This is a genomic window from Buttiauxella agrestis (assembly GCF_900446255.1).
Taxonomy (GTDB): Bacteria; Pseudomonadota; Gammaproteobacteria; order Enterobacterales; family Enterobacteriaceae; genus Buttiauxella; species Buttiauxella agrestis.
The window spans coordinates 2,295,984-2,353,654 of the sequence record NZ_UIGI01000001.1; the positions used below are offsets into that span (position 1 = coordinate 2,295,984).

Consider the following 57,671-nt stretch of genomic DNA (forward strand, 5'->3'; position numbering starts at 1 on the left):
AATCCTGGTGTTATTTGTTATTAAACAGCCGAAAACGGAAACGCCATTGGTGGCAAGTACTCGCTGAGCATTAAATGAAGAAACTGTGAGTTGTTATACACCTTTTATTTCGTGTCATACCAAATGCACAAAAGTTTAATGCAAATCAATATGCAGACTACCATAGCAGGTAGTCTGTGGTGGTCCCCAAGTTACTACACAGCTACTAAACAGCGAGTTTCAAAATGGAAAACAAGCTCTTATCTGCAAAAGCTATTGTCCCTCAATACGACCGTAGCAAACTGGTATCACGCATCGTTCATCTTGGTTTTGGCGCCTTCCATCGCGCTCATCAGGCGGTTTACGCTGACATCCTGGCAAGCGATCACGGTAGCGACTGGGGTTACTGTGAAGTTAACCTGATTGGCGGCGAGCAGCAAATTGCTGATTTAAAACAGCAAGACAACCTTTATAGCGTGGCAGAAATGTCTGCCGACGCATGGCATTGCCGCGTGGTGGGTGTGGTGAAAAACGCCATTCACGCTCAGGTCGATGGCCTGGAAGCCGTGTTCACCGCCATGACGCAACCTGAAGTGGCGATTGTCTCCCTGACCGTGACGGAAAAAGGCTACTGCCATACTCCGGCAACCGGCACCATCTTGCTGGATCACCCATTCATTGCACACGACATCGCAAATCCGCAACAGCCGAAATCCGCACCGGGCGTGATTGTTGAAGCCCTGGCGCGTCGTAAAGCCGCTGGTCTGCCTGCATTTAGCGTGATGTCCTGCGACAACATGCCGGAAAACGGCCACGTCACCCGTAATGTTATCACCGCGTACGCGCAGGCGATTAACCCGGAATTGGCGGAGTGGATCAAGGCGAATGTGACATTCCCATCCACCATGGTTGACCGCATTGTGCCAGCCGTCACGGCTGAAACGCTGGAACAAGTGGCTCAGGCGACCGGCGTTGCTGACCCTGCTGCTGTGGCATGTGAACCGTTCCGCCAGTGGGTTATCGAAGATAACTTCGTCGCGGGCCGCCCTGAGTGGGAAAAAGCCGGTGCGGAATTGGTGAAAGACGTTCTGCCATACGAAGAAATGAAATTGCGTATGCTCAACGGCAGCCATTCATTCCTTGCATACCTCGGCTATCTGGCGGGCTATCAGCATATTTCTGAGTGCATGCAGGATGAGAATTACCGTCGTACAGCACATGCATTGATGTTGCAGGAACAAGCGCCAACCCTGAAAGTGCAGGGCGTTGACCTGGCAAAATATGCCGATTCACTGATTGCGCGTTACACCAACCCGGCACTGCGTCACCGTACCTGGCAAATCGCGATGGACGGAAGCCAGAAATTGCCACAGCGTTGGTTAGACTCCATTCGTTGGCACCTGGCAAACGGCAGCGAGTTTAATCTGCTGGCGCTGGGCGTTGCAGGTTGGATGCGTTATGTCGGTGGTGTGGACGAGCAGGGCGCGGCAATCGAAGTGAGTGACCCATTATTGCCTGCAATTCAGCAAGCGGTTGCTGCCAGCAAAGAAGGGGAAACCCGCGTTAAGGCTCTGTTAGGGCTGAAAACTATCTTTGGCGAAGACCTGCCTGCTAACGCGAAATTCGTCAATCAGGTGATTGAATCTTACCTGGCGCTGCGTGAAAACGGCGCAAAAGCGACAGTCGCTAAGTTCTAAATATGTGGTTTCGTAGCTACCGCTTGACGTTCAAGACGGTAGCTATGAACTGCTAAACAGTGAGTTCTTGAGATTCGTTTGAGAAACGGGGAATATTGTAATTATTTCATATCGTTAGCAGGGTTTTTCACGCCGAAATAGCTATGCATGAGACTCTCCCATAGCAAATGGATTATTATTTGTTGACTACCTACCTTCTGGTAGGTAGTCTGTGTTTGTCGAGACAACTCCATTGAACGAAAACACAACTCAGGAAAAACATCATGAAGACATCAAACATCATCCGTACCTCACTATCCGCTCTAATTTTAGCGACTGCAGGCTTTGCGAATGCGGCCGAGGAAGTTAACACCACACAGGCAAAAGAGCTGATGAAAATCGGCGCTGTTTCATCCGGATCAGCCTATACCATGAATGATGTGGACGATCAGATTCGTATGAAGGCAGACGCGGCAGGAGCCAGCAGCTATCGTATTACCAGCGTGGGCGGAAATAATCTGCTGCATGGAACGGCCACCCTCTATCGCTAATTTCCTGTTATTCTATGCAATAACGCCGGATACGAAGGCGGGCGATATCGCATCTGATAATCTGCACAGGCATGGCTGTGCCGGGAGAATAAGTATGTCCACCTACAATAACCTGCTGGATTTAGCGGATACTTTGATTCAGGAAAATGGTTATGCCGGATTTAGTTATGCAGATTTGGCAGAGCGTATGGGTATCCGTAAAGCCAGTATTCATCACCATTTTCCCTCCAAAACCGATCTCGGGCTGGCTTACTGTGATAAAAAAACGACTGGTTTTCACAAGCTGAAAAATCATATCGACACATTACCGGCGGGTCGGACACAGCTGCTTGCCTATCTGGATGCATTTTCGGAATGCGTCGAGAAAAAGCAAATGTGTGGCGTTTACGCAATGCTTTCGGACAGCAACCTTTTTACCCCAGAGTTACAGGAAGCGGTAAGTCTGTTGGCAAAAGTTGAATTGAGAATACTAAGCGATATTCTTGAGGATGGCAGAGAAGCGGGCCAATTACATTTCCAAATACTCGCTGAAGATATGGCGGTAATTGTCTGTAATGCTTTTAAAGGCGCACTCATGTTAAACCGCACAGCTCCGTATGAAATACATGCTCGCACGAAGGTTGCTTTGCTGCAGATGTTAATTACTGAGTAAAGACACGCCGAAGTCAAGTGTACCGAACTTTAATTTAACCGAGATGCCTACCTTTCAATAGGTAGGTGGCTAAAGATGACTCATAATAAGCAGTTGTTAAAAAGGAACAGATTATGAATACGACTACTCAGCATCCCCTGCTAAATAAAATTATTTATATATTATCAAAAATAGATATAGCGATTTTACGTTTGTCCGTCATTGTCATTTTTGCTTTATTTGGGACCTATAAATGGTTCGATTTTGAGGTGCAAGCGCTGGAGCCTTTAATATCAACAACATGGCTCCACGTTTTATACACACTCTTTGGTGTAAATGGTGGCAGCTACTTTCTTGGCGTAATGGAAACGCTCACTTTTCTCGCGCTCATTATCGGTTTCTCTCGACCATTATTTGGTGCTGCCGGTGCATTTATGGTGATAATGACGGGCATCACAACTTTAAGCCTCTTACCGCAGTTGGGTAAAATTGACAGTTTTATCATTAAAGATATTTTGCTGATCGGAGCCGGTGCGGTGTTATTAAAAAACGATCTTGTTCGATTAAATGAAGTCCTTAAAAAACGTTAAAAGCTTCTTTCTCAACATATAGTGGATTACAAAATCAGGACACTGGGATAGCCTGCGTCCACTTTTCTTCATGTAAGCAAGGCGATACCAATATTGTTTGTATGAGGGCGGTACACGTTGTAATAACCATTTATCCACTGGTTTATATCACCTACCACATGGCTAAAATCACCATAACCGCCTTTGGGAAGTCATTCCCTGGTCAGAATGATAAATAATGCCCTTGCGCGAGCGGTCTTTATGCACCCTCAGGGTGAAATAAAGGATCGTGGGCTGGGAGCATATCAATCTGAGTGGAGATGACATCTGGCGTAATAATCTTAAGCTGGGATCCGGAAAATACCGCTCATTGCGTACAGTCGACATCACTTTGTACAAAAATCAGTCTTAGCGTGGGATAATGTCCGCTTTCCAAGCGGACTCCTTCTTTACTCTTCAGTAAACCAGTCGCGCTTCTCGTTACGAATCAACAGAATTGACTGACTTATCTCATGCAGATGGCGATGCATCGCTTGATCCACCCCGTTTTCATCATGCTGCTTCAGGGCTTCAAAAATATCGTAATGCTGGGAGAGCAACATTTCTGGAGGAGAGACGTGATCAAGGCTCATATAGCGCACCCTGTCCATCGTCGCTTTAATATTCTCGACCGTTTCCCACGCCAGGCGGCAATCCGCTACTAACGCTAACTGCTCATGGAATTCGTCGTCTAACTGGAAAAAATCATCCAGTTGGTTACGATCAATGGCCGTGCGTTGCTGATTAAGCAACTGTTCGAGCATATAGAGATGTTCATCCGTCGCCATACTCGCGGCACGTTTTGCCACCGCACGTTCAATCGCTTCACGCACAAAACAGCCGTTTTTCACCTGACTGACCGAAATCTTATTCACATACGTGCCGCGCTGCGGGCGGATTTGCACCAGTCCCGTTTCAGCCAGTTTAATAAAGGCTTCACGCACCGGCTGGCGCGATACTTCAAAGCGAATCGACACTTCTTTTTCAGAAAGCGGAGTACCAGGCGGAATCAGGCAACGAACAATATCACGGCGCAAAATGCGGTAGATTTGTTGGTTTACAGGCTGAGTGGGGTTGAGCAAAGTTGACGGTAACATGGTTTTTTTCTTATCGTTGAAGAACCGTGCAAATTTAACATTTATTTGCACGGTCGCCCATAACTGAAAGCCCTAAGCATTGGGAAAAGCGATTAACCTTCGCGGTGAACGCTAAGCCCCGCAAACGACTGGCTAACAGGCATCATTTCAAGGGTGTTGATGTTGACGTGTTTCGGTAAAGTCGCGACCCACCAAACGGCTTCAGTCACATCTTCAGGCGTCAGCGCATTGGCATTCTCGTAGGTTTTCTCGACTTTGCCGTCGTCACCTTTGAAACGCACGTTTGAGAACTCAGTCCCGCCAACCAGACCCGGCTCAATATCCGTTACGCGAATAGCCGTCTTATGCAAATCTGCACGCAGATTCAGGCTGAACTGGCGCACAAACGCCTTGGTTGCGCCATAAACGTTGCCGCCCGCGTACGGCCAGCTTCCCGCAGTCGAACCGATATTGATAATGTGACCACGATTACGCTCCACCATACCTGGCAGCACGGCGCGAGTCATATACACCAGACCTTTATTGTTGGTGTCGATCATCGTTTCCCAGTCATCCGCGTCAGCTTTATGAGCAGGTTCCATACCCAACGCCAGGCCCGCATTGTTCACCAACACGTCAATGTCGCGCCAGTCGGCAGGCAGTTGTTCCATGGCTTGCTCGATAGCCGCGCGGTTACGTACATCAAGTTGCAGCGTAATGATGCTATCACCCAGTTCATCTTTCAGCTCTTGCAGGCGCTCCAGGCGGCGGCCCGTAGCAATGACTTTGTGGCCCTGCTGGACGAAACGACGGGTAATGCTCTCACCAAATCCGGCGGTGGCGCCGGTTACCAGAATAATCATCTCACTGTTCCTCAACGCTTTTTATGTCGTAATACCTTAGCATGCGAACGCTATTTTCGATAATTGAACTTTAGTATGGCAGACCTTGCGCGATGCTGGTGCAGTAAGGTTTTCACGCTGCACCAGCATCGCGCAGTTTTTTTCGCCATTCTCGAGATCTCAGTCCGAAAAGGGGAAAGGCAACCGATTTCGATAAATAGCAACCGTTTGCATATGTTAAAGTTGCGCAAATGTTGCGCAACAACCAAAAATGTAATCTAAGCTACTGTTATCAAACTAATTAAAGCCAAACGGCAACATGGCATCAACATTGCAATAGTTAACTCATTCTTCACAAACCCATTACAGGTACGGCGATGACAGTTAATTACACGCAAGCATTGCGCGGTCAGTTTTTCGACATCACCCAAACCGGAACCCGCCCGGATGAATTACTGGCAAACGCTCGTCATCACGAAGATGGGCTGTTATTTCTTAACGACGGCATTATCGTCGCGCTGCTGCCATGGGAAGAAGGGCGTCACCATCTGCGCGCGGAAAGTGACTATGTCGATTATCGCGGCAAACTGATCCTGCCAGGTTTCGTTGATACGCATCTGCATTATCCGCAGACTGAGATGATTGGCGCATATGGCGAACAGCTCCTTGAATGGCTCCAGACCTACACCTTCCCGGTGGAGAGTCAGTACCAGGACAGCTCGCACGCCGCGAAAATGTCGGCATTTTTCCTCAGCCAGCTACTGAGCAACGGCACCACCACGGCATTAGTGTTTGGCACCGTGCATCCGCAATCGGTAGACGCTTTGTTCAGTGCGGCGGAGCATCTCTCAATGCGCATGATTGCCGGGAAAGTGATGATGGATCGCAACGCGCCGGACTATCTGACTGAAACACCGGAGCAAAGCTATCTTCAGACCCGCGAACTCATCGTGCGCTGGCATAAAAAGGGGCGTCTGAACTATGCGTTGACCCCACGTTTTGCGCCTACCTCTTCACCTGAATTGCTCGCCGTCGTGCAAGCGCTGCGTGAGGAATTCCCCGATACCTGGCTCCACACCCATCTGAGTGAAAACAGCGCGGAAGTGGAATGGGTGAAAAGCCTGTGGCCCGAGTCCGAAAGCTATCTTGGGGTGTATCACCACTACAAACTCACCGGGAAACGTAGCGTCTTTGCCCACGCGATTCATCTGCAGGATTGCGAGTGGGATTGCCTGCACCGCACCGAATCTGCCATTGCCTTTTGCCCGACCTCAAACCTGTTTCTGGGGAGCGGCCTGTTTAACTTAAAGCAGTGCCACGAGCGCGGGATCCGCATGGGGATTGGCACCGATGTGGGCGCGGGCACCACCTTTAATATGCTGCAAACCCTGGCGGAGGCGTACAAAGTCGCGCAGTTGCAAGGCTACCGATTGTGCGCAAGCGAAGCGTTTTATCATGCCACGTTAGGCGGCGCTCACGCGTTAGATCTTGACGATAAGATTGGCAATTTCTTACCCGGCAAAGAAGCGGATTTCGTGGTGCTCGACTTAGCGGTATCGCCGCTACAGAAAATGCGCCATGCCAATAGCCGCGACATATTCGAAAAACTGTTCGTGCTGATGACGTTGGGCGACGATCGCAACATCTGGCACACCTGGATCAACGGCAAATGCGTGTGGACGCGTGACACGCTGGAGGTCGCGGCATGATTCAATTTTTGCTCAATCAAACCTTAAAAACGCTCGACGATGTTGATCCGAATACCACGGTGTTGAACTGGCTGCGGGGGAGTGAACATCGCTGCGGCAGCAAAGAAGGGTGCGCGTCGGGCGATTGTGGCGCGTGCACCGTGGTGCTCGGGCAAATCGATGGCGAGAAAATGCGCTATGACACGGCCAACGGCTGCATCACGCTCATCAGCCAGTTGGATGGCAAGCAGTTGCTGACGGTCGAAGATTTAGCGCAAGGCGACAAACTGCATCCGGTCCAACAGGCGATGGCGGACTGCCACGCATCACAATGCGGTTTTTGTACCCCGGGTTTTGTGATGTCCGGCTTCGCGCTGCACAAAGCCAGGAGCCACTCGCAGCGCCATGAGATTGAAAAACATCTTGCCGGGAATCTGTGCCGTTGCACCGGTTATCGTCCGATTATCGAGGCGATGCAAAAAAGTGCCGGATCTATGCAGGATCAGTTCAGCCGTGATGAACCGCAAACGGTGGCCCGCCTGAAATCGCTGCAACAAGCGCAGATGGGCGAGTTACGCCAATCCAACCGCTGCCTGATACCGAAAAGCGTGGCGCAACTGGCCGAGCTTTATCAGCAAAACCCGCAGGCTCGTCTGCTGGCGGGCGGCACCGATCTGGCGCTGACAATTACCCAGCAATACCAGACGTTGCCGCTGATCATCAGCCTTAATCAGGTCGAAGAACTTAAAGCCATTACCGTCAGTGAAAATCAAATTCGGCTGGGGGCGATGGTGACGTTACAGAGGTGTGAGCAGGTCTTGCAGCCTCTGGTTCCGGCGTTTGCACGTGTATTAGAACGTTTTGCCTCACCGCAAATTCGCAACCACGCAACGCTTGCCGGGAACCTGGCGAATGCCTCGCCCATCGGCGATGGCGCGCCCATGTTACTGGCGTTGGGAGCCAGCCTAGAACTGCGATGTGGCGAGGCGACCCGCGTTCTGCCGCTCGATGCGTTCTTCCTGAGCTACCGCAAAACGGCTTTGCAGCCCGGTGAATTTATCTGCGCGGTGGTGATTGAACGCGAAGCGATATCGCCCACGTTTAACGCATGGAAGATTTCTAAACGCATGGATGACGATATTTCGACGGTATTTGGCGCGTTTAATCTGCATGTCAAAGACGGAATTGTGGAATCCGCAAAACTGGCATTTGGGGGCATGGCGGCGGTTCCGGCGCGGGCGAAAAGTGCGGAACTGGTGTTTATCGGACACCCCTTAAATGAGCAGACTGTCGGGCTGGCTCGTGAAGCGCTGGCCAATGATTTCCAACCGTTAACCGATTTCCGGGGTTCAGGCATTTACCGTCTAAAAGTTGCGCAGAATCTGTTAACGCGCCTGGTTCTTCAACATAACGAACCGAGCGATGCGCTGGAGGTCAACACTTATGTCTACTAACCCGGTGCGTCTGTCAGAGCAGGCATTAATAGAACAGTTTTCCCGTGAAATGAACGGCGGTGCGGGCAAAAGTCTGAAGCATGAAAGTGCGGATAAACACGTCAGCGGCAAAGCGGAATATATCGACGACAAACTCACCTTGCCGGGCATGTTGCATCTTTGCCCGGTTCTTAGCCAACACGCTCATGCGAAAATTTTAAACATCGACACGTCCGCGTGTTATTCCGTGCCGGGAGTGGAGCGAGTTTTCAGCTGGCAGGATGTCCCCGGAGAGCTGGATATCGGCCCGCTGGCACCGGGTGATCCGCTGTTTGCCCGCGACCGGGTGGAATACCACGGCCAGATTGTATTAACCGTTGCGGCGCAAACCCCGGAAGCCGCACGCGCAGCGGCGCTCAAGGCGGTGATTGAATATGAGGTGCTTGAGCCCGTGCTGGATGTCGAAGAGGCATTGCGCCGCGAGCTGTATGTGCAAGAGCCGCATGTTCATCAACGTGGTGACGCAGACTCTGCGCTGGCAGCGGCTGTGCATCGACTTCAGGGGCAGTTTCATATCGGCGGCCAGGAGCATTTTTACCTCGAAGGACAAATTGCCGTCGTGCAGCCCGGTGAAGATGGCAGCGTGACGGTGTGGTCGTCCACTCAACATCCGACCGAAGTGCAAAAGCTGGTGGCCTCGGTATTGGGCGTCACTATGAATAAAGTCACGGTGGATATGCGCCGCATGGGCGGAGGATTCGGCGGCAAAGAAACGCAGGCTGCGGGCATCGCCTGCCATGCTGCCCTGGTGGCGGCGTTGACCGGAAAACCGGCAAAAATGCGCTTATCCAGGCGCGACGATATGCGCATTACGGGTAAACGGCATCCGTTTTTTGTCCGCTACGATGTTGGTTTTACGGATGAAGGAATACTCAATGGCGTAGTCATCGATCTGGCGGCTAACTGTGGTTATTCGCTGGATCTCTCAGGATCGATCTGCGATCGGGCGATGTTTCACGCCGATAACGCCTATTACCTCGGTGATGCGCGTGTCACAGGCTATCGCTGTCGCACAAATCTGGCGTCGAATACGGCCTATCGTGGTTTTGGCGGGCCGCAGGGTATGGTCGCCATCGAACAGATTATGGACCACATTGCCCGCGACCTGGGTTTGGACCCGCTGGAGGTGCGCAAACGCAATTACTACGGCGACACCGAACGCAACGTGACGCACTACCATCAAACGGTTGAACACAACATTATGCCGGAAATCACCCGTCAGCTTGAGGTGAGCGCGGATTACCAGAGCCGTCGTGCGCAAATCGGTGAGTTTAATCGCCGCAGCCCGGTACTCAAACGCGGGCTGGCGCTGACTCCGGTGAAGTTCGGCATCTCGTTTACCTCCAGTTTCCTGAATCAGGCGGGCGCGTTACTGCTGATTTACACCGATGGCACCGTGCAGCTTAACCATGGCGGCACGGAGATGGGACAAGGCCTGAACACCAAAGTGGCGCAAGTTGTCGCGCAGGTGCTGCAAATTCCTGTCGAGCAAATTCAGGTCACGGCAACCAATACGGGCAAAGTCCCTAATACTTCGCCGACCGCGGCGTCATCCGGTGCCGATCTTAACGGTAAAGCGGCGGAAATTGCGGCACTCACCATTAAAGAACGGCTGGTGGAGATGCTTTGCCGTTTACACCATTGCGAAGCGGAACAGGTAGTATTTCGCAACGGCGTAGTGAAAGCGGCAGGGCGACATTTCACATTCAACGAAATTGCTCACCTGGCGTGGCTTAACCAGGTGCCGCTTTCGGCGACGGGTTTCTACAAAGTGCCGGGTATTCATTACGATCGCGCCGCCGGACGCGGACAACCGTTCTATTACTTCTCATACGGAGCGGCGTGCTCGGAAGTGATTATCGACACGCTGACCGGGGAATATCGCCTGCTGCGCACCGATATTCTGCATGACGTAGGGAGTTCACTAAACCCGGCGCTGGATATCGGGCAAATCGAAGGCGGCTTTGTGCAAGGCGCGGGCTGGCTGACCTGCGAAGAGCTGGTGTGGGATGAAAAAGGTCGCCTGCTGACCGACAGCCCGATGAGCTACAAAATCCCGGCGATTAGCGATGTGCCATGCGATCTGCGGGTGAATCTACTGGAAAATCACGCCAATCCGCAGCACACCGTTTACCGTTCCAAAGCCGTTGGCGAACCACCATTTATGCTGGGAATTTCGGTGTGGTGTGCCTTGCAGGATGCCGTCGCCAGCGTGACGAATTATCAGGAACACCCGATGTTAGACGCACCCGCCACACCGGAGCGTGTGTTTTGGGGTTGTCAGGAGGCACCATGAACGATGAATGGATCCGCATTCTGATGCAGTTGCATGAACGCCGTGAACCGTGTGTGTTGCTGACGTTGCTGGCGGACAAAGGTTCGGTGCCCAGAAACTGTGGCACCAAAATGATCGTTGGCCGCGAACACACTTATCTGACGATTGGCGGTGGGCACCTCGAATACCAGTGCATCGCCATGGCTCGTGACATGCTGGAGAAGCAAAACACCGCTCCGCATACCGAGCATTTTAATCTCGGTGCCAGGCTTGGGCAATGTTGCGGTGGAATGACCACGGTGTTATTTGAACCGCTGATTCAGCCGCAGCCGCAGATTGTCGTCTTTGGCGCAGGCCATGTCGGGCAGGCGCTGGTGGCATTATTATCAACCTTACCTTGTCACATCACCTGGGTTGATGAACGTGCTGATATGTTCACTGCCGTGCCGCCAGGAGTGAAAACCTGGCAGGCGGAAGACCCGCTGGATGGGGTGAAATCCGCACCTGCGAACAGTTATTTTATTGTGATGACGCACCACCACCCGCGCGACCTGGAATTAACCGCAGCGATACTGAAACGTGGTGATTACCGCTATCTGGGGTTAATTGGCTCACACACTAAACGCCAGCGTTTTGAGTATCGCCTGGCGGGAAAAGGCATCACGCCGCAGCAACTGAGTACCTTGCGCTGCCCGGTGGGCTTGCCCGACGTGAAAGGGAAACTCCCGGCAGAAATCGCCGTGGCTATTGCCGCAGAGATTATTGCTGTGTATCAAGCGACTGGTTAGACTGGAAAATTAGGCGAATTTTGTCGGATGACGCTGCGCTTATCCGACCTACGGGTATGGTGTTGTAGGGGGGATAAGCGCAGCGTCATCCACCAAATACAGTCTCAAATTATCCTTTGCCCTCAGCAGGAGTGCAGCATGCAAACGGAAAACCCGTTTTACCGCATCAGTTTATTGCCCTACCAGGCACCACATTTTGATGACATTCACGACAGCCACTATCGCCCGGCATTTGACGAAGCCAAACGTATCAAGCGCGAAGAAATCGCCGCAATTGCCAATGACACCGCCGAACCCACTTTCGAAAATACCTATCTGGCGCTGGAAAAAACCGGGCAAATGTTGGGAAGAGTGACGAATGTTTTCTTCGCCATGACTTCAGCAAATACCAACGATTATCTGCAACAACTCGATGAAGAGTTTGCCGCTGAACTTGCCGAACTGGCGGATGAAATGCGCCTCAACCCCGTGCTGTTTGCGCGTTTGGATAGCGTTTACCAACGTCGTCACACGCTAAATCTTGATGACGAATCGCAGCGTCTGGTTGAAGTCGTCTGGCAGAGCTTTAACCTGGCAGGTGCGACGTTAAGCGAAGAAAAGAAAGCACGCCTGAAGGTACTCAACAAAGAAGCAGCTCAGCTCAGTAGCCAGTTTAATAATCGTCTGCATGCCGCTGATAAAGCCGCCGGGCTGGTGATTGACGATGTCAATCTACTGGACGGGTTAACGCCTGCGGAAATTGCCGCCGCGGCGCAACACGCGAAAGCGAAGGGGCTTGATGGCAAGTATGTCATCGCGCTGCTTAACTTCACGCAGCAGCCAGCGCTGCAATCACTCAGTCACCGTGAGACGCGAGAAAAACTGTTTAAAGCCGGTTGGGATCGCACACAACAAAACGATGGCAACGACACGCGCGCTATTGTCGCTCGCCTGGCAACGCTGCGTGCAGAACAGGCGCAATTGCTCGGGTTCGATAACTACGCGGCATGGAAAATTGCTGACCAGATGGCCCAAACACCGCAGGCTGCACTGCAATTTATGCGCGATATTGTGCCGGCCGCAACGGCGCGGGCGCAGCGAGAACTGGCCGATATCCAGCACGTTATCGACGCACAAAATGGTGGATTTAAAGCCGAAGCCTGGGACTGGGCGTTTTATGCCGAACAGGTACGACGCGCGAAATACGATCTCGATGAAGCGCAAATCAAACCCTATTTTGCATTGAATAATGTGCTGACCAACGGTGTTTTCTGGGCAGCCAGCCAGCTTTTCGGCCTCAGTTTCGTTGAGCGTTTCGATATTCCGGTTTATCACGATGATGTGCGGGTGTGGGAAATCTTTGATAAAGACGGTCGTGGTATGGCGCTGTTTTACGGTGATTTCTTTGCCCGTGACAGCAAAGGCGGCGGGGCGTGGATGGGCAATTTTGTGGAGCAATCCACATTGCTTGCTAACGCGCCGGTGATTTACAACGTCTGCAATTACAACAAACCGGCATCTGGCGAAGCAGCGCTCATTTCCTGGGATGATGTCGTCACGCTGTTCCACGAGTTCGGCCATACCCTTCACGGCCTGTTTGCAACCCAATATTACGCAACTTTATCCGGCACGAATACGCCGCGCGATTTCGTCGAATTCCCATCACAAATCAACGAACACTGGGCGCGCGAACCGCAGGTGTTTGCTAATTACGCTCGCCATTACCAAACCGGCGAACCGATGCCAGAAGTGCTCAAAGAGAAGTTATTCCGCGCAGCGCAGTTTAATAAAGGCTACGACATGACAGAACTGCTCGCCGCAGCGTTGCTGGATATGAACTGGCACAGTCTGCCTGCGGGAAGTGCGATTGATGACGTGGCTAAGTTTGAAGCGAACGCGCTGGAGCAAGAGCGCATCAAAGTTGCAGCAGTGCCGCCGCGCTATCGCAGCATCTATTTCGCGCATATTTTTGGTGGCGGTTATGCCGCAGGTTATTACGCTTATATCTGGACGCAAATGCTAGCCGACGATGGTTATCAATGGTTTGTGGAGCAGGGCGGGCTAACAGCAAATAATGGCCAGCGTTTCCGTGAGGCGATTTTGTCTCGCGGCAATAGCCAGGATCTTAAAGCGTTGTATAACGAATGGCGCGGGCATGCGCCATACAGCGAACCGATGTTGGAAAATCGGGGTTTGAGCAAGTCAGACTGATAGTAGATTAAATAACCGGGTGAAAGCCCGGTTTATATGTCTCAATATTTAGCAGGTAAATGCTTAATTTCTTTCAATATTCCGTCTTCCATCAAAATATACTCTCCCTTTTTTAGCTCACCCAGTATTCGCATCACCCCACTGCGTGATAACAGCGTTTTGCTGCGGATATACTTTTCTGCTGGTACTGTTTCGCGCACCGTCTCAGGTTCATTCATCAGCAGTTTTAGTTGTATACAAATGAGTTCATATGCGGTTGGAGCATTAACGGTATTCGCGTAGTACATCAATAGCCGTGAAATGAACTCCATTTGATGGGTCATCAACTCCCATAAGTTGTTTTTAGCAACTATCTCGAAGAGTTCTGTACGCGGTAACTCCGCGATTTCACAGGGTTCATTTGTTTGTATAAACATATAGATTGACGTTTTAAATTCACCCAAGCCAAAAAGGATGGGAGCCTGCATGTTGCCAATTAAAATCTCTTTGTTTCGATAAAAAGAGACTCTACCCTGGCGGACTAAATAGCATTGTCTGATTCCATTTTTCTCAAAAGGGAAGTTGTGGCCCGAGCTATAGAGCTGAAATGTAACAAATGGACTGAGTTTATTAATTAGCTCCCCGGCGTGCGGAGAAAATTTATCTATAGGCATCACAGTATTACCTTTAAGTGTCTTTGAAAAATATAGCATATAACTATATTTTTCTGGCGAGCAAAGATGACAAAAAGGGCGATACGTAAAGCATGATGAGAAGCGATATCTAGTACTTTTGAGGTAAATGATTAACAGCTTTCAGCATGCCTTTTTCAACCGTAATGTAGTTACCCGCTTTCAGCTCCGACAGTATCCGCATGGTTCCGCTTCGGGAGAGGAAGGTTCTGCTAATTATATAATTCGCCGCCGTAATACTATTACGAATTTCAGGCGTTTCGTTCATTAATTCAATCAACTGATAGCGAATGATTTCATAGGCCGAAAATTGGGAGATTTTTGCGCAGTGATCGTGAACACGTGAAACCGTATATATCAACAATCTAGCCAGGCTTTCCCAGAGATTATTATCTTTAATTAAGCGGTGCGCGGTATTTAAAGGCAGTGTGCCAACCACACACGGTTCCTGTGTCTTCAAAAAAAGATACTCCGGCGAGGTAAACTGTTGGCTCATGCCAAAAATAAAAGGAGCGGATTCTGAGTTGAGAATCATGTTGTCATGTTTGCGGTACAAACAAATACTCCCCTCTAACAGGATAAGTATCCTGTTTTCATTATCATCCACATAGTTAAATATTTGTTTGTTTTTTGTTTCAAATATATGGGCGTGTGGCCGAAAATAATCAATAACACGTTCAATATGCGCATAAGGTTTTCCAGGGTTTTCACTATATATTTTTGAAAAATCTGTGTTTTCTTTGTCATGCATGGATGCAGCCCCCTTTGTAAATATATTGTTTAATGAATGAGGTAAATCTTGCTCTCACTCATTATTGCAAAGAGGAACGTTTTTTATATATTGCTTTCTCGGTCTAAAAGTAGACCGAGAAATACCTTGAGTTTGATGCGTGATTTAATGAAAATTGATTTCAACAGAGAAATGATGAATCCCGTAGAAATGCATTTCATAATCCTGGTCAGGTTTTGCAATAATGCTGAATTGATTGCAAATCTAAAAGTGTATGAGTTGGCAAATCGCTGGTAAATGCTTTTTCTGTATGCAAATACTTTCATCGTGGATGAAGCAAGGAAGTCTGGAATATATAAGTTCCATTGACCTGAAGGGTCAGTGTTTGCTTATTTTAAAATTTCGGCACCAATTATTTAATAAAGGAAATTGAAATGAAAAAGAATTTAATCGCTATGGCTATCGCTGCTACTGCTGTGTTGTCTGCTGCTAATGCATTTGCTGCTGCTGGCCAGGTGAATTTTACCGGTGAAATCATCGATGCAGGTTGTGAAGTTGTTAACACCGTTGCTAGTCCATTGGCTATAGATCTGGGGCGTGTTGCGAAATCTGAGTTCACCACCCTTAACTTGCTTTCTGCTGCGACAGATTTCGACATCAAGCTGACTAACTGCCCGACAACAGTTAGCACTGCACGTATTACCTTCGACGGCACAGCTCTGAATGGTGACACCAGCCTATTAAAACTGACTGACACTGCTGGTGTTGCAACTGGCGTTGGTGTGCAGCTTTCCGACTCTGCAGGCGTTCTGCCACTGCGTCAGGCTTCTGCGAGTTATACCCTGGTTTCTGGCAGTACAGTAAACGAACTGCCATTCACTGCACGTTATAAAGCAGTTGATACCAACGTGACTTCGGGTCCGGCAAACGCAACAGTTAACTTCAGCGTTCTTTATAACTAATACACCGCCGATAAGGCTGAATTTTGTTTCCGGCCGGCGGCAATACTGTCGGCCATTTTTTTACCTCCTTTACAGGAATTTATGATGAAAATATTTACTGGTTCATTACTGGCAGCACTTTTAATCACTACAGCAGTTGCTCAAGCCGGCGTGATTGTAGGTGGCACACGCCTAATTTATGACGGTGGTAAAAAGGAGTCTTCACTGAGCGTCAAAAACCCGGACGACGTGCCATACCTGATTCAGACTTGGGTAGATACAACTTCGGGTGGCGCTGAGAAAGCCCCCTTTATGGTGACTCCTCCATTGTTCCGTCTTGATGGCGGCCAAGAAAACGTACTGCGGGTGGTACGCGCGGGCGGTAATTTGCCGAATGATAAAGAATCCCTTTACTGGATGAATGTTAAGGCTATTCCTGCGGGCGAAGCCAAAGAAAATCAGAACACATTACAGATTGCAATTAAGAGCCGTCTCAAACTGATATTCCGTCCGCAGGGTCTGAAAGGAACACCAGAAGACGTCACCGAACAGCTTAAATGGCAGCGCAGTGGCAACAATGTGCAGGTCAGCAACCCGACGCCGTTCTATATGAACTTTATGGAAATTAGCGTGGCAGGCAAGCAAGTGAAAAACCCGACGTATGTTGCACCTGGAAGCTCGGCAAGCTTCGCACTGCCAGCAGGGGTGAGCGGCGGCAGTGTGGGCTGGAAAATTATCAGTGATTACGGCGCCATTGGGCCTGAGCACAAAGGCTCTATGTAACCCGCGAAGGTTGTCACTCTAATAAGAAACACAGCGCATGCGCACTGAGATGTTTTATCACATTGCCGGGCTGCCATTGCAGCCACAGGCTGGGAGTTAATGGATGAATAGCAAAAAAAACCAGGGCCGGTTAGTGCCAGACATACGTATCAGTAAACTGGCGTATTTCATTGCAGGTCATTTGATGTTGCTGGGTGGCATGACGTCCAGTGCCGAGGCACGCGATGTGTTTAACCCTGCATTGCTGGAAGTAGACACGCTCCACCAGGGTATGACTGATCTGTCGGTATTTGAAGATGGAGCCGGTCAACTGCCTGGGGTCTATCGGGTGGATATTTACCTCAACAATGACCAGCAGGACACGCGCGACGTCGAATTCCATATGCAGAAAGGTGCCGATGGCAAAGACAGTCTGCAACCATGCCTGAGTGTGGCCGAACTCAAAAATATGGGCGTGAAAACAGATTTGTACCCTGAGCTGGGCGGGGTAGACGCGAAGTGCGCCAACCTGGCGGCCATTCCGCAGGCCAATGCACAATTTCGCTTCAGCAATCAGCAACTGTTGCTGAGTATTCCGCAAATGGCAGTGGCGCAGAGTGCGCGCGGAACGGTGCCGGAAACGCAGTGGGACAATGGTATTTCGGCCATGTTGCTTAACTACAGCCTGAGCGGGGCGAATAACTACGCGCGCAATGGTCAGGGCAGTGACAGTGACAGCCAATACGCCAACCTGCGCCCTGGCATCAACCTTGGTCCGTGGCGTCTGCGCAACTACACCACCTGGAGCCGTAGCAGTGACGGCCAGGACAAGTGGGACTCGGTGTATACCTATGTGGCGCGCGGCATTACATCGCTGAAAAGCCAGTTGGTACTTGGCGATAGTAGTTCTCCATCCGATGTTTTCGACAGCGTGCCGTTCCGAGGGGGGCAACTGGCCTCTGATGACGACATGCTTCCGGACAGTCAAAAAGGCTATGCGCCGGTGGTCCGTGGTATTGCCCGCACCAACGCACAAGTCATTATCCGACAGAATGGCTACATCATTTACCAGAGCTATGTATCTCCAGGACCATTTGAAATCAATGACATGTTCCCGACCGGTGGCTCTGGCGACTTATATATGACTATTAAAGAAGCTGATGGCAGCGAGCAATATCTGGTAGTGCCATTTGCTTCATTGCCAGTACTGCAACGTGAAGGACGTCTGAAATACAGCATTACCGGTGGTCAATATCGTTCTTATGACGGCAGCGTGGATCAAACTCCATTTAGCCAAGGGACGGCAATTTACGGTTTACCAGCAGGATTTACTGCGTATGGCGGTGGGCAATTCGCCAGCCATTATCAGTCCCTGGCGTTCGGGGTGGGTAAAAACCTCGGCGACTTCGGTGCGCTTTCAACGGACGTCACCCAGGCGTGGTCTACATTGCAGGATCAGCCGAAATATAACGGACAGTCATGGCGCATCCGCTACAGCAAAAACATTGTACAGACTGGCACCAATTTTGCGATTGCAGGGTATCGATACTCGACGAATGGTTACTACAGCCTGCAAGAAGTGATGGATACATACCGTGACGGTAGCTATATCAACCAGCCACTACTTGAACGTCGCCGTAACCGCAGTGAGCTAACGATTAGCCAGAATCTGACCGATGCTCTGGGATCGGTTTCTTTAAGCTGGGTCAGTGAAGATTATTGGAACAGCAACCGCTCTATGCGCTCGATTGGTGGCGGTTATAACAATTCGTACAAAGGCATCAGTTATGGTCTGAACTACAGCTACAACGAAAACTCTACCGCCAGTACTAACGGCAGCAGAGGGTTAGGCAAGGTGTATGACCACGATCAGGTATTCAGCTTCAACCTCAACGTGCCGATGAGCATCTTTATGCCCAATACATGGGCAAGCTACAGCCTTAACACCAGCAAACATGGTAATACCAATAACACTGTTGGCCTGAACGGCACGGCGCTTGAAGGCAATAACCTGAGCTGGGGTGTTCAACAGGGTTACGGCAGTCAGGGTGCAGGCTATAACGGTAATCTGAACGCGGATTATCGCGGCACTTACGGCGAAGTGAATGCCGGTTATGCATACGATAGAAACAGTCAGCGCCTGAACTACGGTCTACAGGGTGGAATTCTTGCCCATGAAAATGGTGTGACTTTTGGTCAGCCGATGAGTGAAACCGTGGCGCTAGTAGCAGCCCCAGGAGCAAGTGGCATTTCAATAGGTAACCAGATCGGGGTCAAAACTGACTGGCGCGGCTATGCGATTGTGCCTTACACCAGTCCGTACCGTAGAAACTCAGTGCAGCTTTCCACAGAATCGCTGCCAGATAACGTTGATCTCGCGCTCAACAACCAAAATGTCATCCCAACACGAGGCGCTGTAGTTCGGGCGAACTTTAATGCCAGCGTTGGCCAGCGTGCACTCATGACTATTATGCGTGTGGGAGGTTCCCCGGTTCCGTTTGGTGCAATGGTAAACGATTCCTCACAGAAGACTACACAGGCCTTTATTGTCGGAGATGCAGGGCAGGTTTACCTGACAGGGTTGGCGAATAAAGGTGCGCTACAAGTGAAATGGGGCAGCGGCGCGCAGGAGCAATGCCAGGTGAAGTATTCCCTTGCGAAGTTGACAACGGACAATGCTGGTATCCAGACATTAAATGGTCAGTGTAATTGAGACGAGTAAAATGAAAGAACCAAAAAAGAATACATCATTACTGATGATTGGCTTATGTATCGTAGGACTCTTTTTTATTAAAAATGTCCAGGCTGCTTGCCCGGCTAAAGCCTATTTGCAACCACCTGCGTCAATAAATTTAGATCCAACACTTCCTATTGGTTCAGTTATTGGCACAACGACGATGAGTTTTCCAACTACTACATACTCAAGCTGGAGTTGTACAGGAACTTCTGCAGGAACTATTACAACCAAATGGGCTGGAATAGGGACAGCGCAAAACAATTTATTCCCAACCCAAATGCCAGGGGTTGCATATAGGGTGTCATTTTCAGGTGGTGCGTGGTTTGGGCTTTTTGGTGCTGCGTACTTCACCTTGTCCGATACGAGCAATTATGCTGGAGGGACAACGGGACTGTCAGGGGCTGTATTAAAATTTGAATTCATCAAAACAGCTCCTATTACATCAACTGGTGCTATTCCTGCGCAGGATATGGTTGATTATACCGAAAACAGTAGAGTAATGGTTAAGATTATATTGAATGGACCGATTCCCGTGATTCCAATAAATACGACATGTAATACCAGTACCCCTGTCGTAACGGTTCCCTTGGATACAGTAACGGCCAGTGATTTTTCACAAGTGGGTGATACCGCAAAAGATAAGCCATTCTCAATTAAATTATCATGCCCAACATCAATGAATATAGCTCTGTCGTTTAATGGCGATGTTATCAATTCATCACAGGCTGTGTTTAAAAATACAGATTCCGCAACTGGAAGTAGTGTTGGTATACAAATATTGAAAGATGGAAACCCTGTGCCAAATGGTAGCGGGAATTTTATTAATATCGGACAGGTATCCGATGAAGTAACAATGGATTTCATAGCGCGATATTATGCGTTGATTAGCAGTGTGCAGATCGGTAATGTTACAGCAATTGCTAATGCTTCCATTGTATATAACTAATTAATTTCGCAATCTCGTTTTATTTGAAAAGTAGGGGTTATTATAATGAATACAAATCTAAAAGATGCAGCATTGGCAGCATTAATGTCACTGGCTTTGGCTGGAGCGGCTCAGGCTGCAGATGTCACAATAAATATCTCAGGAAAAATTGTTGCTTCGCCATGTGTTGTCGATGGCTCAAGCGATATTAACGTTGATTTGGGCCAGACTTTGCAGGCAGCAGATCTCTCCACTGCAGGTTCAACCAGTTCATGGGTGCCCTTTACCATCAGCATGAAAAACTGCCCGACCAGTACAACAAATGTGATTGCGACATTCGGCGGCACGGGCGACGCAGCTGATTTAACCCGTCTATATACCAACACCGGTACCGCGTCCAACGTTGCTGTGGAATTGCAAAGTAATGATGCTTCCAATACGCCGTTGGGGAATACCAAATCGATGACGATTCCTCGTACTGGCAGTAACACAGCGGTGTTCCCCTTACAGAGTCGCGTCTGGTCTAAAGGAAATGCGTCAACCGGTACTGTAGCTTCCGTTGTGTCTGTGGCCTTTACATACAATTAAGTCTTCATATTTGCTGGTATTTTAAAAGTATTATTCAAAAATCACCGGGGAAATTTATTTCCGGTGATTTTTATTAGTCAATGAGGTCCAGGATGTTAGATATTGCCATTGAAGATTCCGATTCATTGTACAGAAACGGAATGGAAATTTTCCTAAAAGAACTATTTTTAAATGAGAATAATCAGCCGGTAAAGTTTGAGGTGTTGACAAAATACAATGCCACTCAGGCGGATGTTATCGTGAAAAAATTCGTAGCAGGGTCTGAGTATACTTGCCAGTCTATATTAAAATATCGCATAAAGCCTGGTTTAATAATTGGTGTCTATGAAGGCGATAAAAAGCATGAAGATAAAAAAACACCGTTGTGCATAAAAGGTATGGTGTTTCTCCATCGCTCGGAATCATTAAGTGTTGCGCGTGCACGTATTATCGATGCGTGGAGTGAAAGCACTTCGACCCCTACCATATTGAATTTCAAAAAATGCCTTGACTGTAAGTATACTACGCTAACATCACAGCAATATATTATAGCTAAATATATATTGCGTGGTAACGACATTATTGAGATAGCGCGTAATCTGGACATTAATGTTAAAACTGTCAGCGCACATAAAAGACTGATAATGAATAAATTCAATTTGCGAACGGATTGCGAGTTAATTCATTTTTTGCAAAATTTTAAAGCCCAAAACCCACAAATGGATTTATAAGAGTGCCATACATCGGCATTTTGATTAGAGTAAAAATTTTCTTGATGGAACTAATTCCAGTGGCTAGCATTTTAATATTTAGAGGGCAACTGATGCACGGCAAGCAACATGCCGTCGACCAGTTCGATATATCCGCCTTGTTTTAGCTGGGCAAGCATTTTCATCACCGTGCTGCGTGATAGTCGCGTTCTTTCCAGAATATACTTTGCCGCCGATGTTGATTTACGAACATTCACGGGCTCTTTCATTAATCCTATTAACTGAAATCGCAGCAACTCATAACTCGTAGGTGCCGTCATAATGATCTCATGGTTTAAAAGGTTGCTGGAAACCTTAGCAATGTGTCCAGCCAGCAATTCCCATGCATTGTTATTAGCAATTAATTCGTGAGCGTGAGCCGTGGTGATAGTCGCGATTTCAGATTCGGTCTGAAGTTCCAGATACAAACCTGATGATTCAGGGAGAAGGTTAGTTACCCCCACCAGGTTAGGTACAGGTAAGAAAGCAATCACAAAATCGTCACTGTTGCGGCGTATCTTGATTAACCCTGAACGGATGAGATAGCACATGTGTACCCCATCTAAACAGTAGTAGAGACGGCGATTCGCAGGGATTTTTTCGTATGTGACATACGGACTCAGTATATCGATAAGATCAAGCGTAGCCTGAGACTGGATAAATTTAGGTGCGCTGTGCGCAAAGGAATCTTTCATATCAAAATGAGTCGCATAGAAATCAGTTGATTTAAATCTAGCATATTCTTAAAGAATAGAAATGACGATTTTTGTTACGTATAATTTCTTTTTTTACAGTTAGTTAGAGGGTTTTCTAATGTACAAGTCAATCAGTACTTTAAAGGTATATTATTAATCGCCTTCAGACACCCACGCTCAGTGATGATGTAACCCCCCGCCTTCAATTGCGCCAGAATCTTCATAATACTGCTGCGTGATAAAAATGACCGACTTTGTATATAGTTAGCAATGCTGACACTCATTCTGATTTCTTCTGTCTCGCTCATCAGCTCATAGAGTTGATAACGAATAATGTCATAAGAGGAAAGGGACGAGATCTTAGTGCAGTGATCATAAACCCTCGAGACTGTATAAATTAGCGAACGTGCCAGACACTCCCACAAGTTATTATCTGAAATAATCTCGTTTGCTAACTGTAGCGGTAGCCAACTGACTTCTGACTCATCATGTGTACGGATATAGAGATATTCTTGCTCCGTCAGTTGTGTGCTCATGCCAAATACAAAGGGTGCAGATTCTGTATTTAACACCATCCCATCAATAGTCCTATAAAGAGAAACGCTCCCTTTATGTAAAAGAAAACATTTTCTCTGGCCTTGCTCCATATAGTTAATAATTTGACGTGGTTTTGTTTCTAAATTGTTAGATAGCGGATTGAGATGCGAGATAAGTAATTCAATTTCAGCCGTGGGCTTCTTGTTTAAAATGCTTGATTCATCTATTAAAAATGGCTTTTGTTGTTCAAATACAGTCATTTACATAATCTCTTTGTTGACCAGGAACATTCTTAGGAATGCTATATGCGGCTGCATTATGGTTAAGAACTTTTATTAAGTGAATAAATGTTACGGTGTAAAATTACACTCAAAAACACCTTGAGTTTAATCTGGGTTTTGATGAAAATTGATTCAAGCAGGGAATGAGGGAATGGTACAAAGAATGATTTATTAATATAAACGTGGTTTCTTGTTTTATACGCCGAAAATAACGTGAATATTAATGATGGAAATCATCTTTATACGATTCTAAATTATTCTCTGTAACTATCACATGATGATGATGCATGGAAAACATGACGATATATTTTTCATTATTTCACGATAATGAATAGGGCTTCTTTTGCCTGAATAAAACGTCAAATAAATATATAAAGGAAAATGAAATGAAAAAGAATTTAATCGCTGTTGTTGTTGCTGCAATCGCTGCTGTATCCGCCTCTAATGCTATGGCTACTGCAGGCACAGTTAATTTCACAGGTTTAATTCTGGATACAGCTTGTACTGTAGATGTGGCTTCTCAAAACCAGACTGTTCCATTGGGTGAATACAATAAATCTGAATTCACTGCTCAGGGTGCTGTGACTGCGGCTAAGAAATTCTCTATCGTGCTGAAAGACTGCCCTGAAGCAATCAAAATTGCCCACGTGCGTTTCGACGGTCAACCAGAAGTGAGTGATTCTACTCTGCTGGCTATCGACAGCACCACGCCGGGCGCTGCAACCGGTGTTGCAATCAACCTGATGTCTGCTGACAAAGTTCAGTTGCCAATGCATGGCGAAAACAGCTATCGCTACAACCTGACTGATACTGCTGACAACGTTCTGGATTTCTACGCTCAGTATAAATCAACTGCAACAACAGTGACGGCTGGCCCGGCTAACTCTGTAGCCAGCTTCTCTGTTGTTTATAACTAATATCCGCACAGACATGACAAGGGGGCCGGATTTCCCGGCCCTTTTTTACAGAGGTATCAAATGAATTTTGTGAGTAAAACTTTTATTGCCCTGGTGATAGCCAGCACGGCTATTTCTGCAGCCAATGCCGGCGTTGTAATTGGTGGAACCCGGGTAATATATGACGGCGGAAAAAAGGAAGCTTCACTGAGCGTCAATAATCCCGATTCTGTGCCATATCTTATTCAGTCATGGATTGACACCCAATCAGGTGGCGCTGAGAAAGCTCCCTTTATTATTACGCCGCCGCTGTTTCGTTTAGATAATGGGCAACAGAATATATTGCGTATCGTACGTGCCGGGAATTTGCCGGATAATAAAGAATCCATGTTCTGGCTAAATATAAAATCGATTCCTTCTGCACCTAAAAAGGAAAATACCCTCCAGGTCGCGGTGAAAACGCGCATTAAATTAATTTATCGCCCGGAAGTGTTAAAGAAAGAGATACCGGAAAAATTAGCCGGACAGCTGACCTGGCAGAAAGTCGGTAACCAGGTGCAGGTGACTAATCCAACCAATTATTACATGAATTTCAACCAGATCACGGTGAGCGGTAAAGTCGTGCCGGAGGTGACTTTCGTCGCGCCTGGCAGTACTGCACGCTTCAATTTACCCGCAGGAGTTTCATCTGGCGCGTTAAGTTTTAAATTAATCAGTGATTATGGCGGCACCGGTGAAGCTCATAACGCCACAATTTAATAACCCGAATAAATACTTCCCGGACGTACAGGGTAGTACGGACCAGAATTATATAGCCTGATATATACAGGCAGGAAGTTAATGATGAAAGCAAATAATCGTCTTCAATTACGATCGACCCATCTCGCCTGGTGTGTAGCACTGGCCTGTTCAGGAATGAGTGAAATCGCGCAGTCGCGTGATTATTTTAACCCGGCATTACTCGAGGTTAATAACCCCTCATCACAAGGTGCCGATCTTGCTGCTTTTGAAGATGGCGAGCAGGCAGCCGGTATTTATCGAGTTGATATTGTTCTTCACAATCAAATCGTCGATACCAGGGATGTTACGTTTAAATTAGTCAAAGAAGGCAATGGAGAGGCAAAACTTCAACCTTGTTTGTCTGCCGGTGTTTTACAAAGTTACGGCGTGAAAACAACGCTGTTCCCGGAAATAAAAGCCGATGCGCAATGTGCCAATCTTGCTGCTATTCCACTCGCGTCAGCGGAGTTTTTATTTTCTTCCCAACGGTTGTTACTGAGTATTCCTCAGGCAGCACTTTCCGCGCAGGCGCGCGGCTATGTCGCGCCCGAACTCTGGGATGAAGGGATTAATGCGCTGTTGCTGAACTACAGCGTGAGCGGTAATAACACATTCGTGCGCAATGGTGAGAATAGTAACAGCCAGTATGCCAACCTGCGTCCGGGAATTAACTACGGCGCATGGCGCTTGCGTAACTACACCACGTGGAATCGCGACAGCGCCGGTAAAGACAAATGGGACACGGTTTATACCTACGCCCAGCGTGATGTCGTTGCCCTGAAAAGCCAGATGACACTGGGCGATAGCTCAACACCAGCTGACGTGTTCGACAGTATTCCGTTCCGTGGCGGTCAACTTGCCTCTGACGACGATATGTTACCGGACAGCCTGAAAGGGTACGCCCCTGTGGTGCGCGGAATTGCACGCACCAATGCGCAGGTGATTATTCGCCAGAGCGGTTACGTTATTTATCAAAGCTATGTGGCACCGGGTGCCTTTGAAATTACCGATATGTACCCGACCGGCGGCTCCGGTGATTTGTATGTCACCATAAAAGAAGCCGATGGCAGCGAACAATACCTGGTGGTGCCTTTTGCATCCGTGCCTGTTTTGCAGCGTGAAGGGCGATTCAAATACAGCCTGACGGGTGGGCAGTATCGCTCGTACAGCAGCAGTGTGGAAAAAACACCGCTGGCACAGGGCACCGCAATCTATGGTTTGCCGCATGGTTTTACCATTTATGGTGGTTTGCAGGAATCGAGCCGCTACCAGTCACTGGCGCTGGGATTGGGTAAAAACCTTGGCGATATTGGCGCAATTTCAACGGATGTGACGCAAGGCTGGTCAAGGCCAAAAGATGGGCTAAAAACGGACGGGCAGTCATGGCGTGTTCGCTATAGCAAGAACTTCTCCGACTCAGGAACCAACTTTGCGATTGCTGGTTATCGTTATTCCACCTCTGGCTTTTATAGCATGCAGGAAATACTCGATACCTACAGCGATTCAGACTTTATCCAGGACCGCCGTCGCAATCGTGCGGAAATGACCCTGAGTCAGGCGCTGGGTAAAAACATGGGGGCTATGACGCTGTCGGCCATCCGTGAAGATTACTGGAATATTAATAAAACCATGGAGTCGTATGGCGCGAGCTATAACAACGCCTGGAATAGTGTCAGTTACAGTCTGGGTTACACATGGAGTAAAAACTCGACGGCAAATGGCAGTAATAGCGGGAAAATTTACACTAACGACCAGCTGGTCTCTCTGAATATCAGCGTGCCGTTGTCAAACTTCCTGCCAAACAGCTGGGCTAACTACAACATGAATACCAGCAAGCGCGGCAATACCACCCATAATGTCGGCGTCAGTGGTATCGCGTTACCAGGAAACGCACTGAGCTGGAACGTGCAGCAGGGCTACGGCACGAACGACGTTGGCTACACTGGAAACTTGAACGCCGATTACCGGGGAACTTACGGTGAAGCGCTCGCGGGCTACAGCTACGATCAGCATTCACAGCGCGTGAACTATGGAATATCGGGTGGTGTGCTTGCTCATAGTGACGGCATCACGCTGGCGCAGCCGTTCGGTGAAACCATCGCGTTGGTCAAAGCACCGGGTGCTGCCAGTGTTGGGGTGTTGAACCAGAATGGGGTGAAAACGGATTATCGCGGCTACACCGTGGTGAGTAATATGTCGCCATTCCGTAAAAATGACATCAGTTTCGATACCGGTAGTATGCCGGATAACGTTGAGCTGGAATTGACCACAAAAACCGTGGTACCGACTCGTGGCGCGGTGGTGCGTGCGGTTTATCAAGCTAACGTTGGGCAAAGGGCGCTTATTAATCTTAAACGCACTAATGGCGAACCAGTCCCATTTGGTGCCATTGTATCAATGAATAACAAAGACACCGCTAACCATGGTTTTATTGTTGGTGATAACGGGCAGGTTTATTTAACCGGCCAGAACAGTAACCTCGATTTCACAGTGAAATGGGGTGAGGACGCAACACAAATTTGCCAGGTTAAAGCTACTTTGCCCCAGTCAAAAAATGATGCATCCATTGTTCAGTTAGATACCGTGTGTCATTAAGGAATTTGCTATGAAATATTTTGCTTTAATTATCACATTATTATTTTCTGGTATGGCGGGGGCGACTTGCCAGACAGTTAATAATTGGCTGTCAACTATTGATGCCGGAAACATAATCGTTCAGCGCGATACGCCGGTAGGTGCTTTAATTGCCAGTATACCAACACCAGTCGTCGCTTCTACACTATTGGCTGTATGTACTGATGGTGGTGGCCAGGCAATTGGTCAGTTCGATTATATGGGCGGGGTGGCGACTTCCATTCCTAATGTGTATTACACTAATATTCCCGGAGTTGGTATGGAGATTATCGGTAACTCTGGGGGGGTGTCTAGTATGCAAAACCCACCGAGGAGTTATGTGCTGAGTGCTGGTATGGTATTGACAAATATCTATAGTGGGAATCCTCAAGTCGTAAATCTGTATAAAGTTGGAAATATTATCTCAGGCAATTTTGTTCCAGGCAGAGTCGGGCATCAAATGGTTGCGGATGATGGTGGATTTATTCGTGAGATCCAATTATCGGGTGGGTCTGTTACGCAGGTGGCTTGTTCGATAAAAACACCTAATTTAGTTTTCCCGCTGGGTGACGTTCCGGTTTCAACCTTCGGGAATACCATTGGTTTTATACCTGATGTGAGTTCCACGCAAAACCTGGGGCTGGATTGCGATGCCGGTGCCAATATTAATGTGTCGCTAAATGGAACGCAAAACCCGGACAGTTCAGATGCTAGCGTATTAGCCCTTAATAACCAGGGCGGGAATGATGTCGCCAGCGGGTTAGGAATTCAGCTTCTTTATAACGATGTACCTTTAGTACTGAACGACACAATTGTGCTGAAAACTTCTCCGGGTGGTGTTGAAACCTTCCCTCTGAAAGCGCGGTACATTCAGACTAAAACCACCGTAACGGCTGGCGACGCAAGTACTAATGCCACGCTGCAATTAACTTATCAATAAGGGCGGTAATTATCATGAAAAAGACTATTACTGCTTTGATATTCTCGGGAGCAGCACTGTGTTATACCGGGATAGCCAGCGCTGCTGACCCGGTTAACATCAGCGTCACCGGGCGTGTTTTGGCTTCACCGTGTGTGGTGGATACCGACACTGTCTCAAAACAAGTGGATTTAGGACAAGCCATTGCAAACAACCTTAATCAGCCTGGTGGGAATCCCATCTGGAAAGACTTCCAGCTGTTATTAACCCAGTGCCCGGCTACCACTCAATCAGCAACGGCAACTTTTACCGGTGTGGTTGACAGTACCGACCCGACAGCATTTAAGAATCAAGGAACGGCAGGAAATAGCGCCTTGCAGATGACAAATACTGACCATTCAGTTATTTACGGGAATGCCAGTCAAATGACAGTGGCAATTGATAATTCAACTCGGCAGGCAATATTTCCGCTTTCAGCCAGAATATTCAGCCCTTCTGAGAATGCTACGGGTGGAACGTTTAATGCTGCGCTCAGCGTTGTATTTACATATCAGTAAGATCTTATTTTTGGTCAAATAGCATTCTGAGAAAGGAAAAGATGTTAAATATTGCCATCGATGACAAGGACGCACTGTATCGGAACGGAATGGAAATATTTCTCGAAGAGATATTTCTTGAAGAACAAAAAGAGTCGGTGCAGTTTAATTGTCTCACTAAAACAAATGCTATTCAGGCTGATATTATTGTGAAAAGTTTTGTGGCTGGCGCGGAGTACATTTGCCAGCCCATGCTAAAGTATCGTAGCAAACCCGGAATGATTATTGGCATCTACAGCGGCGATAAGTCTCCTTATCATGAAAAGTTGCCGCTGTGTATTAAAAATATTGTATTTGTAAACCGTTCCGAACCTTTATACACAGCGCGGAAACAAGTTGTGCAAGGGTGGAAAGATAATATTGAAAATCCTGAACTATTGCCGTGTAAAAAATGCCTTAAATGCAAATATCGCACGCTAACCCCGCAGCAAATGACGATCGCAAAATATTTGCTACGGGGTAATGACATTATTGATATTGCACATTTATTAGGGATTCATGTCAAAACAGTCAGCGCCCATAAGCGCTTGATGATGAGTAAATTTAATCTTAGTTCGGATTGCGATTTATTGCATTTTCTTAATAATCTGGAAAAGCATAGTCCACCGATACATTTATTTATGGATTAATATTAATCACTCCCCCAATGCGCGTTCAGGCGCATTGGGGGTGATAGCATTAGCGCGGAATAGGGCGCGGTTTGCCCTCTGCATCGACTGCAACATAGATAAATACGGCCTCGGTGGCTTTATAACGCTGCCCAATCGGCTCAGAAGAAACCTTTTTCACCCAGACTTCGATATTCACTGTAATGGAACTGTTCCCACGTTTTATACAGTTCGCGTAGCAGCACACCACATCCCCAACGGCGACAGGTTTGAGAAACGTCATCCCATCGACCCGAACCGTTACCACTCGACCCTGGGCGATTTCTTTCGCCATTATCGCGCCGCCCATATCCATCTGCGCCATTAGCCAGCCGCCAAAAATATCGCCATTCGCGTTGGTGTCGGCGGGCATGGCCAGGGTGCGTAAAACCAGTTCTCCGGCAGGAGCGTCTTGCTGGGTCATTTGTCTTCCTGAAATAATAATTGAAATTCTTTAACTTAAGTTTAATACGACAAGGGCGTTTGCGTCACTAAGTAGCATTAATGTCTAAAGGGGTTTTGGCGGGGACTGGCAGAATCATGCTCACTTTGAATCGACACTGTAACCAATATGAAGAAATACTTACTTATCTTTGTCAGTCTGCTTGCGTTATCCAGCCAGTCCAGTTTTGCCGGGACGAAAACGCTGGTGGAATATGGTGTGGTGCAACAAGCGCAAATCATCACGACCCAAACCCGTTCCCATCCGCTGCGAACCGTCGCCGCAGGGGCTGCGGGGGCCGCCATTGGCAACCAGTTTGGTGGAGGTTCGGGTAAAACCATCATGACGGCGACGGGTGCCGTTGCGGGCGCTCAGGTTTCACGTAACCGCCAGGGTCAACAGCAAAACGCCCAGCAGGTGGATTTGACAATCAAAACCGATGCGGGGCAAATTATCCAGGTTACGCAGAGTTACGATGGACGCATCACGTTTAATCAGGGAGATAAAGTGCGCATTCTCACCTCTGGCAACAACACCAGCGTGGATAAATCCTCGTAATAGAATGTTCGAACATAAAAAAACCCGCCAAGGCGGGTTTTTGCATTTCTGGAGGGGGATTACTTCTCTTCTTGCGGCATGTGCTTATAGATGTAGACGCCGCTCAGCAGGGTGAAGACCAGTGTCGCAGCGGTCAGGCCGAACACTTTAAAGTTCACCCAAACGCTCTGCGGGAGCCAGAACGCCACGTAAATATTCAACGCGCCACAGGCAATGAAGAACAGCGCCCAGGCAATGTTCAGACGGGACCACACCGTTTGCGGCAGTGAAATCTCTTTCCCAAGCATGCGCTGAATCAATGGTTTGTTCATCACCCACTGGCTAATCAGCAAGGCGGCGGCGAACAGGCCATAAATCACGGTGACTTTCCATTTGATAAATTCATCGTTATGGAAGAACAACGTCAGGCCGCCAAATACGGCAACCATCAGGAAAGTGATCAGCGCCATTTTTTCCAGTTTGCGGAATTTGTACCAGCTGTAGACCAGCGCAAAACCGGTGGCAACGATAAGCGCCCCTGACGCCACATAGATGTCGTACATTTTATAAAATGCGAAGAAAACAATCAGCGGCAGGAAGTCGAGAAACTGCTTCATAATCTGTTCCGTAAAATGACTCCTGAGCGTTTATTTACCGCTCAGGAGCAGGTGAATGTTATTGGCGAACCAGCATATACAAGCGGAATAAATAGATGAGCAATACCGCAGAAATAAGGTTGCTTATCGTGTTTGCTATCACCCCGCCAACCGCGGGTGAGAGCGCCGCAAATGAAGATGCGAGCATCAAAAGAGCCGTTTTCGCCAGTAACCAGCTAATAACAGCCGGGGCGACAAGACGCATGTTTCCCCAGGCCAGGCGCATACTGCTGCGCAGTGACTGGAAAATCCCGATTTTATCCTGAACAACCATCACCGGTGCAAAAGAGAGCAGAATCGCAAATATCACCCCCGGCACCACCACCAACATGATTCCGATTTGCACCACAAAAGTGGTCAGGAACATCAGAACAAAGATTTTAGGCAACACTGGAGCCGATGTGCCAATGGCACGAAGGGCGCTTACGCGCTGCCCGGCGCTCACCATCTGGATGAGAACCAAAATGCTACCCGCGAGAATAGCGTTACCAATCAAGCCTGCAAACGTTGATGCAGCAGAGGCTTTAAGTAGCATCTGCTGCTGTTCAGGTGTCATGTTTTGCACAAGGTCAAATAGCCCAACGCTATTCGATAAATTATCCCCTTCACTAAGGATAGACATTTGCTCATCGCTAGGTGAAAAAGCGTGACCGATAACAACCGAAATAAAGGCACAAAGCAAAGCAATCAGTAAAACAGTAACGAACTGATTGCGTAGAAAATTCCCCGTGTCACGGTACACAGAACCCGCCGTGATAGACATGCACTCTCCTTGATGTTGCTCGGTTAAAAATCAGCGGGAATTGTACACCGGATGAAGGACGCTGGCACCGACAAGATGCGTGGTGAAAGTAAGTTACTGTCAATGTGAAAAATTGATCTGGAGTGGGTAAGTCGATATTTACGCATAATGCCGAAAAATTAATCCAGATCATTAAATGTTAAATTAGCCAGCGAAGTGTGATCGTGGTTAGATCACTTTGTACCCAAAAGTGAGTATATTCAGCCCGCTTATAAAACCATAACAAGGAGAGGGCTATGAAAAAATTATCTGTGGCGTTACTTGCATTAAGCTGTTTGTCGGGCGAGGTGTTGGCGCACCAACAAGGTGAGTTCTTCATGCGTGCGGGTTCTGCCACCGTACGTCCTACGGAAGGTTCTGACAGTGTGCTTGGCATGGGCGGTTTTAACGTCAGCAACAATACTCAGCTGGGACTGACATTCGATTATATGGTGACGGATAACATCGGTATCGAGCTATTGGCTGCGACACCGTTCCGTCATCACGTAGGTTTAGGCCCAACAGGAAACCTGGCAACGGTGAGCCAATTGCCGCCGACATTAATGGCGCAATGGTACTTTGGTAATTCGAAAAGCAAAGTGCGCCCTTATGTTGGCGTGGGCATCAACTACACCACTTTCTTTGATACCGATTTTAATCAGACCGGCAAAGATGCAGGCTTAACCGATCTCAGCGTGAAGGATTCGTGGGGGGCGGCGGGCCAGGTGGGGCTGGATTATATGATTAACCCAAACTGGCTGTTGAATATGTCCGTCTGGTACATGGATATCGACACCGAAGTGAAGTTTAAAGCCGGTGGCGAGCAACAGAACATTAATACGCGTATCGATCCGTGGGTGTTTATGTTCTCAGCGGGTTATCGCTTCTAATAATCACGTCATGCCGGATGTCGCTTACGCTTATCCGACCTACGCGAACACTTGTAGGCCGGATAAGCGTAAGCGTCATCCGGCAACAATGAAAATCAACGACGAGTCGCGGCTTTCAAACTCTGCACAAACGCTTTTAGTTCACTGAGCATCACTTCGGGGTTATCCAGGTTCTTCTCAATAATCTTCACGATCGCGGAGCCTGAAATTGCGCCAGCAGCACCGGCGTCAATTGCATCCTTAACTTGCGAAGGTTCGGAAATCCCAAAGCCTTGCAGTGAAGGTGCAGCACCAAATTCCGCTAGCTTTTCGACCAGATGATGAAGCGGCAACTGTGCACGCGTTTCTGCACCCGTGACACCGGCACGAGAAAGCAGGTAAGTGTAACCACGGCCATGGGTGGCGATTTCACGCAGCAGCGCATCATCAGCATTTGGCGGGCAAATGAAGATAGGCGCGACGTTGTGGCGCATCGCCGCCTGGCGGAATGGCGCAGACTCTTCAATTGGCACATCCGCAATCAGCACCGAATCCACACCAACTTTGGCGCACAGCGCATAGAACTCGTCTATGCCACGATTATAAACCAGGTTGGCGTACATCAGCAGGCCGATAGGAATAGTCGGGTGTTTCTGGCGAATCACGGCCAGCATTTCAAAACATTGCGTTGGCGTTACACCGGCGGCAAATGCACGCAGCGCCGCATTCTGAATGGTTGGACCATCCGCCAGCGGGTCAGAAAACGGGATGCCTAATTCCAGTGCATCGGCCCCGGCTTCAATCAGCGTGTCAATAATTTTTAATGACTGCTCAGGAGAGGGATCACCCAGCGTGACGAAGGGAACAAAAGCGCCTTCTTTACGTGCCTGTAACTGCTCAAAAGCGTGTTGATAACGTTCCATTAGATTTCCCCTCGTGCTTTCAAAATGTCGTGAACGGTGAAGATGTCTTTGTCACCACGGCCAGAGAGGTTCACCACCAACAATTGTTCTTTTTCAGGATTCTCTTTGATCATTTTCAGCGCGTGAGCCAGCGCGTGGGAAGACTCAAGTGCCGGGATAATCCCTTCGCTACGACACAGCGTTTTGAAGGCTTCGAGTGCTTCATCATCGGTAATCGAAACATAATCGGCACGACCGATGCTGTTCAGGTGCGCGTGTTGTGGCCCGACGGAAGGGAAGTCCAGACCGGCAGAAATTGAATAAGATTCTTCAATCTGGCCTTCGTCGGTTTGCATCATCGGCGATTTCATACCGAAGTAGATGCCCACACGACCATGCTTAAGTGGCGCGCCGTGTTCACCGCTTTCAATACCGTGTCCGGCAGGTTCTACGCCAATCAGACCGACTTTAGCGTCATTGATGAAATCAGCAAACATACCAATGGCGTTTGAACCACCGCCGACACAGGCGATAACCGCATCAGGGAGACGGCCTTCTTTTTCAAGAATTTGTGCTTTTGTCTCTTCGCCAATCATGCGCTGGAATTCACGAACGATAGTCGGGAACGGGTGCGGACCTGCTGCGGTGCCGAGCATGTAGTGCGCGGTGTCGTAGCTACCAGACCAGTCGCGCAACGCTTCGTTACACGCATCTTTCAGCGTCGCAGAACCGCTGTGTACTGGAATGACTTCCGCACCCATCAGGCGCATACGGAACACGTTCGGCGACTGGCGCTCAACGTCTTTAGCACCCATATAAATACGGCATTTGAGGCCGAGCAGGGCGCTGGCTAAGGCCGAGGCCACACCGTGTTGTCCGGCACCGGTTTCCGCAATGATTTCAGTCTTGCCCATTCTCTTAGCAAGCAGAGCCTGGCCAAGAACCTGGTTAGTTTTGTGCGCGCCACCGTGCAGCAAATCTTCACGCTTTAAATACAGTGTGGTTTTGGTGCCAGCCGTCAGGTTGCGACATTTAGTCAACGCCGTTGGGCGGCCCGCGTAGTTCTTCAGTAAATCGTTAAATTCAGCCTGAAAATCTGCATCACTTTGCGCAGCAACAAAGGCTTCTTCCAGCTGACGCAGTGCAGGCATCAGGATTTGCGGCACGTACATGCCACCGAACTCGCCAAAATAGGGATTAAGTAAAGTCATGATATTTTCCTTAGTAAGCCCGCAGCGTCTGGAAGACGGCAGCCAGCTTGTTAGCATCTTTAATACCCGGTGCGCTTTCGACACCTGAGTTGAAATCTAAACCGATGCAGCCCGTTTTCGCTGCTTCAATGCAATTATCAGCACCCAGTCCGCCAGCCAGAATCACGTTGTCCAGATTCTGTCCTGCAAGGAGTGACCAATCAAACCGTTGCCCGCTACCGCCCTGGCCGTTGTCGAACAGGTAGTTATCGACGTGGTTTAAATCACGAGCTGGCAAAGTGTCTTTCACGCTCAGCGCTTTCCAGATTTGTACATTTTCAGGAAGGACTACGCGCAGTTCGTCGATATAGGTCTGGTCTTCATCGCCATGCAGTTGTACGGCATTGAGCGAGAACTTCTCCACTTTTTGCAGCACTTCCGAAAGCGGCGTATTGCGGAAAACCCCTGCGTATTTCAGCGGTGCAGCGGCGATAACCGTTGCAGCGGTTTCATCGCTGACAAAGCGGGGTGACGAAGGAACAAAAATCAGCCCGCCATAAATGGCACCGGCTTCATAGGCGGCGCGGGAATCTTGCGCCCGCGTCAGTCCACAGACTTTATTGTTCCCTAGGGTGACGCGACGAACCGCAGCATTGAGATCGTCTTCGCCCATTAAGGCGGAGCCAATCAGGAAGCCGTTGGCAAAATGGCTCAATTCACGAATCTGGCCGTAGTTGCTGATGCCTGACTCGCTAATCACCGTCACACCGTGACCTAAGCGCGGCGCTAACTGGCGCGTACGGTTCAAATCAATCGACAAATCACGCAGGTCGCGGTTATTGATACCGACGACTTTTGCACCCAGAACGATGGCTCGCTCCAGCTCTTCTTCATTACTCACTTCAGTCAACACGCCCATATTCAGGCTGTGCGCGACCGCCGCGAGCTGGCGATATTGCTCATCATCAAGCACAGAAAGCATCAGCAGACAGGCATCGGCCTGGTAAAAACGCGCCAGATGAATCTGATACGAGTCGATAATAAAGTCTTTGCACAGCACTGGCTGCGTGACAATGTCACTGACAATCGGCAGGAAATCAAAACTGCCCTGGAAATACTTTTCGTCGGTCAGGACTGAAATCGCAGAAGCGTAGTGTTTATAAACGTTTGCAATACGCGCCGGGTCAAAATCATCACGAATCACGCCTTTGGATGGAGAGGCTTTTTTGCACTCCAGAATGAAAGCGGTTCGGGCACCTTGCAGCGCGTGATAAAAATTACGGGTCGCCGGTACAATGTTGTTCTGGAAACTTGCCAGGGGTTGTTGTTGCTTGCGTGCTTCAACCCATATCGCCTTATCAGTGACGATCTTCTTTAATACGGTTTCCTGCATGACTTATCCTCTTCCTGCCAGCGCTGTTACCCGGTCATACGCAGCACCGCTGCGCAGGACTTCCAGCACTCGTTGTGCGTTTGCTTTGAGATCTTCTTGCCCGTGAAGACGCATTAACATGGCGACGTTTGCCGCCACCGCAGACTCATGAGCCGTCTCTCCTTTACCTTGTAACAGGCGGGTGAGAATGTCACGGTTTTCTTCCGGTGTACCGCCTGCAAGCTCGTCCTGGTGATAGGCTGGCAGGCCGAAGTCAGTGGCTTCAAGCTGGTAGCTTTTAATCTCGCCTTCGTTTAGTTCCGCCACTTGCGTAGTGGCATGCAGAGACACCTCGTCCATTCCACCGCTGTGTACTACCGCCGCACGTTTGTAACCCAATACGCGCAGGGTTTCGGCAATTGGCAGCACCAGTTCCGCGCTGTAAACACCAATCAGCGCCATTTGCGGATGTGCCGGGTTAATCAATGGCCCGAGCACGTTAAACAACGTGCGTGTTTTTAACTGCTGGCGCACAGGCATCGCGTGGCGGAAACCGGTGTGATATTTCGGTGCGAACAGGAAACACACGCCCAAATCATCCAGCGCTTTGCGCGATGCGTCAGCACTCATTTCCAGGTTAATCCCGAATGCGGCCAGTAAGTCTGACGAACCTGATTTACTGGAAACGCTGCGGTTGCCGTGTTTGGCGACTTTCAGGCCCACCGCTGCGGCAACAAACGCGCTGGCGGTCGAGATGTTAATGCTGTTGCTGCCATCGCCGCCGGTGCCAACGATATCGGCAAACGGGTAATCCGGGCTTGGGAAGGGCGCTGCCGCTTCAAGCATCGCGGTTGCCGCCCCGGCAATTTCGTTGGGATGCTCACCGCGCACTTTCATACTCACCAGCGCAGCGGCCAGTTGTTCTGGCTTCAGCTCGCCACGGACAATCGCGGCGAACAGCTGGTGGCTCTCTTCCCGGCTCAGGGTTTGCGCTTTATACAGTTTGTCGAGAATCGGTTGCAGCGTGTTGGCTTGTTTTAACTTCAGCAACGCCCAGTCGAGCGTTTGTTCGAGCAGACGCGCGCCGTGGGTAGTCAGGATGGATTCAGGATGGAACTGGAAACCACATACGCGGTCAGCGTCGTGGCGAACCGCCATCACCATGCCATCGAAATGGGCGTTAATCGTCAAGCCTGCCGGAATGTTGCTGCCAACCAGTGAATGGTAGCGGGCAACTGGCAGCGGATTTGGCAGACCGGCAAACATCGCTTCGCCATCATGAGAAATAATCGATGCTTTGCCGTGCAGGATTTCACCCGCCTGGCCAACATACCCGCCGTAGGCTTCAACAATCGCCTGGTGGCCGAGGCAGATACCAATAATCGGTAATTTACCGCGCAGGCGAGTCAGTAATTCTGGCATGCAACCGGCTTCACTGGGTGCACCAGGGCCTGGGGAAAGCATCAACACCGGGTTGTCCATGGTTTCCAGGCGTTCAATTAACGTCTGCGCCGGAACATGGTTGCGATAGATAACGACATTGTGTCCGTTGGCACGCAGCTGATCGGCCAGGTTATAAGTGAACGAGTCGATGTTATCGAGCAGCAGAATGTCAGCCATCAGAAAATCTCCTGTGCGTGATGCGCGGTGGCAATGGCGCGCAGTACAGCGCGGGCTTTATTGCGGGTTTCATCGGCTTCGGACTGCGGGACGGAGTCCAGCACCACGCCAGCGCCTGCCTGAACGGTAGCAATACCGTTTTCAACGTAGGCAGAGCGGATAACGATGCAGGTGTCTAAATCACCGTGAGCGGTGAAGTAACCGACCGCGCCGCCGTAACTGCCACGGCGCACGCCTTCGGCTTTGGCAATCAACTGCATCGCACGAACCTTTGGCGCACCGCTTAACGTGCCCATATTCATGCAGGCGCGGTAAGCGTGCAGCACATCCAGATCTTTATGCAGCTCGCCTACAACGCGGGAAACCAGGTGCATCACAAACGAATAACGATCGACTTTCGTCAGGTCGGCAACGTAACGGCTGCCTGGGGTACAAATGCGTGCCAGGTCGTTACGGGCGAGATCTACCAGCATTAAATGCTCGGACATCTCTTTATGGTCAGTACGCATTTCCAGCTCTATGCGGCTGTCGAGATCACGATCCAGCGTTCCATCTGCACGGCGACCGCGTGGGCGAGTTCCGGCAATCGGGTAGATTTCAATCTGGCGGGAATCCGCGTCGTATTTCAGCGAGCTTTCAGGGGATGCGCCAAATAAGGTGAAATCATTGTCCTGCATAAAGAACATATACGGGCTCGGGTTGCTCTTTTTCAACGTCTGGTAAGCGGCCAGTGGAGAAGGGCAAGGGAGTGAGAAGCGGCGCGAAGGCACGACCTGGAAAATCTCACCGATGCGGATCGCTTTTTGCATTTTGCGCACCACATCGCCAAATTCTTCATCGCTCTGGTTGCACTCGCAGGTCATGCGTTCCACTTTTTGCACCGGCAGCGCAGAAGGCTCTTGCTGCATTTGCTTGCTCAATTGCGCCGTGCGCTGAATTAAACGTTGTTTTTCAGAAGCTGACGGAGTGAACAGGCTCGCCTGAATACGGGTATGTTTTTTCTGATGGTCAATCACCAGCAGCGTTTCAGCTAAATAGAAACAGTAATCAGGGCAGTTGTTGTCTTGCTTGAGATCAGGCAAGTCTTCAAATCCTGCGACCAGGTCGTAGGCAAACAAACCGCCGAAGAACATTGCCTCGCGCTCGTTTTCTGGCACCGTGACCAGTTCCTGCATAATGCGGAAGGCATCAAATACTGACAGTGAGCACAGGCGCGCATCCTCATCCAGCAGGGAACTCACCGCCGGGAAGCGCAGGACGCGGCCTTGCGGAGAATGTTGGTTCTCAACCCCTGTAGGAAGTGCTGCATCGAGCAAAGGGAGTAACGAAGCACCGTTCTCAGAAAGGGCATGAATCGTGACGGTGTCACCTAAAGCGGTAATCCGCAGCGCGCTGTCAACTAACAGCAGGCTTTTTAAATCATCTTTGCTGTCGATATCGGCTGATTCGAGCAACAAGGTCGCAGGGCGCGCGCCGCATAGCTGGTGGAAAACCGCTGTTGGGTTATCACGATAGGGTGCGTCACCGATGAGTAATTCGAGCGCTGGTTTTTGTGTTTGCATTTTCTGCTCTCATATTTTGTTCAATAAAAAGCCCGCTCTGGGCGGGCCTGGTATCTGGGCTGAATTTCAGCCATAGCGATTACACTGCCCGTTATCAGGAAGTACGCCACCAGCTATGCATGAGGATGTTCGCTTTCATTTTCAGATACCTTTATCGTGTGAACTTGCGTACTAGTTAACTAGTTCGATGAATCAAAGTCAATAGCGATTTTTAGTTATTGCCGAATATCGCTATTATGAGCGGCGTTTTTCTTTTTATTAACACACCCGGAGCCATTTTGAGCGAACCCACACTAGCGGTGATTTACGACTTACATAGCCATACCACCGCGTCAGATGGCTTGTTAACGCCCGAAGCGTTGGTGAAGCGTGCAGTAGAAATGCGAGTGGGCATTCTGGCAATCACTGACCATGACACAGTAGCCGGAATTGGCGCTGCAAGGGAAGCGGTATCACGCCTGCAACTGCCCTTGCGTGTGATCAGCGGTGTGGAGATTTCCACCGTCTGGGAAAATCATGAAATTCATATCGTTGGACTGGGTGTTGATGAACATCATCCCGTTCTGACAGAATTTTTGGCGCAGCAAAGCGAGCGCCGTGTTCAACGTGCGGCCTTGATCGCAGAACGGCTTGAAAAAGCTCATATCCCCGGTGCGCTGGAAGGCGCAATGCGCCATGCCAACGGCGGAGAAGTCACCCGTGGTCATTTCGCTCGTTATTTGGTGGAGTGCGGGAAAGCCAGCACCATGGCCGATGTGTTTAAGAAATATCTTGCAAAAGGGAAAACCGGTTATGTTCCGCCACAGTGGTGTACAATAGAACAAGCTATTGATGTCATTCATCATTCTGGTGGGCAAGCGGTTTTGGCGCATCCAGGCCGGTATGACCTGACCGCTAAATGGCTGAAAAGATTGCTGGCGCAGTTTGCCGAAAGTGGTGGCGATGCCATGGAAGTCGCCCAGTGTCAGCAAGCCCCAAATGAGCGTACCCAGCTTGCCAGCTATGCAAAACAGTTTAATTTGCTGGCGTCGCAAGGCTCAGATTTCCATATGCCGTGTGCGTGGATTGAGCTTGGGCGCAAGCTCTGGCTGCCCGGTGGCGTCGAACCGGTCTGGCAGAATTGGGAGAAAAGTTATAGCGAAAAAGAGAGGGCAGTATGAGTCAATTTTTCTATATTCATCCAGATAACCCGCAACAGCGCCTGATTAACCAGGCGGTAGAAATTGTTCGCAAAGGCGGCGTCATTGTTTATCCCACCGATTCGGGTTATGCGCTGGGCTGTAAACTGGAAGATAAGTCGGCGATGGAGCGCATTTGCCGTATTCGCCAGTTACCTGACGGGCACAACTTCACCCTTATGTGTCGCGACCTGTCGGAGCTTTCGACCTACGCATTTGTCGATAACGTGGCGTTTCGCTTAATCAAAAATAATACGCCGGGCAATTACACCTTTATTCTCAAAGGCACGAAAGAAGTCCCGCGCCGTTTGTTGCAGGAAAAGCGCAAAACTATTGGTCTGCGCGTGCCTTCTAACCCGATTGCGCTGGCACTGCTCGAAGTGCTGAACGAGCCGATGCTATCGACGTCATTAATGCTGCCAGGAAGTGAATTTACCGAGTCTGACCCGGAAGAGATTAAAGACAGACTCGAGAAAGTCGTCGATTTAGTGATTCACGGCGGTTACCTGGGCCAGCAACCGACAACTGTGGTGGATTTGACCGACGATTCACCGGTTGTTATCCGCGAAGGCGCGGGCGATGCAAAACCTTTCTTATAAGTTCGTCTGCGGCTATACTGTCCGGCCTAAAATGGGGCTATCAGGCCCCATTACCCCAATTCGACGCCTGTGAAGGCGACACCCGAGGAAGCTCAATGAGCGATAAGAGCGAAAAGTTACAAAAAGTTTTAGCCCGTGCTGGTCATGGTTCCCGTCGTGAGATTGAAACAATCATCTCCGCAGGCCGTGTCAGTGTGGATGGCAAAGTTGCCAAATTAGGCGACCGTGTTGAAGTGACACATGCGCTGAAAATCCGTATTGATGGTCATCTGATTTCTATTAAAGAATCGGCTGAACAAATTTGCCGCGTGTTGGCTTACTACAAGCCAGAAGGCGAATTATGTACGCGTAATGACCCTGAAGGGCGTCCAACCGTATTTGACCGTTTACCAAAACTGCGCGGCGCGCGCTGGATTGCGGTCGGTCGTCTGGATGTGAACACCTGTGGTTTACTGCTGTTCACCACTGATGGTGAGCTGGCAAACCGCCTGATGCACCCAAGCCGTGAAGTTGAGCGTGAATACGCGGTTCGTGTATTTGGCGAAGTTGACGAAGACAAAGTGAAGCAACTGGGTCGTGGTGTGCAGCTTGAAGATGGCCCTGCGGCATTCAAAACCATCAAGTTTACCGGTGGTGAAGGCATTAACCAGTGGTACAACGTGACCCTGACCGAAGGCCGCAACCGTGAAGTGCGTCGCCTGTGGGAAGCGGTTGGTGTGCAGGTTAGCCGTCTGATTCGTGTGCGCTACGGTGACATTCAGTTGCCGAAAGGCCTGCCGCGTGGCGGCTATACTGAACTCGATCTGGGGCAAACTAACTACCTGCGTAAATTGGTAGAACTGCCAGAAGAGACAGAAAGCAAAGTGGCGGTTGAAAAAGACCGTCGTCGTATGAAAGCGAATCAGATTCGCCGTGCGGTTAAACGCCATACGCAAACCACTGGTGGCGGCGGTCGTCGCGGTGGTCGCAGCAGCTAAAATACAAACCCCTCTGTTGAGGGGTTTTTTAATGCTTAATAATCGATACCGATTTGCGCTTTAACACCCGCATCAAACGCGTGCTTCACGGGTCGTAACTCGCTGACCGTATCTGCGATTTCAAGAATATCCCGATGACATCCACGCCCGGTAATAATCACCGTCTGGCTCTCAGGGCGCTGTGTCAGCGCCGTCAGCACCTCTTCCAGCGGTAAATAGTCATAGGCCACCATGTAGGTGATTTCGTCGAGAATAACCATATCCAGCGAGCTGTCTGCCAGCATCCGCTTTGCATGCTCCCACACTTCCACGCACGCAGCGGTATCCGTTTCGCGGTTTTGTGTATCCCAGGTAAAACCGGTCGCCATCACCTGAAACTCCACGCCTAGTGGCTCCAGTAAATTGCGTTCGCCATTCGGCCATTGGCCTTTGATGAACTGGATGATGCCGACTTTTTTGCCGTGCCCGACTGCGCGTGTGGCGGTGCCGAAAGCGGCTGTCGTTTTACCTTTACCGTTTCCGGTAAAGACAATCACAATCCCGCGTTCTTCTTGCGCGGCTGCGACGCGGGCGTCCACTTTTTCTTTCTGGCGCTGTTGGCGCTGCTGGTAACGATCTTCACTCATTCGGAAATTCCTGGTTTACGATTGGGTTGAGCATCAAAGCTCATGCCTGTTTTACGGCGGCTGTCATCGCCCATTAGCCAAAGATAGAGCGGCATTAAATCACGTGGCGTTTTCAGTTTGTCGGGGTCTTCGGTCGGGAATGCACTTGCGCGCATAGCAGTTCGCGTTCCGCCAGGGTTGATACAATTAACGCGTAAATTATGCTGCTTATACTCTTCTGCGAGCACCTGCATCATGCCCTCAGTCGCGAATTTTGATACCGCATAGGCACCCCAGCCCGCGCGGCCCTGACGACCGACACTCGAACTGGTGAACACCAGTGAGCCTGAGTCTGATTTGAGTAATAAAGGAAGCAAAGCCTGTGTCAGGAAGAAAGTTACATTCACATTGACCTGCATCACAGCCTGCCACGTTTGCGGATCTTGCTCGTCCATTGGCCGAATATCGCCGAGGATCCCGGCATTGTGCAGGACGCCATCCAGGCGGGGAATTAATCCGGAAAGCTTGTGTGCCAGACTCTGGCAATCATCAGGTGTCGCCGTGGCAAAATCGAGAATAAACCAGTGGGGAAGGCTGCCGTAGCGGGTCTGTAGTTCATGGGCAACGCTGCGCAGCTTTTCTTCGTTACGACCCAGTAATATGACGCTGGCACCGTATCTGGCGTAGGTTAGTGCGGCTTCTCGACCGATGCCATCGCTGGCCCCGGTGACTAAAATGATGCGGTTTTGCAGTAAGTCGGTCTTCGGTTGATAGTGCACATTCAACTCCTCGCGTGATGTGTCGCTCACGTCTTGATTCTCAGAAATACCTGGGTATGCATGGGCTTTACGCTTTATGCCTGAAAGGGCTTGTTATTTCAATCAGGCAACAGGAGACAATACCTTTGATTAACATTTTGCAAAAGTTTCATTTTATTAAAAACGTTCAGGAAGCAGGCTCGCAGCATTTATAGTTGCTTGCAGACGCGGAATCACCGCTCGGTTACACTGAGCAGAAGATATTTAATCTCCTGAATGGAAGGCGGAAAGCGTGGATTTGATTGCAAACTATGGGCTTTTTTTGGCGAAAATCGTCACGGTCGTTGCGGCTATTGGCATTCTTGTCACAATAATCGTGAATGTTGCCGGGCGTAAAAGACACCAACGCGGGGAATTACGTCTCACCAATTTAAGTGAGCAATACCAGGAAATGCAGGAAGAAATGCAGGTCGCAAGACTTGATAGTCATCAGCAAAAACTCTGGCATAAAACCCAAAAGAAAAAACATAAGCTGGAGGCTAAACAAGCCAAAGCGCATGCTAAACGCGGCGAAACGGTTATTTCTGACAAGCCGACGCTTTATGTTCTGGATTTTAAAGGAAGTATGGATGCGCATGAAGTCACTTCCTTACGTGAAGAAATCACAGCCGTGCTGGCGGTAGTCAAACCCGAAGATGAGGTTTTACTCCGTCTGGAAAGCCCTGGCGGTGTGGTGCATGGTTATGGGCTGGCAGCGTCGCAGTTGCAGCGTTTGCGTGAGAGCAAAGTTCGCCTGACGGTTGCTGTCGATAAAGTCGCGGCCAGCGGGGGTTATATGATGGCGTGTGTGGCAGATAAAATCGTTGCCGCTCCGTTTTCTATTATTGGTTCCATTGGTGTGGTGGCCCAGGTGCCAAACTTCCATCGCCTGCTGAAACGCAATGATATCGATGTCGAACTGCATACGGCCGGTCAGTACAAACGTACCCTGACTTTGTTTGGTGAGAACACCGAGCAGGGGCGTGAAAAATTCCGTGAAGACCTGAATGAAACACATCTGCTATTTAAGCAGTTTGTGCATGACATGCGTCCATCACTGGATATTGATTCTGTTGCAACGGGCGAACACTGGTACGGCACGCAGGCACTGGAAAAAGGGTTGATTGATGCGGTAAGCACCAGCGACGATCTGCTGATTGGCCTGATGAAAAATCACGATGTGATTAATGTGCACTACACGCGCCGCAAAAAAATGATGGACCGTTTCACTGGTAGCGCGGCTAACAGTTTAGACAATCTGTTGTTGCGCTGGTGGCAGCGAGGCGAAAAACCACTGTTGTAATCGGATTCGAAGTGAAAGTAGAAACGAGGCCATTTGGCCTCGTTTTTTTACTTAGTCTTGCAGGTGATATTTCTCTGCAAACACATGCGCAAGATGCTTGAACATATTAAATACTGCGGTGCTCTTCCCGGTAGGTAAGCCTTGTTCATCAAGGAAGTATTCACCTTTGAACACCAGCACCCCGTTTTTTTGCTCAACGTCCGTTGCTTCCATTCCATGCATGAAATCTTCATGAGCACGGATCACTTTATTGGCTTCAACGAGTAGCGATTGTTTATCGATAGGTTGAGTGGTTGGTTGCATGATTTCCTCCTTTAAAAACTGGCAGTAGTGTACTTCCGCTATACTGCAAAGGGCAATATCTCCCTGTAAACCTAAGGTGATTTAATCAGTTTACTGTGCTGGCAGGAATCCGGGTTGCATGCTAATAAAGTTGCGTAACTCATTTTATCAGGTAGAGTGTGACGCTTTCGCAAATCTGGCAACGGAATTGCTTGACATTCAACCAAAGTTCCGTCGTGCTATGTCACCGGTGCGAAAGACTCGTTATCTCAATCACCTGCGAATGTTCGCTAATCAGCCGGTGGATGAAAAAAGAGTTGATATCCATTGACGCTGCCGCAATATAAAAAAGCGCGTCGCCAGTGGAAGGTGTGATTAGTGTGCGACGTCTCCTGGAAGAATTACATTAGGTAAAGGTGAATATGGGTAAAGCTCTCGTCATCGTTGAGTCCCCGGCAAAAGCCAAAACGATCAACAAATATCTCGGTAATGACTACGTGGTTAAGTCCAGCGTCGGTCATATCCGTGATTTGCCGACCAGTGGATCAACCACCAAGAAGAGCGCTGACTCCGCCTCCACCAAAGGGACCAAAAAGGTCAAAAAGGATGAACGCGGTGCGCTCGTAAATCGTATGGGTGTCGATCCATGGCACAACTGGGAAGCACAGTACGAAGTGCTGCCTGGTAAGGAAAAAGTGGTTTCAGAACTGAAGTCACTGGCTGAAAAAGCAGACCATATCTATCTCGCAACCGACCTTGACCGCGAAGGGGAAGCCATTGCATGGCACCTGCGGGAAGTTATCGGTGGTGATGAAACGCGTTACAGCCGCGTTGTTTTTAACGAGATTACAAAAAATGCAATTCAACAGGCCTTCGAAAAGCCGGGCGAATTGAATATTGACCGTGTTAACGCCCAGCAGGCGCGTCGTTTTATGGACCGCGTTGTGGGCTACATGGTGTCTCCGCTGCTGTGGAAAAAAATTGCCCGAGGTCTTTCTGCTGGCCGCGTACAGTCCGTTGCTGTGCGTCTGGTTGTTGACCGTGAACGTGAAATTAAAGCGTTCGTACCGGAAGAATACTGGGAAGTTGACGCGAACCTGACAACGCCGAAAGGCGACAGTCTGCCGGTTCAGGTCAGTCACCATAAAGACAAGCCGTTCCGCCCGGTTAACCGCGAGCAGACCATGTCTGCGGTTAGCGAGTTGGAAAAAGCGCGTTACACCGTGCTTGAGCGTGAAGATAAACCGACCAGCAGCAAACCTGGTGCGCCGTTTATCACCTCCACGTTGCAACAGGCTGCAAGCACCCGTCTTGGTTTTGGTGTGAAGAAAACCATGATGATGGCGCAGCGTCTGTATGAAGCGGGTCATATCACTTACATGCGTACTGACTCAACCAACTTGAGTCAGGATGCAGTGAGTATGGTTCGTGGGTATATCGAAGAGAGTTTCGGTAAGAAATATCTCCCGGAAGCCGCGAATCAGTACTCCAGCAAAGAAAACTCTCAGGAAGCGCACGAAGCGATTCGTCCTTCTGATGTGAGTGTCGTTGCTGAGTCGCTTAAAGATATGGAAGCTGACGCGCAGAAACTTTACCAGTTGATCTGGCGCCAGTTTGTGGCGTGTCAGATGACACCAGCGCAATACGACTCCACCACTTTGACGGTGCAAGCGGGTGACTTCCGTCTTAAAACGCGTGGCCGTACGCTGCGTTTTGATGGCTGGACTAAAGTCATGCCAGCACTGCGCAAAGGTGATGAAGACCGTACATTACCTGCCGTTGAACAGGGTGATGAGCTCGCTCTGGTTGAAGTTATTCCTGGCCAGCACTTTACAAAACCACCGGCTCGTTTTAGCGAAGCTTCGTTGGTTAAAGAGTTGGAAAAGCGTGGCATTGGCCGTCCGTCTACTTACGCGTCAATCATTTCCACCATCCAGGATCGTGGCTATGTGCGTGTAGAGAACCGCCGCTTCTACGCTGAAAAAATGGGTGAAATTGTTACTGACCGCCTGGAAGAAAACTTCCGTGAGCTGATGAACTACGATTTCACCGCGCAGATGGAAAGCAGCCTTGACCAGGTGGCCAATAATCAGGCCGAGTGGAAAGGGGTGCTGGATAACTTCTTTAGCGATTTCAGCGAACAGCTTGGTAAAGCTGAACTGGATCCGGAAGAAGGCGGTATGCGTCCAAACCAGATGGTTCTGACCAGTATTGATTGCCCGACCTGTGGTCGCGAAATGGGTATCCGTACTGCCAGCACTGGTGTGTTCCTCGGTTGTTCTGGTTATGCATTGCCGCCGAAAGAGCGCTGCAAAACCACCATCAATCTGGTGCCGGAAAACGAAGTTCTCAACGTGCTGGAAGGCGATGACGCGGAAACTAACGCCCTGCGTGCGAAGCGTCGTTGCGTGAAGTGTGGCACTGCGATGGACAGCTACCTCATCGATCCAAAACGTAAACTTCACGTCTGTGGTAATAACCCGACGTGTGATGGTTACGAAATCGAAGAGGGCGAATTCCGGATCAAAGGTTATGACGGCCCAATCGTTGAGTGTGAGAAATGTGGTTCTGAAATGCACCTGAAAATGGGGCGTTTCGGTAAGTACATGGCTTGTACCAATGACGATTGCAAAAATACGCGTAAGATCCTGCGTAATGGCGAAGTGGCACCTCCGAAGGAAGATCCGGTTCCCTTGCCTGAGTTGCCTTGCGAGAAGTCAGACGCTTACTTTGTTCTGCGTGATGGCGCGGCGGGTGTTTTCCTTGCGGCAAACACTTTCCCTAAATCGCGTGAAACACGTGCGCCGCTGGTCGAAGAGCTTTATCGCTTCCGCGACCGCCTGCCAGAAAAACTGCGTTATCTGGCCGACGCACCACAGCAAGATGCAGACGGCAACAAAGCGGTCGTTCGCTTTAGCCGTAAGACTAAGCAACAGTACGTTTCTTCTGAAAAAGAAGGCAAAGCGACTGGCTGGTCAGCATTCTTTGTTGATGGTAAGTGGGTTGAAGGTAAGAAGTAACTAGTCTTCTGACAAAAAAGCCGGGGCCGATGCTCCGGCTTTTTTATATCCTTTTATATAACCTGATTATTATTTTTTCTTTCTAACTATACATAGATAGTATAAGTGATATAGTGATCCGAGAGAATTTCACCTTGTCTGAATCCCTGCCACCGCGCGTGTCGGGGCTGTTTTTACTGCGGATGGAACGCCATGAAACTACAGCAACTTCGTTATATCGTAGAGGTGGTAAATCACAACCTCAACGTCTCGTCGACGGCAGAAGGGCTTTACACTTCTCAGCCGGGGATCAGTAAACAAGTTCGTATGTTAGAAGACGAACTGGGGATTCAGATCTTTGCACGTAGCGGCAAACACCTGACTCAGGTAACGCCTGCGGGGCAGGAGATAATCCGTATTGCCCGTGAAGTGTTGTCAAAAGTTGAAGCCATTAAGTCCGTGGCGGGTGAGCATACCTGGCCGGACAAAGGTTCATTGTATGTTGCGACGACCCACACACAGGCGCGTTACGCGTTGCCAAATGTGATTAAAGGGTTTATCGAGCGCTATCCACGTGTTTCCCTTCATATGCATCAGGGTTCGCCTACGCAGATTGCTGAAGCGGTATCCAAGGGGAATGCGGATTTTGCTATCGCGACCGAAGCTCTGCATCTCTACGATGATTTAGTGATGCTGCCGTGCTACCACTGGAACCGTTCGATTGTGGTGACGCCAGACCACCCGCTGGCATCGAAAGAGTCGGTTTCCATTGAAGAGTTGGCTCAGTATCCGTTAGTCACTTATACCTTCGGTTTCACCGGGCGTTCAGAATTAGACACCGCATTTAACCGTGCCGGTCTAACGCCGCGAATTGTCTTCACGGCAACAGATGCTGATGTGATTAAAACCTACGTGCGTTTGGGCTTAGGTGTGGGGGTTATTGCCAGTATGGCGGTTGATCCGGTTTCTGACCCGGACCTGGTACGTATCGAAGCGCAGGGCGTTTTCAGCCACAGCACCACGAAAATAGGTTTCCGCCGCAGCACTTTCTTGCGCAGTTACATGTATGATTTTATTCAGCGTTTTGCGCCGCATCTGACGCGTGATGTTGTCGATACCGCCGTTGCCTTGCGTTCAAACGAAGATATTGAAGCTATGTTTAAAGATATTAAGTTACCCGCTAAATAATATCTGAAGGTATCTTTTCGCCTGGAAAGATACCTATTCTCTTTGCATTAATGAATATGATTTATCCCTTCTGGTATTCAATATCCCTTAAATCTTAATTACCCATGCAATTTAAGTGGTTAATCTGTCTCAATTAAGAGACAAACGTAGATAATAATTAACCGCTCTGCAAATTTAGTGTTTCAATTATTTATTTCAGGTCAAAAGATTAAATCTTTTCCTGCATTCGGGAAGCAATTTCGCTGGCTTTTGTACTAGAGTTTCTTTAGGATTAATCCCATCAGGCGATTAATTATACCGATTGTTTAAGACTTTATGATAAGTGGTGCCGATTGTATGAGGTTAGCAATGCCTTCAGGAAGTGAAGAACCGCAGAGGGAAACAGGGCTAAAACGTAAGGCCTGGATGGCGGTGTTTTTAGTATCAGGTCTGTTCTGGCTTGTCGTGGCAGTGGCAGCCTGGCATTTTTGGGGGTAACAATGACTTCCCTTGCTCAAACACAAGCGCAGAAAACGGTGCGTCAGAAAGATGACAAACCACAACAAGAAGCGAAGCCTGGAAAAGTTCAGGTGCCTGAATCGTGGCAACTGACGCAACAACAAAAAGACTTTATCGATCTGTTTTCAACAGACGAACATATTAAACAATAAATATAATTCTCATTTACCTTTATTTAACTTGCTGTCAGTCACACTTTATAATTAAGCGTGATTAAGAGCACACTCTTTAAGTAATCACTACACACAGCAATATTCAAATCGACTGATTAATTATTCAGTCACAGTGTTTACTAAAATAAAGAGAGCGGCTTATGAATACTCACTGTAGCGTCAAGTACTGGTCGTGGTTTACCGCATTTACTGTTTCGTTAGTCTTTTGGGCGCAAATGGTTTGGATGCTGGCGCAGTAACACTTTCTTGCTTGCGCCCTGGTTCTCTACCGGGGCACTGATTCACTCTTCCTTTCCCTTTACACCTCTCGATTTATCAATTTGGGTTGTTATCAAATCGTTACGACATCTTTGTGTTATCTTTAATACTGTCCCTGATCTTCATCAGGGATACCGCTATCCTAAGAAATTTATGGAGGAGCTATGTCGTTAACCCTACGAGAAGCCAGTAAGGACACTCTACAGGCGCTGAATAAAACCTATCACTATTACAGCTTGCCGCTGGCCGCAAAGAAACTTGGGGATATCAGCCGCTTACCCAAGTCGTTAAAAGTTCTGCTCGAAAACCTGCTGCGCTGGCAGGATGAGGATTCTGTCACTCAAGATGACATTCACGCGCTGGCCGCCTGGCTGAAAGACGCTCACGCGGACCGTGAAATTGCTTATCGCCCAGCTCGCGTTCTGATGCAAGATTTCACCGGTGTTCCGGCGGTGGTTGATTTAGCCGCCATGCGTGAAGCGGTCAAACGCCTCGGTGGCGATGTGGCCAAAGTTAACCCGCTTTCCCCTGTGGATCTGGTCATTGACCACTCGGTGACTGTCGATCATTTTGGTGACGATGATGCATTTGAGGAGAACGTGCGCCTCGAGATGGAGCGCAACCACGAGCGCTATGTCTTCCTGCGTTGGGGGCAGCAAGCTTTCAGCCGCTTCAGCGTTGTGCCACCGGGAACCGGTATTTGTCACCAGGTTAACCTGGAATATCTCGGTAAAGCTGTGTGGAGTGAAATGCAGGGGGATGAGCTGGTGGCTTATCCTGACACGCTGGTGGGGACGGACTCCCATACCACCATGATCAACGGCCTCGGGGTTTTGGGCTGGGGCGTAGGGGGGATTGAAGCAGAGGCGGCTATGCTCGGCCAGCCGGTTTCAATGCTTATCCCGGATGTCGTCGGCTTTAAACTTGACGGTAAATTGCGCGAAGGTATTACCGCGACAGACCTTGTTCTGACCGTTACGCAAATGCTGCGCAAACACGGCGTTGTGGGCAAGTTCGTGGAGTTTTACGGCGACGGGCTGGACACATTACCCCTGGCCGATCGCGCAACGATTGCCAACATGGCTCCTGAATATGGTGCCACCTGCGGATTCTTCCCGATTGACGCCGTCACGCTGGATTATATGCGCCTTAGTGGACGCAGCGAAGAGCAGATAGCATTAGTTGAGGCGTATTCCAAAGCCCAGGGGATGTGGCGAAATACCGGCGATGAACCGGTCTTTACCAGTACTCTGGCGCTGGATATGAATGAAGTTGAAGCAAGCCTTGCGGGGCCGAAGCGTCCGCAGGATCGCGTCGCGCTGGGCGATGTCCCGAAAGCGTTCAACGCCAGCAATGAACTCGAACTCAACTCTTCTCACAAAGACCGTGCGCCGGTGAATTACACCATGGGTGGGCGCGAATACCAGTTGCCTGATGGGGCGGTGGTCATTTCTGCAATTACTTCTTGCACTAATACTTCAAACCCCAGTGTTCTGATGGCGGCAGGGTTGCTGGCGAAGAAAGCGGTAAAACTAGGTTTAAAACGCCAACCGTGGGTGAAAGCCTCTCTGGCCCCTGGCTCAAAAGTGGTTTCGGATTACCTGGCTAAGGCGCGATTGACACCTTATCTCGACGAATTAGGTTTTAATCTGGTGGGATACGGTTGTACCACCTGTATAGGTAACTCTGGCCCGTTGCCGGACCCTATCGAACAGGCCATCAAGAAGGGCGATTTGACCGTGGGTGCCGTGCTTTCGGGGAACCGTAACTTTGAAGGACGAATTCATCCATTGGTGAAAACCAACTGGCTCGCATCCCCTCCGTTGGTGGTGGCTTATGCTCTGGCTGGGAACATGAATGTTAATTTGACGACGGACCCGCTTGGTCATGATCTCAAAGGCGACCCGGTTTATCTCAAAGATATTTGGCCGAGCAGCCAGGAAATCGCCCGTGCGGTCGCACAAGTGACAACGGAAATGTTCCACAAAGAATATGCCGAAGTCTTCCTGGGCACACCTGAATGGCAAAGCATTGAGGTCGACCGTTCGAATACTTACGGCTGGCAAAGCGATTCTACTTATATTCGCCTGTCGCCATTCTTTGATGATATGGAAGCCACGCCAAAACCCGTACCGGAGATTCATGGTGCGCGCGTTCTGGCGATCCTCGGCGACTCTGTCACCACAGACCATATTTCGCCTGCCGGTAGCATCAAGGCAGACAGCCCGGCTGGGCGCTACCTGCAAAACCATGGCGTTGAGCGTAAAGATTTTAACTCTTATGGCTCACGACGCGGCAACCATGAAGTGATGATGCGCGGCACGTTCGCCAATATTCGCATTCGCAATGAAATGGTGCCGGGGGTTGAAGGGGGTATGACGCGGTTGTTACCGGGCGATGAGGTAATCTCAATTTATGATGCGGCAATGAAATACCGCGATAAAGGGATCCCTCTGGCCGTGTTTGCCGGTAAAGAATATGGCTCCGGTTCAAGTCGTGACTGGGCGGCAAAAGGGCCACGGTTGCTGGGGGTGCGGGTCGTTATCGCCGAGTCCTTCGAGCGAATTCACCGTTCCAACTTGATTGGTATGGGGATTCTTCCGCTGGAGTTTCCGCAGGGCGTGACGCGTAAAACATTGGGGCTGACGGGCGAGGAGTTTATCGATATTACTGGCCTGAACGAACTGGTGCCAGGGACTACGGTGCCGGTGTCATTAACCTTTGCCGATGGTAGAAAAGAGGTGGTTGAGTGTCGCTGCCGCATTGATACCAGTAATGAACTGACGTACTTCAAAAATGATGGGATTTTGCATTACGTGATTCGTAACATGCTGAAGTAGTAAAAATTCTCCCCCAGAGATGGGGGAGAAAACGGCTTATTCTTTGGACAGTAAATGGCCCATTTTAGCCGCTTTGGTATCCAGATAATGCGCGTTCTTCGGGTTGCGACCCACAATAAGTGGCACTCGCTCAGTGATGTTAATTCCTGCCTCAGAAAGAATCTCAACCTTGCGCGGGTTGTTGGTCAGCAAGCGTACCGCATCGATACCCAATAATTTAAACATGTCCGCGCACAGCGTGAAGTCGCGTTCATCGGCAGCAAAACCGAGTTGGTGGTTCGCTTCAACGGTGTCGTAGCCTTTATCCTGCAACGCGTAGGCACGAATTTTATTCAGCAGGCCGATGTTGCGACCTTCCTGGCGGTGATACAGCAACACACCGCGACCTTGTTCAGCAATTTGAGCCAGAGCCGCTTCAAGTTGGAAGCCACAGTCACAGCGCAGGCTGAATAGGGCGTCGCCCGTCAGACACTCTGAATGTACACGCGCCAGAACAGAATCATTTCCAGTAATGTCACCAAAAACCAGTGCAACGTGATCTTGCCCGGTTGCCAGTTCTTCAAAACCCACCATCAGGAAATCGCCCCATGGGGTAGGCAGTTTGGCTTCTGCCACACGTTTAAGCTGCATGTGATTCTCCAGGTACTCTTATTGGCTCACGAAGTATTGACTCGCGTGATACCTGCCAGCTTTCTGGCTTGTTAAATTCCTATTGGCTATTTTGCCACAACGCCGGTCACTTCGCCTAATTGACTGGGCGCACTCTTATTTTTACGCTTAAAGTCACGCCACGTTTTCCCATCGGTGCGCTTTATCGGGTATTCTTAATGCTCAGATTGCATAAGGAAAAGTGATGCGGGCAATAGCGAAGCGAACGACAATTGGAGCCGGAATACTATTAATCATGCCGCTAACGGTATGGATCTCAGGTTGGCAGTGGGTTCCTGGTGCTCAAGGCGCCTGGCTTAAAATGATGTATTGGGTGACAGAAACAGTCACCCAGCCGTGGGGCATCATTACTCATGTTTGCTTATGCGCCTGGTTTTTATGGTGCCTGAGGTTTCGCCTAAAAGCGGCAGTCATGCTATTTGCCATCCTTGGTGCGGCTATTCTTGTTGGGCAAGGCGTGAAATCCGTCATCAAAGACAAAGTACAAGAACCTCGTCCTTTTGTGGTATGGCTTGAAAAAACACAACATATTCCGACAGATGAGTTCTACAATTTAAAGCGTAAGCAACGTAGCGAACTGGTCAAAAGCCAGCTCGAGTCTCAGTCGGAAGTGCCTGGGTGGTTACGTAAACACTGGCAAAAAGAGACCGGATTTGCATTCCCTTCCGGACACACAATGTTTGCCGCAAGTTGGGCATTACTGGGTGTTGGCCTGTTGTGGCCGCGCAGGAGAACCTGGACTATTGCTTTGTTGCTGGTATGGGCAGTCGGAGTGATGGGGAGTCGGTTAGTGCTCGGTATGCACTGGCCACGAGATTTGGTTGTCGCAACCTTAATCTCCTGGATATTAATTACCCTGGCAACCTGGCTTGCGCAAAAATTATGCGGCCCACTATCGCCACCAAGGCAAGAAGATGAGGAAATAGCCGAACGAGACGGCGAAGCTTGAGAATCTTGATTTAATCCCCATTTCTTATGAATTGGACGTCGCTAATGGATTCCCCGGAACTCCGGGAAATGGTAGTTTATACCGTTGGAAATGCATTAGGGCATAATTTAGTCGCGTAAGACCACATGACGGGAAGTAATGTGAAATATTTATTCATTTTCTTACTGGTGCTAGCGATTTTTGTGATTTCTGTCACTCTGGGCGCGCAAAACGATCAGGTTGTACATTTCAATTATCTGTTGGCACAGGGCGAGTATCGCGTCTCCACCTTGCTGGCGACTCTTTTTGCTGCGGGTTTTTTACTGGGTTGGATGATTTGTGGTCTGTTCTGGCTGCGTTTGCGTGTTTCCCTTGCCCGCGCCGATCGCAAGATCAAACGCCTGGAACAGCAAATCACCACGGGTTCTGACACCACCACAGTGGTTGTACCGGCTGTGAAGGAATAACCTGCCATGTTGGAATTGTTGTTTCTGCTGTTGCCTGTTGCCGCCTTCTACGGTTGGTATATGGGCCGCAGAAGCGCGCATCAAGACAAGCAACAAGAAGCCAACCGCCTGTCGCGTGATTACGTGGCGGGGGTTAACTTTTTGCTGTCTAATCAGCAAGATAAAGCGGTAGATTTATTCCTGGATATGCTTAAAGAGGACACCAGTACTGTTGAGGCTCACCTCACGCTGGGTAACTTGTTCCGTTCCCGCGGTGAAGTCGATCGCGCCATCCGTATCCATCAGTCATTAATGGAAAGCGCCTCGCTAACCTACGAGCAGCGCCTGCTTGCGGTTCAGCAGTTGGGTCGTGACTACATGGCCGCCGGTTTGTATGACCGTGCAGAGGATATGTTCGGGCAACTGATCGATGAAACAGACTTCCGTATTGGTGCTTTGCAGCAATTATTACTGATTCATCAGGCGACCAGCGACTGGCAAAAAGCCATTGATGTGGCCGAGCGTCTGGTGAAACTGGGTAAAGATAAACAGCGTACTGAAATCGCTCACTTCTATTGTGAACAAGCCTTGCAGTTGATGGGGAGCGACGATCTCGACCGCGCCATGTCACTGCTGAAAAAAGGGGCCGCGGCCGATAAAAACTGCGCGCGAGTTTCTATCATGATGGGCCGTATCTTCATGGCTCGAAATGAATATGCAAAAGCGGTTGAGTCATTACAACGCGTCATCGATCAAGATAGTGAGTTAGTCAGTGAAACGTTGGAGATGCTCCAGACTTGCTATCAACAACTCGATAAGCCACAAGAGTGGGAAGCCTTCTTAAAGCGCTGTGTTGAAGAGAATACAGGCGCAGGGGCAGAACTGATGCTCGCCGAGATCCTTGAGCACAAAGAAGGTTCTGAAGTCGCTCAAATCTATATCAACCGCCAGCTCCAGCGCCACCCAACCATGCGTGTGTTCCATCGTTTGATGGATTATCACTTACAGGAAGCGGAAGAAGGGCGTGCGAAGGAAAGCCTGATGGTGTTGCGAAATATGGTGGGTGAGCAAGTGCGCACCAAACCACGTTATCGTTGCCAGAAGTGTGGATTTACCGCTTTTACTATGTACTGGCATTGTCCATCTTGCCGGGCATGGTCGACCATTAAACCGATCCGCGGTTTGGACGGGCAATAACGCAGAGAAGGTGTCGCGTTATAAAAAAAAATCCGTACTTTAGTTACAACATACTCATGATTGGTATCAGGAACTAAACCTCAGCATCGAGTCATTTGCGCCTTGCAGAGTGCAATGGCAACTGTAATTTTCTTCCCGCCGCGAGTAGAATGCTTGCCGTTTATCTCTTGCGCCGTGCTGGTGCCCAACAGTCAGAAGGTTTAGCCATGAATTCAACTGCATCCTCCTCCTCCCGTGTTGCCACCGACTCCCCAATTGTTGTTGCACTTGATTACGATAATCGTGATAAAGCCTTAGCTTTTATTGACCGTATCGATCCGCGCGACTGTCGTCTGAAAGTCGGCAAAGAGATGTTCACTCTGTTTGGACCGCAACTGGTGCGTGATATCCAGCAGCGTGGTTTCGACGTCTTTCTCGATTTGAAATTTCACGATATCCCGAACACCACCGCTCACGCGGTTGCGGCAGCGGCTGATCTAGGCGTGTGGATGGTGAATGTTCATGCGAGCGGCGGGGCACGTATGATGAGTGCGGCGCGAGAAGCATTGCAGTCCTTTGGCAAAGATGCGCCACTTCTTATTGCTGTGACCGTTCTGACCAGCATGGAAGCAAGCGATCTGGCGGATCTCGGCATTACCTCAACGCCTGCGGAATATGCTGAGCGTCTGGCACGCTTAACACAGAATTGCGGATTAGATGGCGTGGTTTGTTCCGCACATGAAGCCGTACGTTTCAAAGCTGAGTTGGGGCAGGCATTTAAACTGATTACTCCGGGCATTCGTCCGGCTGGAAGCGACGCAGGCGATCAGCGCCGCATCATGACGCCACTGCAGGCGCAAAGTGCAGGTGTCGATTTTATGGTAATTGGACGCCCGATCACCCAATCTGCAAATCCAGCTCAGACGCTGCGTGATATCCGTGAGTCTTTAAAGCAGGGGGCATGATGAAAGACGATAACAG

At 49.4% G+C, this 57,671-nt stretch carries 57 protein-coding genes, 1 pseudogene and 1 other annotated feature (2 of these 59 cut by a window edge); of the genes and pseudogenes, 39 read left to right on the forward strand and 19 right to left on the reverse strand.

The features are described from left to right. The 5 genes from DY231_RS11110 to DY231_RS11130 all read left to right on the forward strand — a co-directional run. A protein-coding gene (locus DY231_RS11110) for an MFS transporter (RefSeq protein WP_115628409.1) crosses the window boundary here: on the forward strand, positions 1-67 show its 3' portion. 1,229 nt of this gene lie to the left of the window's left edge; the window shows 67 of its 1,296 coding nt (coding positions 1,230-1,296); the start codon falls outside the window, past its left edge; the stop codon is at positions 65-67. A gap of 157 nt (positions 68-224) precedes the next feature. Beyond that, positions 225-1,676, forward strand: a complete 1,452-nt coding sequence (locus DY231_RS11115; RefSeq protein ID WP_115628410.1) for a mannitol dehydrogenase family protein — start codon at positions 225-227, stop codon at positions 1,674-1,676. 263 nt (positions 1,677-1,939) lie between these two features. Then, a complete protein-coding gene (locus DY231_RS11120; protein WP_115628411.1) occupies positions 1,940-2,206 on the forward strand; it encodes a YdgH/BhsA/McbA-like domain containing protein in 267 nt (88 codons plus the stop codon). Between the two features lie 94 nt (positions 2,207-2,300). Next, on the forward strand, positions 2,301-2,858 hold the full coding sequence (locus DY231_RS11125) for a TetR/AcrR family transcriptional regulator (RefSeq protein WP_115628412.1): 558 nt from the start codon (positions 2,301-2,303) through the stop codon (positions 2,856-2,858). Between the two features lie 113 nt (positions 2,859-2,971). After that, the gene (locus DY231_RS11130; RefSeq protein WP_115628413.1) at positions 2,972-3,427 is read left to right on the forward strand and encodes a DUF417 family protein; all 456 of its coding nucleotides are present in this window, start codon (positions 2,972-2,974) and stop codon (positions 3,425-3,427) included. A gap of 34 nt (positions 3,428-3,461) precedes the next feature. On the opposite strand, the pseudogene DY231_RS11135 reads toward DY231_RS11130, so the two are convergent. The 3 genes and pseudogenes from DY231_RS11135 to ydfG all read right to left on the reverse strand — a co-directional run. After that, positions 3,462-3,618: pseudogene (locus tag DY231_RS11135) on the reverse strand (SH3 domain-containing protein); the annotation flags it as partial. 237 nt (positions 3,619-3,855) lie between these two features. Further along, a complete protein-coding gene (locus DY231_RS11140) occupies positions 3,856-4,542 on the reverse strand; it encodes a GntR family transcriptional regulator (RefSeq protein WP_115628414.1) in 687 nt (228 codons plus the stop codon). Positions 4,543-4,634: 92 nt separating this feature from the next. Then, on the reverse strand, positions 4,635-5,384 hold the full coding sequence (gene ydfG, locus DY231_RS11145) for a bifunctional NADP-dependent 3-hydroxy acid dehydrogenase/3-hydroxypropionate dehydrogenase YdfG (RefSeq protein ID WP_115628415.1): 750 nt from the start codon (positions 5,382-5,384) through the stop codon (positions 4,635-4,637). 356 nt (positions 5,385-5,740) lie between these two features. Between ydfG and guaD the strand changes: the two genes are divergently transcribed. The 5 genes from guaD to dcp all read left to right on the forward strand — a co-directional run bounded on the left by guaD (position 5,741) and on the right by dcp (position 13,797). Continuing rightward, entirely contained in the window at positions 5,741-7,072 is a 1,332-nt protein-coding gene (gene guaD / locus DY231_RS11150; protein ID WP_115628416.1) for a guanine deaminase, read from the forward strand. Then, positions 7,069-8,505 (forward strand): xanthine dehydrogenase small subunit, encoded by a 1,437-nt coding sequence (gene xdhA / locus DY231_RS11155; RefSeq protein WP_115628417.1) that lies wholly within the window; start codon positions 7,069-7,071, stop codon positions 8,503-8,505. Before guaD ends, xdhA begins: the two co-directional genes overlap by 4 nt. Beyond that, on the forward strand, positions 8,495-10,840 hold the full coding sequence (xdhB, locus tag DY231_RS11160) for a xanthine dehydrogenase molybdopterin binding subunit (RefSeq protein WP_115628418.1): 2,346 nt from the start codon (positions 8,495-8,497) through the stop codon (positions 10,838-10,840). Before xdhA ends, xdhB begins: the two co-directional genes overlap by 11 nt. Then, positions 10,837-11,607: a xanthine dehydrogenase accessory protein XdhC gene (gene xdhC / locus DY231_RS11165; RefSeq protein WP_115628419.1), complete on the forward strand. Its 771-nt coding sequence runs from the start codon at positions 10,837-10,839 to the stop codon at positions 11,605-11,607. The genes xdhB and xdhC overlap by 4 nt, the downstream gene beginning before the upstream one ends. A 138-nt stretch (positions 11,608-11,745) precedes the next feature. Beyond that, positions 11,746-13,797, forward strand: a complete 2,052-nt coding sequence (gene dcp, locus DY231_RS11170) for a peptidyl-dipeptidase Dcp (RefSeq protein ID WP_115628420.1) — start codon at positions 11,746-11,748, stop codon at positions 13,795-13,797. A gap of 41 nt (positions 13,798-13,838) precedes the next feature. On the opposite strand, the gene DY231_RS11175 is transcribed toward dcp, so the two are convergent. Then, positions 13,839-14,450, reverse strand: coding sequence for a helix-turn-helix domain-containing protein (locus DY231_RS11175; protein WP_256682707.1), 612 nt, complete (start codon positions 14,448-14,450; stop codon positions 13,839-13,841). A gap of 109 nt (positions 14,451-14,559) precedes the next feature. Continuing rightward, positions 14,560-15,219 (reverse strand): winged helix-turn-helix transcriptional regulator, encoded by a 660-nt coding sequence (locus DY231_RS11180; RefSeq protein ID WP_115628422.1) that lies wholly within the window; start codon positions 15,217-15,219, stop codon positions 14,560-14,562. Between the two features lie 413 nt (positions 15,220-15,632). On the opposite strand from DY231_RS11180, the gene DY231_RS11185 reads away from it, so the two are divergent. From DY231_RS11185 to DY231_RS11210, 6 genes are all read left to right on the forward strand, one after another. Beyond that, complete coding sequence (locus DY231_RS11185; RefSeq protein ID WP_115628423.1) at positions 15,633-16,160, forward strand: fimbrial protein; 528 nt, start codon at positions 15,633-15,635, stop codon at positions 16,158-16,160. Between the two features lie 84 nt (positions 16,161-16,244). After that, positions 16,245-16,922, forward strand: a complete 678-nt coding sequence (locus DY231_RS11190) for a fimbrial biogenesis chaperone (RefSeq protein WP_115628424.1) — start codon at positions 16,245-16,247, stop codon at positions 16,920-16,922. 103 nt (positions 16,923-17,025) lie between these two features. Further along, positions 17,026-19,614 carry a fimbria/pilus outer membrane usher protein gene (locus DY231_RS11195; protein ID WP_147295642.1) on the forward strand — a complete coding sequence of 863 codons (2,589 nt, stop codon included), beginning with the start codon at positions 17,026-17,028 and terminating at the stop codon, positions 19,612-19,614. A gap of 10 nt (positions 19,615-19,624) precedes the next feature. Continuing rightward, positions 19,625-20,584: a fimbrial protein gene (locus DY231_RS11200; protein ID WP_172588682.1), complete on the forward strand. Its 960-nt coding sequence runs from the start codon at positions 19,625-19,627 to the stop codon at positions 20,582-20,584. 45 nt (positions 20,585-20,629) lie between these two features. Next, complete coding sequence (locus tag DY231_RS11205) at positions 20,630-21,151, forward strand: fimbrial protein (RefSeq protein ID WP_115628425.1); 522 nt, start codon at positions 20,630-20,632, stop codon at positions 21,149-21,151. 92 nt (positions 21,152-21,243) lie between these two features. Next, positions 21,244-21,861 carry a helix-turn-helix domain-containing protein gene (locus DY231_RS11210; RefSeq protein WP_172588683.1) on the forward strand — a complete coding sequence of 206 codons (618 nt, stop codon included), beginning with the start codon at positions 21,244-21,246 and terminating at the stop codon, positions 21,859-21,861. A gap of 71 nt (positions 21,862-21,932) precedes the next feature. On the opposite strand, the gene DY231_RS11215 is transcribed toward DY231_RS11210, so the two are convergent. Further along, complete coding sequence (locus DY231_RS11215; protein ID WP_172588684.1) at positions 21,933-22,430, reverse strand: helix-turn-helix domain-containing protein; 498 nt, start codon at positions 22,428-22,430, stop codon at positions 21,933-21,935. 275 nt (positions 22,431-22,705) lie between these two features. After that, the gene (locus DY231_RS11220) at positions 22,706-23,371 is read right to left on the reverse strand and encodes a winged helix-turn-helix transcriptional regulator (RefSeq protein ID WP_115628428.1); all 666 of its coding nucleotides are present in this window, start codon (positions 23,369-23,371) and stop codon (positions 22,706-22,708) included. Between the two features lie 407 nt (positions 23,372-23,778). Between DY231_RS11220 and DY231_RS11225 the strand changes: the two genes are divergently transcribed. The 6 genes from DY231_RS11225 to DY231_RS11250 all read left to right on the forward strand — a co-directional run bounded on the left by DY231_RS11225 (position 23,779) and on the right by DY231_RS11250 (position 29,825). Beyond that, the gene (locus DY231_RS11225) at positions 23,779-24,309 is read left to right on the forward strand and encodes a fimbrial protein (RefSeq protein WP_115628429.1); all 531 of its coding nucleotides are present in this window, start codon (positions 23,779-23,781) and stop codon (positions 24,307-24,309) included. A 60-nt stretch (positions 24,310-24,369) separates the two neighbouring features. Then, positions 24,370-25,047 carry a fimbrial biogenesis chaperone gene (locus tag DY231_RS11230; RefSeq protein ID WP_115628430.1) on the forward strand — a complete coding sequence of 226 codons (678 nt, stop codon included), beginning with the start codon at positions 24,370-24,372 and terminating at the stop codon, positions 25,045-25,047. Between the two features lie 81 nt (positions 25,048-25,128). Continuing rightward, entirely contained in the window at positions 25,129-27,663 is a 2,535-nt protein-coding gene (locus tag DY231_RS11235; protein ID WP_115628431.1) for a fimbria/pilus outer membrane usher protein, read from the forward strand. 10 nt (positions 27,664-27,673) lie between these two features. Continuing rightward, positions 27,674-28,621, forward strand: a complete 948-nt coding sequence (locus DY231_RS11240; RefSeq protein WP_115628432.1) for a fimbrial protein — start codon at positions 27,674-27,676, stop codon at positions 28,619-28,621. A 14-nt stretch (positions 28,622-28,635) separates the two neighbouring features. After that, positions 28,636-29,157 carry a fimbrial protein gene (locus DY231_RS11245; protein WP_115628433.1) on the forward strand — a complete coding sequence of 174 codons (522 nt, stop codon included), beginning with the start codon at positions 28,636-28,638 and terminating at the stop codon, positions 29,155-29,157. A 41-nt stretch (positions 29,158-29,198) separates the two neighbouring features. Beyond that, the gene (locus DY231_RS11250) at positions 29,199-29,825 is read left to right on the forward strand and encodes a helix-turn-helix domain-containing protein (protein ID WP_115628434.1); all 627 of its coding nucleotides are present in this window, start codon (positions 29,199-29,201) and stop codon (positions 29,823-29,825) included. A gap of 49 nt (positions 29,826-29,874) precedes the next feature. Here DY231_RS11250 and yciA read toward each other — a convergent pair whose 3' ends face one another. Next, on the reverse strand, positions 29,875-30,267 hold the full coding sequence (gene yciA / locus DY231_RS11255; protein ID WP_115628435.1) for an acyl-CoA thioester hydrolase YciA: 393 nt from the start codon (positions 30,265-30,267) through the stop codon (positions 29,875-29,877). Between the two features lie 147 nt (positions 30,268-30,414). Between yciA and DY231_RS11260 the strand changes: the two genes are divergently transcribed. Then, positions 30,415-30,843 carry an outer membrane lipoprotein gene (locus DY231_RS11260; protein WP_115628436.1) on the forward strand — a complete coding sequence of 143 codons (429 nt, stop codon included), beginning with the start codon at positions 30,415-30,417 and terminating at the stop codon, positions 30,841-30,843. Positions 30,844-30,902: 59 nt separating this feature from the next. Here the strand turns inward: DY231_RS11260 and DY231_RS11265 are convergent, their stop codons facing one another. Both DY231_RS11265 and DY231_RS11270 read right to left on the reverse strand, forming a co-directional pair. Next, complete coding sequence (locus DY231_RS11265; protein ID WP_034495724.1) at positions 30,903-31,439, reverse strand: septation protein A; 537 nt, start codon at positions 31,437-31,439, stop codon at positions 30,903-30,905. A gap of 58 nt (positions 31,440-31,497) precedes the next feature. Then, positions 31,498-32,241 (reverse strand): YciC family protein, encoded by a 744-nt coding sequence (locus DY231_RS11270; protein ID WP_115628437.1) that lies wholly within the window; start codon positions 32,239-32,241, stop codon positions 31,498-31,500. A 275-nt stretch (positions 32,242-32,516) separates the two neighbouring features. Here DY231_RS11270 and ompW point away from each other — a divergent pair, with 275 nt between their 5' ends. Continuing rightward, positions 32,517-33,149, forward strand: a complete 633-nt coding sequence (gene ompW, locus DY231_RS11275) for an outer membrane protein OmpW (RefSeq protein WP_115628438.1) — start codon at positions 32,517-32,519, stop codon at positions 33,147-33,149. 95 nt (positions 33,150-33,244) lie between these two features. Here ompW and trpA read toward each other — a convergent pair whose 3' ends face one another. Genes trpA through DY231_RS11300 form a run of 5 tightly spaced genes read right to left on the reverse strand, consistent with a single transcriptional unit; the run spans position 33,245 to position 39,774 of the window. Beyond that, entirely contained in the window at positions 33,245-34,051 is an 807-nt protein-coding gene (gene trpA, locus DY231_RS11280; RefSeq protein WP_115628439.1) for a tryptophan synthase subunit alpha, read from the reverse strand. Next, complete coding sequence (gene trpB / locus DY231_RS11285; RefSeq protein WP_034495717.1) at positions 34,051-35,244, reverse strand: tryptophan synthase subunit beta; 1,194 nt, start codon at positions 35,242-35,244, stop codon at positions 34,051-34,053. Before trpB ends, trpA begins: the two co-directional genes overlap by 1 nt. 7 nt (positions 35,245-35,251) lie before the next feature. Next, a complete protein-coding gene (trpCF, locus tag DY231_RS11290) occupies positions 35,252-36,613 on the reverse strand; it encodes a bifunctional indole-3-glycerol-phosphate synthase TrpC/phosphoribosylanthranilate isomerase TrpF (RefSeq protein WP_115628440.1) in 1,362 nt (453 codons plus the stop codon). A gap of 3 nt (positions 36,614-36,616) precedes the next feature. After that, complete coding sequence (gene trpD, locus DY231_RS11295) at positions 36,617-38,212, reverse strand: bifunctional anthranilate synthase glutamate amidotransferase component TrpG/anthranilate phosphoribosyltransferase TrpD (protein WP_034495677.1); 1,596 nt, start codon at positions 38,210-38,212, stop codon at positions 36,617-36,619. Next, positions 38,212-39,774: an anthranilate synthase component 1 gene (locus DY231_RS11300; protein WP_115628441.1), complete on the reverse strand. Its 1,563-nt coding sequence runs from the start codon at positions 39,772-39,774 to the stop codon at positions 38,212-38,214. The genes trpD and DY231_RS11300 overlap by 1 nt, the downstream gene beginning before the upstream one ends. A 22-nt stretch (positions 39,775-39,796) precedes the next feature. Beyond that, positions 39,797-39,892, reverse strand: a sequence feature (Trp leader region). A 118-nt stretch (positions 39,893-40,010) separates the two neighbouring features. Between DY231_RS11300 and rnm the strand changes: the two genes are divergently transcribed. The 3 genes from rnm to rluB all read left to right on the forward strand — a co-directional run bounded on the left by rnm (position 40,011) and on the right by rluB (position 42,528). Beyond that, complete coding sequence (gene rnm, locus DY231_RS11305; protein WP_115628442.1) at positions 40,011-40,934, forward strand: RNase RNM; 924 nt, start codon at positions 40,011-40,013, stop codon at positions 40,932-40,934. After that, positions 40,931-41,551: an L-threonylcarbamoyladenylate synthase gene (locus tag DY231_RS11310; RefSeq protein ID WP_034495673.1), complete on the forward strand. Its 621-nt coding sequence runs from the start codon at positions 40,931-40,933 to the stop codon at positions 41,549-41,551. Before rnm ends, DY231_RS11310 begins: the two co-directional genes overlap by 4 nt. Positions 41,552-41,646: 95 nt before the next feature. After that, positions 41,647-42,528, forward strand: coding sequence for a 23S rRNA pseudouridine(2605) synthase RluB (gene rluB / locus DY231_RS11315; protein WP_115628443.1), 882 nt, complete (start codon positions 41,647-41,649; stop codon positions 42,526-42,528). 35 nt (positions 42,529-42,563) lie between these two features. Here the strand turns inward: rluB and cobO are convergent, their stop codons facing one another. Both cobO and DY231_RS11325 read right to left on the reverse strand, forming a co-directional pair. After that, positions 42,564-43,154, reverse strand: coding sequence for a cob(I)yrinic acid a,c-diamide adenosyltransferase (cobO, locus tag DY231_RS11320; RefSeq protein ID WP_115628444.1), 591 nt, complete (start codon positions 43,152-43,154; stop codon positions 42,564-42,566). Continuing rightward, a complete protein-coding gene (locus DY231_RS11325) occupies positions 43,151-43,912 on the reverse strand; it encodes a YciK family oxidoreductase (RefSeq protein WP_115628445.1) in 762 nt (253 codons plus the stop codon). The genes cobO and DY231_RS11325 overlap by 4 nt, the downstream gene beginning before the upstream one ends. A 271-nt stretch (positions 43,913-44,183) precedes the next feature. Between DY231_RS11325 and sohB the strand changes: the two genes are divergently transcribed. Continuing rightward, complete coding sequence (gene sohB / locus DY231_RS11330; RefSeq protein WP_115628446.1) at positions 44,184-45,233, forward strand: protease SohB; 1,050 nt, start codon at positions 44,184-44,186, stop codon at positions 45,231-45,233. Positions 45,234-45,284: 51 nt separating this feature from the next. On the opposite strand, the gene DY231_RS11335 is transcribed toward sohB, so the two are convergent. After that, a complete protein-coding gene (locus DY231_RS11335) occupies positions 45,285-45,536 on the reverse strand; it encodes a YciN family protein (protein ID WP_115628447.1) in 252 nt (83 codons plus the stop codon). A 401-nt stretch (positions 45,537-45,937) separates the two neighbouring features. Here DY231_RS11335 and topA point away from each other — a divergent pair, with 401 nt between their 5' ends. From topA to acnA, 6 genes are all read left to right on the forward strand, one after another. Further along, the gene (gene topA / locus DY231_RS11345; protein ID WP_034495665.1) at positions 45,938-48,535 is read left to right on the forward strand and encodes a type I DNA topoisomerase; all 2,598 of its coding nucleotides are present in this window, start codon (positions 45,938-45,940) and stop codon (positions 48,533-48,535) included. A 192-nt stretch (positions 48,536-48,727) separates the two neighbouring features. Beyond that, positions 48,728-49,702: an HTH-type transcriptional regulator CysB gene (gene cysB, locus DY231_RS11350; protein ID WP_034495664.1), complete on the forward strand. Its 975-nt coding sequence runs from the start codon at positions 48,728-48,730 to the stop codon at positions 49,700-49,702. Between the two features lie 315 nt (positions 49,703-50,017). Then, positions 50,018-50,179, forward strand: coding sequence for a YmiA family putative membrane protein (locus tag DY231_RS11355; protein ID WP_115628448.1), 162 nt, complete (start codon positions 50,018-50,020; stop codon positions 50,177-50,179). Between the two features lie 2 nt (positions 50,180-50,181). Continuing rightward, positions 50,182-50,352 carry a YciX family protein gene (locus tag DY231_RS25210; protein ID WP_172588685.1) on the forward strand — a complete coding sequence of 57 codons (171 nt, stop codon included), beginning with the start codon at positions 50,182-50,184 and terminating at the stop codon, positions 50,350-50,352. A gap of 161 nt (positions 50,353-50,513) precedes the next feature. After that, positions 50,514-50,612, forward strand: a complete 99-nt coding sequence (ymiC, locus tag DY231_RS25560; RefSeq protein WP_305954890.1) for a small membrane protein YmiC — start codon at positions 50,514-50,516, stop codon at positions 50,610-50,612. 183 nt (positions 50,613-50,795) lie between these two features. Beyond that, complete coding sequence (acnA, locus tag DY231_RS11360; RefSeq protein ID WP_115628449.1) at positions 50,796-53,471, forward strand: aconitate hydratase AcnA; 2,676 nt, start codon at positions 50,796-50,798, stop codon at positions 53,469-53,471. Between the two features lie 36 nt (positions 53,472-53,507). On the opposite strand, the gene ribA is transcribed toward acnA, so the two are convergent. Further along, positions 53,508-54,101: a GTP cyclohydrolase II gene (gene ribA, locus DY231_RS11365; protein ID WP_034495662.1), complete on the reverse strand. Its 594-nt coding sequence runs from the start codon at positions 54,099-54,101 to the stop codon at positions 53,508-53,510. A gap of 223 nt (positions 54,102-54,324) precedes the next feature. Here ribA and pgpB point away from each other — a divergent pair, with 223 nt between their 5' ends. The 5 genes from pgpB to yciH form a co-directional block, all read left to right on the forward strand. Continuing rightward, positions 54,325-55,089 carry a phosphatidylglycerophosphatase B gene (gene pgpB, locus DY231_RS11370; protein WP_115628450.1) on the forward strand — a complete coding sequence of 255 codons (765 nt, stop codon included), beginning with the start codon at positions 54,325-54,327 and terminating at the stop codon, positions 55,087-55,089. A gap of 140 nt (positions 55,090-55,229) precedes the next feature. After that, complete coding sequence (locus DY231_RS11375; protein ID WP_115628451.1) at positions 55,230-55,535, forward strand: LapA family protein; 306 nt, start codon at positions 55,230-55,232, stop codon at positions 55,533-55,535. A 6-nt stretch (positions 55,536-55,541) separates the two neighbouring features. Beyond that, positions 55,542-56,711: a lipopolysaccharide assembly protein LapB gene (lapB, locus tag DY231_RS11380; protein ID WP_115628452.1), complete on the forward strand. Its 1,170-nt coding sequence runs from the start codon at positions 55,542-55,544 to the stop codon at positions 56,709-56,711. A gap of 206 nt (positions 56,712-56,917) precedes the next feature. Beyond that, positions 56,918-57,655: an orotidine-5'-phosphate decarboxylase gene (pyrF, locus tag DY231_RS11385; protein WP_115628453.1), complete on the forward strand. Its 738-nt coding sequence runs from the start codon at positions 56,918-56,920 to the stop codon at positions 57,653-57,655. Then, positions 57,655-57,671 carry the 5' end (the start) of a stress response translation initiation inhibitor YciH gene (gene yciH, locus DY231_RS11390; RefSeq protein WP_115628454.1) on the forward strand. The gene runs 310 nt beyond the window's last position, so 17 of the gene's 327 nt are visible here — the first part of the coding sequence; the start codon lies at positions 57,655-57,657; the stop codon falls past the right edge of the window. The genes pyrF and yciH overlap by 1 nt, the downstream gene beginning before the upstream one ends.

Coding starts and splice junctions, on each gene's coding strand:
- topA (WP_034495665.1), top strand. CDS start 45,938: ATGGGTAAAGCTCTCGTCATCGTTGAGTCCCCGGCAAAAGCCAAAACG.
- guaD (WP_115628416.1), top strand. CDS start 5,741: ATGACAGTTAATTACACGCAAGCATTGCGCGGTCAGTTTTTCGACATC.
- DY231_RS11220 (WP_115628428.1), bottom strand. CDS start 23,371: ATGACTGTATTTGAACAACAAAAGCCATTTTTAATAGATGAATCAAGC.
- acnA (WP_115628449.1), top strand. CDS start 50,796: ATGTCGTTAACCCTACGAGAAGCCAGTAAGGACACTCTACAGGCGCTG.
- DY231_RS11230 (WP_115628430.1), top strand. CDS start 24,370: ATGAATTTTGTGAGTAAAACTTTTATTGCCCTGGTGATAGCCAGCACG.
- DY231_RS11190 (WP_115628424.1), top strand. CDS start 16,245: ATGAAAATATTTACTGGTTCATTACTGGCAGCACTTTTAATCACTACA.
- DY231_RS11215 (WP_172588684.1), bottom strand. CDS start 22,430: ATGTGCTATCTCATCCGTTCAGGGTTAATCAAGATACGCCGCAACAGT.
- xdhA (WP_115628417.1), top strand. CDS start 7,069: ATGATTCAATTTTTGCTCAATCAAACCTTAAAAACGCTCGACGATGTT.
- DY231_RS11225 (WP_115628429.1), top strand. CDS start 23,779: ATGAAAAAGAATTTAATCGCTGTTGTTGTTGCTGCAATCGCTGCTGTA.
- ydfG (WP_115628415.1), bottom strand. CDS start 5,384: ATGATTATTCTGGTAACCGGCGCCACCGCCGGATTTGGTGAGAGCATT.
- pyrF (WP_115628453.1), top strand. CDS start 56,918: ATGAATTCAACTGCATCCTCCTCCTCCCGTGTTGCCACCGACTCCCCA.
- yciA (WP_115628435.1), bottom strand. CDS start 30,267: ATGACCCAGCAAGACGCTCCTGCCGGAGAACTGGTTTTACGCACCCTG.
- ompW (WP_115628438.1), top strand. CDS start 32,517: ATGAAAAAATTATCTGTGGCGTTACTTGCATTAAGCTGTTTGTCGGGC.
- DY231_RS11115 (WP_115628410.1), top strand. CDS start 225: ATGGAAAACAAGCTCTTATCTGCAAAAGCTATTGTCCCTCAATACGAC.
- DY231_RS11200 (WP_172588682.1), top strand. CDS start 19,625: ATGAAAGAACCAAAAAAGAATACATCATTACTGATGATTGGCTTATGT.
- DY231_RS11250 (WP_115628434.1), top strand. CDS start 29,199: ATGTTAAATATTGCCATCGATGACAAGGACGCACTGTATCGGAACGGA.
- pgpB (WP_115628450.1), top strand. CDS start 54,325: ATGCGGGCAATAGCGAAGCGAACGACAATTGGAGCCGGAATACTATTA.
- DY231_RS11185 (WP_115628423.1), top strand. CDS start 15,633: ATGAAAAAGAATTTAATCGCTATGGCTATCGCTGCTACTGCTGTGTTG.
- trpA (WP_115628439.1), bottom strand. CDS start 34,051: ATGGAACGTTATCAACACGCTTTTGAGCAGTTACAGGCACGTAAAGAA.
- DY231_RS11300 (WP_115628441.1), bottom strand. CDS start 39,774: ATGCAAACACAAAAACCAGCGCTCGAATTACTCATCGGTGACGCACCC.
- trpD (WP_034495677.1), bottom strand. CDS start 38,212: ATGGCTGACATTCTGCTGCTCGATAACATCGACTCGTTCACTTATAAC.
- rnm (WP_115628442.1), top strand. CDS start 40,011: ATGAGCGGCGTTTTTCTTTTTATTAACACACCCGGAGCCATTTTGAGC.
- rluB (WP_115628443.1), top strand. CDS start 41,647: ATGAGCGATAAGAGCGAAAAGTTACAAAAAGTTTTAGCCCGTGCTGGT.
- DY231_RS11130 (WP_115628413.1), top strand. CDS start 2,972: ATGAATACGACTACTCAGCATCCCCTGCTAAATAAAATTATTTATATA.
- DY231_RS11270 (WP_115628437.1), bottom strand. CDS start 32,241: ATGTCTATCACGGCGGGTTCTGTGTACCGTGACACGGGGAATTTTCTA.
- DY231_RS11175 (WP_256682707.1), bottom strand. CDS start 14,450: ATGCCTATAGATAAATTTTCTCCGCACGCCGGGGAGCTAATTAATAAA.
- trpCF (WP_115628440.1), bottom strand. CDS start 36,613: ATGCAGGAAACCGTATTAAAGAAGATCGTCACTGATAAGGCGATATGG.
- DY231_RS11240 (WP_115628432.1), top strand. CDS start 27,674: ATGAAATATTTTGCTTTAATTATCACATTATTATTTTCTGGTATGGCG.
- cysB (WP_034495664.1), top strand. CDS start 48,728: ATGAAACTACAGCAACTTCGTTATATCGTAGAGGTGGTAAATCACAAC.
- DY231_RS11245 (WP_115628433.1), top strand. CDS start 28,636: ATGAAAAAGACTATTACTGCTTTGATATTCTCGGGAGCAGCACTGTGT.
- dcp (WP_115628420.1), top strand. CDS start 11,746: ATGCAAACGGAAAACCCGTTTTACCGCATCAGTTTATTGCCCTACCAG.
- ribA (WP_034495662.1), bottom strand. CDS start 54,101: ATGCAGCTTAAACGTGTGGCAGAAGCCAAACTGCCTACCCCATGGGGC.
- DY231_RS11205 (WP_115628425.1), top strand. CDS start 20,630: ATGAATACAAATCTAAAAGATGCAGCATTGGCAGCATTAATGTCACTG.
- DY231_RS11195 (WP_147295642.1), top strand. CDS start 17,026: ATGAATAGCAAAAAAAACCAGGGCCGGTTAGTGCCAGACATACGTATC.
- cobO (WP_115628444.1), bottom strand. CDS start 43,154: ATGAGTGAAGATCGTTACCAGCAGCGCCAACAGCGCCAGAAAGAAAAA.
- ymiC (WP_305954890.1), top strand. CDS start 50,514: ATGAATACTCACTGTAGCGTCAAGTACTGGTCGTGGTTTACCGCATTT.
- DY231_RS11355 (WP_115628448.1), top strand. CDS start 50,018: ATGATAAGTGGTGCCGATTGTATGAGGTTAGCAATGCCTTCAGGAAGT.
- DY231_RS11125 (WP_115628412.1), top strand. CDS start 2,301: ATGTCCACCTACAATAACCTGCTGGATTTAGCGGATACTTTGATTCAG.
- DY231_RS11180 (WP_115628422.1), bottom strand. CDS start 15,219: ATGCATGACAAAGAAAACACAGATTTTTCAAAAATATATAGTGAAAAC.
- DY231_RS25210 (WP_172588685.1), top strand. CDS start 50,182: ATGACTTCCCTTGCTCAAACACAAGCGCAGAAAACGGTGCGTCAGAAA.
- DY231_RS11265 (WP_034495724.1), bottom strand. CDS start 31,439: ATGAAGCAGTTTCTCGACTTCCTGCCGCTGATTGTTTTCTTCGCATTT.
- lapB (WP_115628452.1), top strand. CDS start 55,542: ATGTTGGAATTGTTGTTTCTGCTGTTGCCTGTTGCCGCCTTCTACGGT.
- DY231_RS11310 (WP_034495673.1), top strand. CDS start 40,931: ATGAGTCAATTTTTCTATATTCATCCAGATAACCCGCAACAGCGCCTG.
- xdhC (WP_115628419.1), top strand. CDS start 10,837: ATGAACGATGAATGGATCCGCATTCTGATGCAGTTGCATGAACGCCGT.
- DY231_RS11335 (WP_115628447.1), bottom strand. CDS start 45,536: ATGCAACCAACCACTCAACCTATCGATAAACAATCGCTACTCGTTGAA.
- DY231_RS11210 (WP_172588683.1), top strand. CDS start 21,244: ATGTTAGATATTGCCATTGAAGATTCCGATTCATTGTACAGAAACGGA.
- DY231_RS11120 (WP_115628411.1), top strand. CDS start 1,940: ATGAAGACATCAAACATCATCCGTACCTCACTATCCGCTCTAATTTTA.
- xdhB (WP_115628418.1), top strand. CDS start 8,495: ATGTCTACTAACCCGGTGCGTCTGTCAGAGCAGGCATTAATAGAACAG.
- DY231_RS11235 (WP_115628431.1), top strand. CDS start 25,129: ATGATGAAAGCAAATAATCGTCTTCAATTACGATCGACCCATCTCGCC.
- DY231_RS11260 (WP_115628436.1), top strand. CDS start 30,415: ATGAAGAAATACTTACTTATCTTTGTCAGTCTGCTTGCGTTATCCAGC.
- DY231_RS11140 (WP_115628414.1), bottom strand. CDS start 4,542: ATGTTACCGTCAACTTTGCTCAACCCCACTCAGCCTGTAAACCAACAA.